This is a genomic window from Streptomyces sp. NPDC048696 (genome assembly GCF_043198895.1).
In the GTDB taxonomy this organism is placed as follows: domain Bacteria; phylum Actinomycetota; class Actinomycetes; order Streptomycetales; family Streptomycetaceae; genus Streptomyces.
This window is the reverse complement of the sequence record NZ_JBICVJ010000006.1, coordinates 113654-169856: the sequence shown is the minus strand read 5'-3', so window position 1 is coordinate 169856 and position 56203 is coordinate 113654. Positions and strand designations below refer to the sequence as shown.

Here is a 56203-nt window from a genome sequence, read left to right as displayed (position 1 = left end):
TGTCGCCCTCGGCGGCGTATCCCTCGCCGAGCTGGCCGAACGGCACGGGACGCCCGCGTACGTACTCGACGAGGAGGAAGTACGGTCGCGGGCGCGGGCCTGGCGGCGGGCGCTGCCGGACGCCGATATCGTCTATGCCGCGAAGGCGTTCGTGTCGCGGGCGGTCGTCGACTGGATGGCCGAGGAGGGGCTTGGCCTCGACGTCTGCTCGGCGGGCGAACTGGAGCTCGCCGCCACCCGCGGCTTCCCGCCCGAGCGCGTCGTGATGCACGGCAACGCCAAGTCCCCGCAGGACCTGCGCACCGCGCTGCGGCTGGGCGTGGGCCGGATCGTGATCGACTCGGACTGCGAGATCGCGCGGATCGCGGCCCAGGTGCCCGGTGCCGAGGCCCAGCGCGTGCTGGTCCGCGTACTGCCCGGCATCGAGGCGGGCGCGCACCGCAAGATCCAAACCGGTTCCGAGGGACAGAAGTTCGGCCTCTCCATCGCCAACGGCGACGCGGAGGACGCCGTGGCACGCGTCCTCGGCCAGCCCGAGCTCGAACTCACCGGACTGCACTGCCACTTGGGCTCGCAGATCGCCTCGCCCGAGCCGTACGGGGAGGCGGTGCGCCGACTGGTCGCCCTGCTGGCCCGCATCCGCGACCGGCACGGCGTGACCCTGCCCGAGCTCGACCTGGGCGGCGGTTTCGCGGCGGCGTACCTGCCGGGCGACCCGGCGCCGCCTCCGGCCGCGTACGCCCGCCGGATCACCGAGGAACTGGACCGCGCCTGCGCCGAGTTCGGCGTACCGACGCCCCGGCTGACCGTGGAGCCGGGCCGCTCGATCATGGCTCCGGCCGGGGTCGCGCTGTACCGGGTGCTCTCCGTGAAGCGCTCCGGTGCGCAAGTGTTCGTCGCCGTCGACGGCGGCATGAGCGACAACCCGCGCCCGGCGCTCTACGGGGCTCGCTACACGGTCCGCATGGTCGGCCGCAGCACGGCCGCGCCGATGCGCACGACGACGGTGGTCGGCCGGCACTGCGAGGCGGGCGACATCCTGGCGCAGGACGTGGAACTGCCGGAGGACGTACGCCCCGGCGACATCCTCGCCGTACCGGCGTCGGGTGCGTATCAGGTGTCGATGGCGTCGGGCTACAACATGACCGGGCGGCCGCCGGTGGTGGCGGTGTCGCAGGGGCGGTCGCGTCTGCTGATGCGGCGGGAGACGTTCGAGGATCACCGGTCGCGGGATGTGGGGTTGTGAGGTGCGAGGTGGTGACGTGGTGAGGGACGTCCGGAGAGTCAGCCCATGACGTCCCCGAACCGGACGTCGTACGGGGTGGTGGCGTCGGTCATGTCGGAGAGCAGCCGACGCCCCTCCGCGGCCACCTCGTCACGGGCGGCTCGCCCGAGCGTCCCGAACGGCTGAACGGTGAGGCCGGTGATGACCTTCGTCTTCTTGTCCTCGTCGAACCGCCACACCCCCGCGAGGAAGCCGTCGACGAGGAGCGTACGGAAGGCCTGGTTGCCCTTCCAGGCGCGGCCCCAGTGCTCGGCCGGGATGACCCGGGTGCGGTCGGCGTGCGAGAGCAGCAGGTTGTCGAACTCGGGCAGGAAGCGGGGCGGCGCGGGCGTGTCGGCGTCCGGGCGGGGGGCGTCCGGCAGGTCGAAGAGCTCGACGCCGTTCTCGTCCCGGAAGGTCACGAGCCGGGGCCGCAGCCGCTCGAACACCTCACCCAGCCGGGTGAGCCCCGCCCAGGTCTGCATGTCCTTGACCGAGGCGGGGCCGAAGGCCGCGAGATAGCGCAGGACGGTGGAGTCCGGCGCCGGGACCGGCTCCGGGGCGCGCCCCAGCCAGTGCTCGGCGGTGGTCAGCGCGACCTGCCCACCGCGCCCCCACAGCCCGCGCGGAGTGACCTGCACCAGCGGCAGCACGCACCGCGCGGCGAGCGAGAGGGCTTGGCCCGACGCGTCCGGCCACTCCTTCAGGAGTACGTCCCGGATCTCCTTCATGGTGTACGGCCGCTCCTCGACCAGGGCGCGGACGACCTCGGCGAGCCGGTCCAGATCCACGCCCACCAGCCCGCCCCGGAACAGCTTGAGCTCACGGTCGCGGGCCGCCTGGACGAGCGGGCGCAGGGTGAGGGCGTCGTCGGCGGTGTGAAGGTGGATGGTCGAGCGGATGGTGACGATCCGGACGAGTTCACGCGCCTCGATCAGCGCGGAAAGGCTCTCCGGCCGAAACCCTTCGAGCCGGGCCCACAGCGCGAAGTACGGCGGCTTCACGTTCTGCGCCTGAAGCCCGACGAGGTGGGCCACCGCGTCCTTCGGAGTCAGGGCTGCCGTGCGGCGGAGCAGGTGCTGACGGTCGAGGGTGGCGCGGTTGAGTGCGCGGGGGGTGAGGAGGGGGGCGGTGGCGGGGCGCGAGGGGCGCGGCGTCTGCGGGGCCATACGAGGCACGTTATCGCCGATGGAGGACAGCTTCTGTCCTCGATGTGTCCTCGATGTGTCCTCAATGAGGGTGTGGTCCAGTGGTCCAGCAGGGGGTCGGGGAGGTCGGCCGGGGTCCCGGGCGTCCGGGGCGGGGGGGGAGGGCGACCGGGGGTCCGCGAGCGCGGCGTCCGGACCCGGGGTCCCCAGGCTCGTCGTCCCCGGACCCGGGGTCCCCAGCCTCGTCGTCCCCGGACCCGCAGCCCCGAGCTCGGCGTCCGGACCCAGGGCCCCCAGGCTCGTCGTCTGGACTGTCGGCCCCCAAACTCGCGCCCGGACCCAGGGCCCCCAAGCCCGGCGTCCGGAACGCCGAGCCTGCGGCATTTGATCCGTATATCCTGCTCCGAGACCGGGCAGCAGACGCATGCGCACTGGACGCGAACACGAACGCGCCGGAGCCGATGTCGCGCGGGAGGTGAGGCATGACCGACCGAAGGGCCAGGGCCCGAGGCGACGAGTCCGGACGCACGCCGCCGCAGCCTCCCGCAGGGGCGCAGCAACCCGCAGGAACACCGCAGGCGCAGCCGCCCTCCGGGGCGCCGCAGGCACAGCCACCTACGGGGACGCCGCAAGCGCAGCCGCCCTGGCGGACGCCGCGGGCGAAGAAGCACTCCTGGCGCCGCCAGCACGCGGCGCCACCGCCCCCGCCCGCACCCACGCCACCCGCGACCGGCTCACCGAACGCCCCCGGCCCCGTACGGGTCGAGCACCGCAGTGTCGTGGAGTCCGCGCTGTACCGGGACGGCCGCAGGGTGTCGTCCCCCGACACCCTCGCCGACACGTTCCGGCGGCTGCGCGAGACGCCCGACGGCATGGCATGGATCGGCCTGCACCACCCGTCCGAGGCTGAACTCCTCTCTCTGGCCGAGGAGTTCGACCTCCACCCGCTCGCGGTCGAAGACGCACTGGAGGCCCACCAGCGCCCCAAGCTCGAACGGTACGGCGAAACCCTCTTCGTGGTCCTGCGCGCCGCCCGCTACCTCGACGCCCCGGAGGAGGTCGACTTCGGCGAGCTGCACGTCTTCGTCGGCCGCGACTTCCTCATCACGGTCCGCCACGGCGCCGCCCCCGACCTGTCGGCGGTGCGCCGCCGCATGGAGGAGACCCCGGACCTGCTGGCCCTGGGCCCGGAGGCGGTGCTGTACGCGATCCTGGACGCGGTGGTGGACGGCTACGTCCCGGTCGTCTCCGGCGTCCAGAACGACATCGACGAGATCGAGACGGAGGTCTTCCGCGGCGACCCCGAGGTCTCCCGCCGCATCTACGAACTCTCCCGCGAAATAGTCGAGTTCCAGCGCGCCACCCGCCCCCTGGTGGGCATGCTCCACGCTCTGATGGCCGGCTTCGCGAAGTATGGCACGGACGAGGAACTCCAACGCTACCTCCGCGACGTCGCCGACCACGTCACCCACACCAGCGAACGCGTAGACGGCTTCCGCCAGGCCCTCACAGAAATCCTCACGGTCAACGCGACCCTGGTAACCCAGCAACAGAACGCCGAGATGCGCGCATTGGCGGAGGCGGGCTTCGAACAGAACGAGGAGATCAAGAAGATCTCGTCGTGGGCGGCGATTCTGTTTGCTCCCACGTTGGTGGGGACGATCTACGGGATGAACTTCGAGCGGATGCCCGAGCTGGGGTGGGCGTACGGGTATCCGTTCGCGATCCTGCTGATGGCGGGGGTGTGCGTCAGCTTGTACTTCATCTTCAAGCGGCGGCACTGGCTGTAGTCAGCAGCGCGAATTCGTTGATCAACTTCACAAACACGAACACCATGAAGGTACCTTCAGGTCCGCACGTCGGCGGCGAGACGGCTCAGGAAGCCCTCCCTGCTGTGGTACTCCTCGCCGGATTCCGCTCCGGTGGACTCCACATACAAGTCGGCCAGATCCTGTCGCTGGCCTTCGGCCTGCCAGCGGCTCAGACCGCGCAGGTACACGGCGTCGCCCATGGACGGCTCGTAGCCTTCCAGCTTCTGCGCCCGCCTCGGACCTGACCGGGGCATCACAGGCCTCCGCCCGGGCCGGGGGCGGTGTAGACGACGGGGGAGAGACAAGGGACGAGCATGGCGGCGCTCCCGATCTGGGCGTGCATGCGAGGGGAGGGATCAACGTCCGTTCCGACGGCCAGAGTTCCCGGCTCGGTCCCGGTCGATTCCGTCGAGGGACGCCGGACGGTCCGCTTCCGGCGGGCATCGTGGCCAACTGGCGTGCTGCCGCCGGGGTCTGGGACGTCTCTTCAGGAGCAGAGCCCCGGAACGTACTGGCGGCGGAGCGGAGTCCTGGGTTTGAGGATCGGGCGGCGGGCTACCCACCCGGATGTCCGACAGGCATGCCGGGACGATGGGCGCCGGCGGGTTGAAGACACAGCCCCCGGCGTCGCCGCACCGCAAGCGGCCTCACGCCGGCTCCGTCGACCGGCAGCGGCGCAGCGCAAGGCGCAGTGCGCGGCGCAGCGCAGTGGGAAGCGGCTCGCCCTCCGCGGTGGCGACCAGGGCGGTCGCCACATCACGGAGCTTGACGTTGCAGTGCTGCGACACCTCGACCAGCACGTCCCATGCCTTGCCACACGAACACGGCGCGAGAACCATCACCATGCCGCGTGCCTGGTCGATCGCGGCGCGGCTGTCCAGTGCCTGGCGCAACTGGGCACACTGGAGGCGTAGTTCGAGGACTTCCACAGTCAGCGCGGCGTCCCCCGCCGAGGCGAGGGGCACGGCGGAATGCTGTTCCTCGTGGATCGCGATCGCCTCGTGCACGGTGCACCCCCTGGTGCGGTCACCCGTGATGCCCGCGGTTCCGGTAGCCACAGAAAACCGGAATCGTCAGCGCGGTCCCACCACGATCACGGCGAGCCTCCCGGACGTGGAGCGGAACATCGCTGCCGCGGGACTGAGCTGCCGAGGACTGGGGCCTCGCCCAACAGCGTAGCCCTGCCCCATGGTTGCGGACACCTACCGATGTCGGCTCGGCATCTGTTCAGACCTCGATGACCACCCTTTCGTACGTCAACACCTCGGCACTGATTGGGCGTTGACGGGGTACTTGGCCCGGAGGTGACCGGCGGGGTGCGGTGTCAGGTACGGATGCGGTTACGGCCACGCGCCCTTCGGCGAAGGCGGTGGTGCGGGCGCAGTCGTCCGCGGCCGCCTTCACGGTGGTCGCGCCGCGCAGGGAGGCCGACCGGGTCGGTGAGTTCCGGCAGTAGGCGGCCGTACCACAAGGCGGAGAGGCGCTGGTTGAGCTGTGCGTTGCGCAGATGGATCACGAATGCCTCCAATGCGATCAGTCCAAGGATCGCCGCCCTGGTGACGAAGGTGGTCATGGGGCGCACCTCGCTGCCGGGTCGGCTGCCTTCGGGACGTGCACCGCAGGTGCGAGGGCGAGGGAGTGCCCGCCATCACGCGTCCGCTCCGTCTCGCCTTCGTCGAATGCCGCGGCCAGGGGCGGGAGTTCGAGGGAGAGGTCGCGCGTGCAGGGCCACCACGCGTCGTGGAGAGGGCCGGGGGTTCTGTCTGCCGGGGTGAAGGCCGGGCTGGCCTGTGGCGGGGATGAACCTGCGGAGGTGGCCGACACGGGCCCGGTGGTGGTCAAGCGGTCGAGGGTCGTTGTCATGGCGCGGACCCGTCCCCGGGCACGTGGTCCACGTGCCCGGCCCGGTGGTTCGCCGGGAACGGCACCAGCATGAACGCCAACGCGCGAAAAGCTCTCGGTGTTTTGAGACTACTCCGCGCACCGCCTTCTGCGGGCGGGCGCGGGCCTCCCGGTTTCCCCGGGACAGCCCCGCACCCACCAAACTGGTCCCCGGCGGCACGCATGAGTCCTGCCCCCTCTGCATCGTCCTCTCTGCTGACCCAGCGACAAACATCGACCAGCGCGACCGCGCGCGACGGCCTATCGCCCCACCGGCCGCTGGACCACCGGGAGTGGTCACACGCAGCATCCGCTCCGTCCCGCTCTGCTTCATTCACGAAGTCGGCGCCCGGCTCATTTCCGGGCAGCCCCGCCAGCATCGAGCTGCCGGTGGACCGGCCCGGAAGGACATCGGAAAGAGCCGGGGACCGCGCGTATGGTCAACGCACCCGGCGTCGGCCGGAGCGCCGCCAGCGCACGGCGAGATGGACCAGCGCGCCGGCGAACAGCACGATCGCGATGAACAGCAGATACAGCAGTCCGTGCGCGAGAACGCCGATGAAGCCGAGCACGATCGCCGCGATGACCAGGAGCAGGAAGAAGACCATGACGCGGATGCCTCCTCGGCCGATGCCAGGCGTTCTATCGGCGGGCGAGCTGCCGCTCACCGCCGTCACCGGGTTGGTAGGTCAAGCCGTAGTGCGCGAAGACCGCCGCTTCGTCCTCGGCGGGCAGCACGTCGTCCGTGCCGATCGCCGGGCACTTCTTCACCAGCGCCTTCTCGTAGGCGACTTTCACATAGCCCGGCCCGACGATCGCGCCGTCCAGGGGTACGAAGACCAGGCGGTGCCGCGTGGGCAGTCCGACCTGCACCGTGGCCATCGCCGGCTGATCGGTACGGGTGTCCACATAGACCGCTTCCAACGAGCCGATCCTGTGCCCGTCCGGGTCGACGACGCCCTGAGTACGCCACTCACGGATATCCGCAGCCTGGATCATCCTCAACCCCTACGCCCTCGACGGTGACTCCGGGTTCACTACTCAAGTCTGCTACCGCCCGTCCACCTGCACCATAGGACGGGAAATCAATCGAAGGCGTCCGCCCAGTCCAGCACATCCCCGGCAAATTGCGGCGTCCGCGATGCCGGCGTCGCGGAGCCATTGACAGGGCATGCGGCGCGGCATTGAGTGGCGGACAGGGCGCTGGGCCATGACGCTCCGGGATTTCCGGGCGCGACCCACCGCCGCTCGCTTCGCCGGGACCCCGCGGAACGCAGAGTGCACTCCTGCGAACCGGAGGTTCGGCCATGCTTCTCTGGATCGTTCTGATCGTGCTGGTCCTGGCGTTGTTGGGTTCGGCTTCACCCTGCACGTCCTGTGGTACGTCGCCGTGGTGCTGCTGGTTCTGTGGGTCGTCGGATTCTTCATGCGCGGCCGTATGGGCTCGGGCCGCTCCGCCGCAGAGGAAGGGCCGCCGCGAACAGGCCGGTGATGATCTGAAGCAGGCTGGAGAGAAGGCCAAGGACGGCTTCCGGCGCTGAACACCGATCGAGCGTCCCATTCACCCAGAACTACTCGCGAAGGAGCACCTCCGTGGACGAGAACGTGTGGGTATACCGGCCGGTGGCCGCCTACCAGTCCGGCATGGATCTGACCGGCTTCAAGGTCGAGGCGAGTGACGGCAGCATCGGCAAGGTCGACAAGCACTCCGAGGACGTCGGCGCCGCGTACATCGTCGTCGACACCGGAACATGGATCTTCGGCAAGGAAGTCCTCCTGCCGGCCGGGGTCGTGGTGCGCGTCGACCCGAAGGAAATGAAGATCTACGTCGACCGCACCAAGGACCAGATCAAGAACGCACCCGAGTTCGACAAGGAGAAGCACCTCGGCAACCCGGACTACCACCAGCAGCTGGGCAGCTACTACGCGCACCCGCGTCCGCGACCAATGTTGTAGGGCGACCGGCCTCCCCGCCGGAACCGCGCCCCGGGTGCCCGGCTCCACTGGCCGGACACCTGCCGTCGGCCGGGCAGGTAACGCCACAGTCCTTGCCGCCGACCGATGCGGCCGGCCGCGGTAGAGGTCGCGGACGCCGGAACTGGTCCCCTCAGGAGATGCACCCGCGCACTCCGTCGGCGAGGTCGCGCACATCCTCGCGCGGGGCCGGTCCGGTTCGGGGCTGCCAATCGCCGGACGGCCTGCAACAGCCACCGGCTGCCCCACCCGTCACCCGGCAACCGGCCACATGGGCCCCGCAGGGAACAGGGACTGCCGTGTGAACAGCTCGGGGCGTCTCCTGGGGGTGCAGCATGGAGGGAGGTGAGAATTTCAGCTCCCCCGGGTGACAGCTCCAGGAGCTCCACCGCGCTGAGCTTCACAGTCGAGACGGAACGCAGATGCCTGTTCAGAGGTACACGGCACAGGAAATCGTCCGCAAGAACGTGCAGCGGAAGGCCACCGGGATGACCCGCGAGCAGGTGGCGGCGGAGACCAGGACGGCGCAAGGCTGGGAGCGCCGGACCGAGCGGGGTCCGCAGGAGCTGGGAGGGCTGGAGCCGGGGCGGTTGGAGGCGCTGCGGCTGGCGCGGTGGAAGCATACGGAGTGGCGCCGGATCGGCTCTGTGATGACCGAGGAGGCGATGGACCTCTACACGCCGGAGCGTGATTCCAGGGTCCAGGAGATGGAGCTCCGGCGCCTGGAGAGGGTGGCGGCCGAGGCTGAGGCTGCGGAGCAGGAGGGACGGGGGCCGGTCAAGGTCGAGGAGAACCGGGTCTACCGGGTCGTGGCGGAACGCATCAGCGCCTCCCTTCCTGGTGTCTCGTCCATCACCGTGCACCTGGAGGCGCCGTCGGTGGCCGAGGCCGCAATGTTCGCCCTGCGGGAAAATGAACGGGAGGACGGACTGTACGGAGTCGGCCGGTACCGGATCATCCGCGTGGAAGAGGACCTGCTCGGCGCCGATGGCGAGCTGGAGGCACTGCGGGCCTTCGTCCAGCGTGCCGCGCGCTCGGCTCGCGCCCACAGCACCGCGCGCCGCCGGGCCCTGGAGGCGCTCGGGGAAGCCGGGAACCTGTGCAACGCCACCACGGTCCACTCCCCCTCCGGGGTCAGGCTCACCTGCACCCGGGAAGCCGGCCACTACAACCCACAGGACCCACCGGCCCGCGGCCGCCCGGGCGGATGGCACATCGCGGACGCCACCACATGGACCGACGACGAAGCGGAGTCCACCCCGCACCGGCCCGCCTGACCCCCGCCCGATGATTCCCGGCTGCCGCCCACCGGTTGGCCCGGAACCGCTTCATCGGCACGACCCTCCGGTTGGGGTGGACCGGAAGATGCAGCGGCTTCGGGCTGTGACCGGCCGCGTTGCAATCCGCCGAGGCTTGCTGCCGGACCGAGGGGACGGGCTACTGCTCCTCGGGTTCAGCCATCAGCCGACGGTGGAGTTCGGCGGTCATCGTGTGGATGGCCCGGGTCAGCTCGGTGTTGGTCTTGAGCTCCAGTTCCTGCTCGACGAAGTCGTGATCGGCTTTGGCCCGCTGGAACTCCGCCTGCCGATTCTGGCCGATCATGACGAACGTAGACAGGAAGATCGCCTCCAGGGACACGACGAGGGTCAGCGTGGGCCACGGGTCAGTCTCCACGAACAGCATCCAGACCGCGAAGCCGACCGCATGGAGATACACGAACACCATTGAGCCTGCGAACTTGGTGATCGCATCAGCGATGCGCAGCTGGATGTCACCGGCACGGCTGGATTGATGGGCGACGACGACCGGGTGGTGCCGCGTCGCGCTGTCGGGTTCACTCATCCGCTCCTGCCCGCTTCCCTGAGTCGGCGCTGCCGCTGTACCTGATGGGGCTGGATGATGTCAGACAGTCCGAGGGACAGTCTGCCTGTACTCCTCGGACCGCGCACAGGATCAGCCGAACTGGTCGTCCCGGTGGGCCGGTTGGACGGCTCACCGGCCGCAGCGGCCAGGCGGCAGCCATCGCGCTGGGCGGGGGCGGTCAGTGCTGCACGATGCTGCGGACGTGGTCGATGTTCCCGCAGTCCGCGGCCAGATACTTCTCCCGCTGCTTGGTGAAGGCTTCGCCCAGCTCGGCGCGGCGTGCGTCGGGGACGCTCTCCCGGGCGCCGTTGAGGATGGTGCGCTCCTCCTCATCGACGTGGTGGGAAACCGCTTTGGCGAGCCCCTCCAGCTTCTCGTCCCACACCTGGGAGCCGACCTCGGTGACTTCCAGGAGCGCCAGCAGTGCCTCGTTGCCCTCGGCATGCTGGGCCACACCATGTTCTACTTCGCCGTTGTCGACCTTCTTGAACCGCTTCAGCGCCGGGTACACCTCTCTCTCCTCCGCCTGCCCGTGGGCGACGAGCAGCGCGGCGAACAGCTTCAGCGCGCCGGCCCGGTCCGCCTCCACGCTGCGCATCCGCTGGAACAGGCCCTCCATGGTGCGGTGGTCCTTGAGGAGCACGGCGACAACATCCTGGTCCATCGGCACGGTGCTCTCCCCGGCTCGAAGAACTGACAGCTCCTGGGGTGCCGGCCGCAGGGCAGGTGGCTCCTCATGGCCGCTCGGCGCATGAAGGCGGCGCAGGGCATGACGTAATGCATGCTGCATGTCCGCGGGCAGCGCCTTGTCCTCAGCGGTGGCGACCAGGGCCGCGGCGACATCCCGGAGCTTGGCGTTGCAGTGCTGCGACACGTCCACGAGCAGGTCCCAGGCTCTCTCGCCGGAGCACGGCGCCATCACCGTCAGCATGCCTCGCGCCTGGTCGATCACCGCACGACCGTCCAGATCCCGTTGCAACTGCTCGGACTGGGCACGCAGTTCGAGGACTTCCACCACCAGCGCCGCGTCTCCTGCCCAGGTGATGGACGCCGTCCCGAGTTCCTCATGAACCGTGATCTCATCCCGCACGGCGTCCCCTGACACGGTCACCCGTGATGCTCGCGGTCGCGGCGGTCCTGGCGGAGCCACCGACCCCGGCGCTGGCGGTCGTACCGGCGCTCCCACCGGTCCTCGCGGTCCCGGTAGTCACGGTAGTTCCGGAACCCGGCATCACCCCCGCGGTCCCATCCGCCGTATCCACCTCGTCCGTAACGGAAGAGACCGAAGACCACCACAGCGCCAAGCACCCACCACAGGGCATTCACGAATCCGAGACCGAAGAGGGCCATGACCAGAAGAACGAGCAGCACGATCATGGCGGACCTCCGAGCGCGAAAGGATCATCGCAACCGGGGACTGGGGCCTGGCTCAACAGTCTAGTCCTGTACGGAGGTTGCGGATACCCAGCGTTGGCGGCTTGACGTCTGTTCAGAGAATACGGGCGGCGCTAGCGTGCGCGGCGCGGCCCAGAACCCGGGCAGCGCCGAGCAGTTACCGCGCCCCCCTTTCCGGAGCGCACCGCGCACATCGGCGCCGACCCTCGCACCCTGTTCCCGACACGGCCTCGATGCGCCTCATCCGGGCGGTACCGGCAGCACTCCACTGCCACCGGCCCGCGCGCCATTCCAGACAACAGGCGGTACCCATGTACGCGCTACTGTTCCCCGTTCTGGCACCCTTCGTCCTGCTCGCCATGCTCATGGGCCTGTCCTGGTGGGAGGACCACCTACTGCCGTCGCCGACGCCGACACCGGATGAAGCCGCCGCCGAGCCCGTGCGAGCACCCGCCGTCTTGGTTCCGGATCGTGAACCGGCCCGTATTGCTGTTGCGTTGACAGGGCAGGGCGCCCGGAGTTGACTGGCACGTACGGCGTCGGGCTATGCCGTTCCGGATCCCCCGGACGACGCGCCCCCCGTTCTGTTTCGCCCGGACCCCGCGGAGAACAGGGCTTGCGGCCCTGTAACTGCTGGAGGCCCCGCCATGATCGTCCTCATTCTCCTTCTCCTGCTCGTCCTGCTGCTGCTCGGGGTCGGCTTCGCCATGCACGTCCTGTGGATCGCCGCAGCCGTCCTGCTGATCTTCTGGATCCTCGGCTTCTCCCGCCACCACCGCAATGGCGGCGGACGCCGGTACGCCTGGAACCGCCGGTAGGCGGAACGGGCCGTCGGCCCCGCGCACGCAGGAAGACCAAGGACGCTTTCGAGCGTCGCCCCTGACAGCCCCGGGCGGCGCCCACGTTGCGTGGGCGCCCCCCGGCAGGCATGCACACAAGCACCGGTCGGCAGGAGCTGACGGAATGCAGCAAGACACCTTCAGAGCCACACAGCAGAGAGGCACGTCATGTGGATGTTCGCCATCGTGGTGATCGCCGTGGTTGTCGTGATCGTGGCCGCAGTCCTCTTCATCGGGTTCGGCCAACGCGGTGGCGAGCGCGGGCTGAAGCGCCGCTTCGGCCCCGAGTACGGCCGCGCCCTGGCCCACCACAACGGCAATGCCAAAGCCGCTGAGCAAGAACTCGGCGAACGCGTACGGCTGTACGGATCCCTCAAGGAGCAGCGGCTTCCGCCCGAGGCCCGCGAGCAGTACGTCGCCCAATGGGCCCAGATCCAGGAGCAGTTCGTCGAGTCGCCGCACAAGGCGGTCGCCGAGGCCGACGCGCTCCTGGCCCGGCTGGCCGAGGACCGGGGATTCCCGGGCCGGGAGCAGTTCGACGAGCAACTGGCCGCGCTCTCCGTCCACCACGCCGACCAGGTCCACGGCTACCGCGACATGCACACAGCGGTCCGCGGCCAGAGCAGCACCGAGGAGATGCGCGAGGCCATGGTCGAGGCCCGCGGCCTCTTCTCCGCACTGGCCACCGACCAGGCAGCCGACTCGGGCCGACACCGCACGCAGTCCCCCGGCGACCACGCCCAAACGCCCACCACACACGGCCGACACCAAGCAGAGGGAAGTGGCACGTAATGCTGTACGACTCCGAACGCGCGAGGCAACCCGCGGCCGAAGGCCCGGATCTCGCCAAGCAGCACGCCCCGCAGACAACCGGACCACAACCGTCCCGGGCACCAGGCGAACCGTTCACCGGCGCCGCCAACCCCGCCCGCACCCGCGCCGCGGGCTCGGAGCAGCGGCTGCTGCCGGCGGGCGAACGGGACAAGCTGGCCGTCCGCCTCCAGCAGGCCGTCAACAACTTCGTCGACAGCCCACGTCACGCGGTGGAGGAGGCCGACGGCACCGTCGACGAGATGGTCACCCTCCTGACGAACGCCCTCGCGGAACGGCGACGCACCCTCCGCGCGAACTGGCAGAGCCAGGACACCCAGGCAGAGACCGAGGAACTGCGCGTCGCTCTGCAGCAGTACCGCGAGACCGCGGAGCGGCTGCTGGCCATCTGAGCAATCGCGGCCTCTGTGGTTCAGCGGCCCGGTACGGCGAAGCGCAGGATGCGGATCCAGGTGGAGGCGTACTGCCGCCACAGGGGGCCGATGGTGTACGGGACGCCGTACTTGTCGCAGAGTTCGCGCACGCGCGGGGCGATCTCGGCGTAGCGGTTGCTGGGCAGGTCGGGGAAGGCGTGGTGCTCGATCTGGTGGCCGAGGTTGCCGCTGAGGACGTGGAAGAGGGGTCCGCCTTCGATGTTGGCCGAGCCCTGGATCTGCCGCAGGTACCAGCCGCCGCGCGTCTCACCGTCGAGGTGTTCTTCGGTGAAGGTCCGGACGCCTTCGGGGAAGTGCCCGCAGAAGATGATGGTGTGCGACCAGAGGTTCCGGACAGTGTTGGCGGTGAGGTTGCCGAGCAGGCAGGGCAGGGCGGAGGGGCCGGCCAGGAGCGGGAAGAGGACGTAGTCCTTGGCGAGTTGGCGGGTCGCCTTGGTCAGGAACCCTGTCAGGTCGGTGCGGAAGACACGCCAGGACTTGCCGCCCGCGGCGACCGCGTCCGGCTCCAGGTCGTACAGCGCGATGCCCCACTCGAAGAAGGGCGCGAGCAGGAAGTTGTAGAGGGGTTGGGCGAGATGGCGCGGACGCCAGGGCTGGTCGGCGCTCATCCGGAAGACGATGTAGCCGAGGTCGCGGTCGCGGCCGACGACATTGGTCCAGGTGTGGTGCAGGTGGTTGTGGGTGCGCTTCCAGGCCCCGGCAGGCGTGAGGAAGTCCCACTCCCAGGTGGCCGAGTGGATCGCCGGGTCACCCATCCAGTCCCACTGGCCGTGCAGGATGTTGTGGCCCAGTTCCATGTTCTCCAGGATCTTGGCGACGGAGAGCATGGCGGCGCCCGCCACCCACGCGGGCGGGAACAGCGAGACGGCGAGAGCCACCCTGCCGCCCGCCTCCAGGCCCCGCTGCGTGGCGATCACGGTACGGACGTAGCGGGCATCGTCGGCGCCGCGCGTGGCGATGATCTCGGCACGGATCCGGTCGAGTTCCTTGCCGAATTCTTCGTCGAGGACGGCCTCGGCGATCTCGTTCGCGATGACGGTCACGGGTACTCCTTGCGTGCCTAGGCTTCAAGGGCGAGCGGTCCGGCCGCCGCCGTGACACAGGTCTGGATCAACTGACCGGTCCGGTCATGGAGTTCGCCGGTACGCAGGTCGCGCACACGACCGTACGCGAGCGGGGTGAGACAGCCGAAGCAGATGCCGCGGCGGCATCCGTACGCCATCGGCACGCCCGCCGCCTCACCGACGGCCAGGAGCGGGGTGGACGCGTCTGCGTCGGCTTCGACACCGGTCCGGGTGAACAGGACACGGTCGCCGGGAGCTTCTGTCGGGCCGTGCTGCGGGAACGGGGCGAGACGGAAGCGTTCCAGGTGGAGCCGGTCGCCGAGACGTACCCGGTTCCAGAGGTCCTCGATCGCGTCGAGCAGGCCCTGGGGGCCGCAGACCCAGGTTTCGCGCTCGCCCCAGTCGGGGCAGAGGCGAGCCACGTCATCCGGGGTGATCCTGTCGAGCGCACGGGTGTGGTGTTCGACGTAGGTCAGCCAGGTCACCTTGCCCTGGGCCTCGCGGAGTTCCGGACCGAAGATGCTGTCCGCGGCACTGGGTGCGCTGTGGACCAGTACGACATCGGGGTGCGGCGGCTGGTGACCCATGAGCGTGCGGAGCATGGCCATGACCGGGGTGATGCCGCTGCCCGCGGTGACCATCAGGATGCGGGGCGGGAGGGGGTCCGGCAGGACGAACTCGCCCTGGGCAGGCCCGAGTCGGAGCAGCGCACCCGACCGAGTCCGGTGCGCCAGCCTCGGTGAGACCCTGCCGCCGGGCACCGCCTTCACAGTGATCGCCAGGAGTCCGCCCGCCGGGCTCGGTGGGGACGTGAGGGAGTACGTGCGCCAGTGCCATACGCCGTCCACCTCGACGCCGATCGGGATGTACTGGCCCGCGCGGTGGCCCGACCAGCCGCGGCCTGGCCGGATGGTGAGCGTGGCGGCGTCGGCGGTCTCCCGGTGCACCGCCATCACGCGCCCCGCCGGATGGCGGCCGCCGAGCAGCGGGTCGATCAGAGCGAGATAGTCGTCCGGGGCGAGCGGGCTGGTCAGCCAGCGAGCAGCGTCCAGCAGCCTGCCGACCGGGCCCGGTAGCTGAGGCATGCACCGAATCCCCTCGTCGCACTCCACTACGGATGATGTGTACGTCGAGTCGTCCCGGGCCCGGCTGAAGCCACGTAACCACGGCCGGATGAATGGATGTTGGGCCGGCAGGTGCAATCCCGCCACGCTCGTTCTGCACCTTCCATCGCGCACACCCCGAACGGCAGGGCGATCTGCGGAGACGAGCTGGGGCACACCAAACGAAAATGACCGGATGGCGATGCCCCACCCCGCAGCTGCACCACACCAACTGGCGCCCTGTAGACGGTAGTTGGCCTTTCACTCTGCCGAGGCAACCGGACGGGCTCCGGCGCCCGGCCTCCATCTACCTGTGCGCCACCGTGCTGTGGCCCCAGTCGCGGACTGCTACATACACGTCTCACTGGGGAGTTGGCAGGTAGACGGTGAGCGCGCGCGGGGTCTTGCTGAGGATGAGGGTGTCGGAGGCGGGGCTCACTTCGCCGTCCCGGGTGTAGTCGCCCTCCTTGCCCGCACCGTCGATGCGCAGTCGGGTCGCGGTGGCTTCCCGGTAGACGCGGGAGCGGGCGAGGGTGCCGGTGAGGAAGGCCGCGACGAGGCGGGTGCGGGCGAGGGGGTGCCTGCCGTCGACGATGCGCAGGTCGAGCAGTCCGTCGTCGAGGCTGCGCCGGTATGAGGGGGCGAAGCCCGGCGGGTCGTAGCGGCTGTTGCCGGCGAAGAGCAGCCACAGCCGCCGGGGCTATCCGTCGACGCTGACCTCGATGGGGGTGCCGTCGGCGAGGACCCGGAACAGACCCACGGCCAGCGCGGGCCACTTCCCCATGGATGCCTCGCGGGATTCGCGGGCCCGGACGAGTTCGGGGTAGACGCCGATGCTGAAGGTGTTGAGGAAGTACGTGTCGGGGCCGTCACCGGTGACCCTGCCCAGGTCGACGGCTCCGCCGGTGCCCTCCTCCACGGCGTCGGCGGTGTCCTTCAGGGTCGGCAGTCCGAGGTCGGTGGCGAAGTGGTTGAGGGTACCGGCGGGGAACACGGCGAGCGGCAGGTGGCTGTCGGCAGCCAGGACGGCCGCGGCGTTGACCGTGCCGTCGCCGCCGACGACGCCGAGTGCACCGCCACGGGCATGGATGTCCGCGGCGGCCTGCTGAAGCACGGTGTGCAGGTCGTCGCCGCTCTCACAGATCCGCAGCTCCGCCTTCGGCAGGAGAACCTGTAATTCGGCTTCGGCCGGGACGTCGCCGCCGGCATCGCTGTTGACGACGGCGATCAGGCCCTCGCCCGCCGGTAGCGCGGGGACGGGCACGTTCGCCCGCGCGGTGTCGGCGGGCCTGTCGCGGCGCAGGGGCCACCAGTGACAGGTCGCCACCGCGATTGCGGCACCGATCGTGAAGTCCACGAGGACGCGGCCGGGAGCGTACGTGCCCGAGCGAACGCGGGAGGCGGCGGCCACCAGCGCGACGGGGACTAGGACGGCGCCCAGCCGGGGCGACTCCACGGCGACAGCGGCCGCGAAGGCGGCGATGCCCGCGGTGCGGCCGGACGACAACGCCCCGGTCTGCGGCTGCCGGAGCTGCCCGCTCGTGCCGAGCGCCTTGGCGGAGATGCGGATGGCGGCGCAGGTCAGGACGGACGAGCCGGCGCTGCGCAGAGCGGCTCGGCGGACAGCGCGGCGGCCCGTCAAACCCGTCGCGGCCGCGACGGCCGGACGCAGCACGCCCTGGCGGACGGCACGGCCTACGTACGGCAGTACGCGGTCGACGAATCGCACGTCGAATGTACGGAGGTCTCCCATGCCTGCCGAGTACCCGAGGCATTGATGAACACTCGGGCCGACCGACGGCATCTGCACCCCCGGTCGGGGCGTTCGGGAGCCAGGAGGCGGACCATGACGCCAACGCACGTACGGCGAAAAGGCCATGGCTTAGGCCGCTTCGCGGAGATCCGGGCTGGTCGCCTCGGTAGCCGAAGTCCTGGCCGGCGTGTCGAGAGCCGGAAGGACCTGGAGGAGCCGGATCAACCCGCTGGTGCCGAGGGCCTCGGCAGCGGCGGGGCTCAGGGCGACAAGGCGCAGGCTGCCGCCGTAGGAGCGGGCCCGGCGGGCGGTGGCGATGATCAGCCCGAGGCCCAGGGCGTCGCAGGAGGTGACGCCCGACAGGTCGAGGACCAACCGGGTTCCAGGGCCGTGGGACACGCGCAGCAGGCGCTCGCGCAGCCCTGGAACAGTGGCGAGGCCAAGGCTTCCGCTGACCACGACGATCACCTGGTCCGCATGAACACCGGTGGGCGCGGGCTGCCTGTCCGGAACGGACACAGGCAGCGACGGCGAGGAGTGGCCGCTCCGTACAGGCACACGTGTACCCGCCGTCTCAGGGGGCGAGCGGAGCGCGTTTGCGGGGATGAGAGAAGTTCTGGCACCTCTGGACACCGTGCGCCTCCTCGGAGCGGATCCTCACGCTGCCGGGGACTGGGGCCGTGCCGACAGCCTAGTCCCGCCCCTGCGCCGCGAACAGCCCAAGCCACGTAGCGGTAGGTTGACACCGACCAACTCGGCAGCGGTCACACCTCTCCCTGCCGCGGGCCGCGTCCCAGTCCGAGCACTACGGCGATGCGGTGAAGGACTCGGATCGTCTCGAATCCGGCTGCGGCCCAGGCCTCGTGTCGCTTCGCGTGCGGGCACCGGGGCGACGACCACGACCGTCCACGGCCGAGAGGGTTCCACTGACCACACGCCCTGGCGACGCCTCGGCTCAGCCGCGCTCCTCTTCTTCGGCCTCCATGAGCCGGATTCCTTGGTGGGTCAGTGTGACCATCGCGGGTATGTTGCCCGGGTCCCAGTCGACGGTGATCAGGCCCTCACCCGCCAGGTAGGTGCAGGCAGCGGCCAGATCCTGCTCCGGGACCTGGAGGGTGCTGCAGATCATTGCGCCGGTCACGCCGAGAAGGCGATTGCCCTCGGTGGCTTCGTACAGGGCCCGTAGAACCTGCTCACGGTAGGTCTTCCGCTCGCGCAGTGTCGCCATGACCGCGTCCTCTCGTGCGTGGAGTGGTTGACTGGGCACCGAGGCGGAAGGCCGACGGGCGGGATGCCTGAGGCGTCCCACTCGCTGCCCCCGGCCGGGATGGCGCTCTGGGTCATAGGCCTGTGCCGCTGCGGTCGGCGCGAGCGGTGGTGTCGGTCGGTCGACCGGGGGCTGTCGGTGTGTGCCTGTGGTGCTTCCTACTTCGTCGGCCGACGCCCGGCAGCACGTCGCCGAAGTGGTAGGACGCGATCCGCGCGTTGTGCTGGGCATTGAGCAGTTGGATGAGGAGCACTCCCAGGCCGGTCAGGACAATGATCGCCGCGATGAGAACGATGGTCTCCATGTTCCTCACCTCCACGCGTCCGTGGACGGAGGGCCGAACCGGCATCCCATCGGGTACCCGGAGGGGGACATGCACGCGCCGCCTTCGGTCTCCCAGGCGTCTTCCCTGCCCCGGGCTTCGACGGCACTGCCGGTCACGGCTTCGGCGGTCAGCAATGCGCCGGCGGTGAGGACGCTCCCTGGGATCGCGGCGGCGGACATCAGCCGAGCCGCGGCGGCCGGCTCGGTCTCCGGCGGGATCACGAGAAGGTCCCAGCGGCCGACCCTGCGGGAGAGCAGGATCAGTTTGTCGGGGTCCTGCTCGGTGAACCAGCCCACGTGCACGGTGTGCCCGGTGACGGGCACCCTGTGCGGGATCACGGGCCAGTGAGTGGGGTTCACCGTGACGCGAGCGATGCGCCCCCAGGTCTCGTCCAGGGCGTCGAGGAGTGTCGGAAGTTCTGCGTCGAGGTTGCGGGAGCGGGGCCACCAGGCGCCGTCGAGCTGGCCGGCGAGTGTGGTCTTGGGTGTGAGGGACAGCCGTGCCGGAAGCGGTGGGGCAAGGATGCGGGCTGCTGTGCTGTCGACGGTGATGGTCATGACGCGGACCTGCCCCCGGGCCCGTCTGCGACAGCCCGGTTCTTATGATCGCCGGAAACGACGTCCGCGTGGGAGCGGGCGTACGAAATGCTCCCGGTTCCCTCACTCTACTCCGGTCCAAGGCTCCCGAAGCAGCCGTGCGACCAGGCGTTTTCCGGGAGGTGGCGGGCAATCCCGAACGGGCGGTGCCGAGCCTCACGGCAGGCACCGGGAGTACCGTGATTCAAGGGCGGCATTTCACCGGCCACCATCGCGGCGCCGACGTCAGTACAGGCGGAGGACGATGTGTCGCCGCACCTCACGGGCAGGCGAACCGATCATGGCTGAATCCGACACCCCCACTCCTGCGAAGCTGCTTCCGGACGCCATTCACCAGGCGGTGAAACCCGGAACGGCCCTCCTCCGGCTGGAGACGACGCAGTCCCGTGAAGGACTCCTGGACGGCGCGTGGTGGCCTCGATCCCGTGACGTCGCGGCAGAGCTGCCGGCTCTGATCACCGCTCTCACCGAGCACCTCGGCCCCATCACCCGCGTGGGCCTGGACGCCACCGCCTGGAACGAAATCCCGACGCGCCTGGTGATCGACGACCGGGTCGTACACCTCGACTCCTTCCCGGTCGGTGACGACACCGTCCTCATCACCCGCGGTCACAACGACCACTTCGCGCTGCTCGTGGTCCCCCCGCACACGAGCGTCGAGGCCGCGCGCACCGCCATGGCCCGTGCGGTCCGCGCCGACAACACCACGCAGGCCGCACAAATCCTCGTTGCCACCGCCCCCTCCGAGCAGCCGGCTCCCTGATACCCGCCGAGCCGCTCCGGCCAGAATGCAAGCGTGTGGCACGGCCGGTGCCGGCGTAGAGGTCTTGGATGGCCGCGGTGGCGCATGCCCATCCGGTGGCGTCCTCGGCCGAGAGGACGTGTCCGCCCCAGACCGCGCCGAGTACGAAACCCGGCCAGTTCCGGGATATGCCAGAGCCATGTTCCCTGGGAGCGAGGAGAGTGGAGAAACGGACCCCACGGTCCTCCAACCCCAGGGACTGGCCTGACCAACTCGCCCTCACAAGAGCAGCGCAGGGCCATCGCAGACATCGTGACCGCGGTACACGACGGCCGGCAACGGCGCGTCAGCATCCTGCGCGACCTCTTCGTCACCGAGGCCGACCTGCCCTCTCTCATGGCACTGCGCCAAGCCCTCACCAACGACGTTGCGCGGCAGCACCCCTGCCGACCCGGGGGACATACCCGGCTCGTGCGTCAGCCGTCGTACGCCGCTCCCGTCGGCCGTTCCGGCAGGGCGAGGCCCGCCCTTGCCGGCCCCGGCGCCGCGGGATCAGAGCTCGTCGCCTGCGGCCTTCAAGGGCCCGGCCACTCCGGAATCGGGCGCCCCTCGACGACATCGCGGGCTACTTCCGCGATCTTCAGGTGACGGGACCGTGTGTACCGGCGCAACAGGTCGAAGACCGTGTCCATGGGGAGACCCATGCGCGTGGCGAGGATGCCCTTGGCCTGTTCGATGACGATCCGGCTGGTCAGAGCGTGTTCCAGCTGAGCGCTCAGGGTGCGGCTCCTGACCAGCTCCCGTTCCCTCACCAGAGCGACTGTGGCAGCATCGGCCAGCGACTGCCCCAGGGCGAGGGCATCCGCAGAAAGCGGGATCGATGTGATGCGCAGCAGGACGAGTGCACCCACCAACTCGTCGTGCCATCGCAGGGGCAGCGCCGCGACCCCCGTGAATCCCAGAGCCCGCGCTCGTACGGAATACTGCGGCCAGCGCCGCCGGGCCCGTGCCTCTTCGAGAACGGTGTCGGGCAGGGGCTCACCCGCACGGTGACAGTCGTGGCCGGGGCCCTCCTGCCAACCGGCGGCATCCAGTTCCAACCGTTCCACACCCGGATCCGAGGCTCCCGCCCGGACGCCTTTGTGTGCGTCGGTGGCGACGAGCGCTGCCCCCGCGGCGTCGGCGCCCAGCAATTCAACGCTGCGGTGCGCCAGCATGGTCAGGAAGTCCGTGGTGTCAAAAGCATCGCCCCGGGACTGGGCGAGCATCACGAAGGTATCGGCCAGTCGCTGGTCCGGCGTGGGCATCGAGCTTCCCCTCAGTAGTGGAGCTTCAAATCTCCGGACACGATTTTGCGCGCCACCGACTCCGGGGACTCTCCCCAGCTGAAGGCCCGCGCCTTGATGAGCGATAGCGCATTGTCGAGCGAGCAGTTGATCTGCGCGGAGAGCATCCCGGCAGCTTGGTGCACCACCGCCCGGTGGTCCGTCTCGCCGTACAGGTCGGGGTCGGCATCCGGGCCGAGGAGCATGCTCTCGGCCAGGGCATCGGCCACCTTGCCGAAGACCCCGCACTCGGCGAGGCCGGGCCGGGGATCGAAGACCGTGAGCGCCCCGACGCAACCGTCCTGCGACTTCAGTGGCAGTGCGATCACCGAGGCAAGTCCCAGCTCGGCGAGACCTGCGCCGTAGCCCGGCCAGCGCTCCTCCATCGCGAGTCCCGAAGCGCACACCGTCCGACGGCTCCCGGCGGCGTCCCGGGCGGGCCCCATGTTGAGTACGAACTCCAAGTCCTGTGCGTTTCGGGCGAGTTGGTCGGATGCGGCCAACGCGAGCTGGGCCATGTCGGCCCCGACCAGAGTGAGAGCGGCACTGGAAGTGCCGCAGGTTTCCGCAACGGCTGCCATGAACTGATGGCGGGCGCCGCTCCCCGCCGACCGGTCCGCCAGTCCGTAGGCGTACTTCTTCTGGAGCTGCGCCGCGATGTGATGTCGCTCGGCGATCCTGCGGTGCGTGGCCGCCATGGTCACATGGAACTCGCGTCCCGTTTCCGCCGCCAGCCGCTCGTGCCGCTCGGCGGACATCCTCTGGCGCGCTGCCCGTTCGGTAGCAAGAGCGGCTCGCCGCAGCGCGATACCGATCTGCCCGTCTGCCGGGTGTGAACTCCCGCCCTGTGCGGTCATGTTCTCAGCGTACGGCTTCCGGCGTCAGCCGCCGCCCTCGTTCCCGATGTCTTCCATCAGGAGGACGACGCCTCCGTTGTGGCCGTCGAACGGGGAGCAGACCACGGCACAGTTGATGCTTCTGCCGATGCGATTGACGGCGGGAACATTTACCGGCCCCGCACGTTTGCCCGATGCGATGCACTGCTGGATGACGTCACGCAGTTCAGCGGTGGGCAAGCCGAAGTCCAGCGCGAAGAAGTGCACGTCGTGCACTTCGTCCGCGCGCAGCCCCCAAAGGTCGACCGCCCCCCGGTTCCAGCTCTTCACCTTCATGTCCGCGGACAGCACCACCACGCCTGCCGCGATGCTGCCGACCACGCCTTCCAGGAATGCCCTCGCCTCGTCGAGATCCTCGGTACGCAGCCGCATCTCGTCATTCATGGTCTCAAGCTCTTCGTTGCCCGACTGAAGTTCCTCGTTGGTCGTCTCCAACTCCTCATTGGTCGACTGGAGTTCCTCGTTGGTCGTCTCCAACTCCTCGATGCTCGACTGGAGTTCCTCGTTGGTGGTCTCCAACTCCTCATTCGTCGACTGGAGTTCCTCGTACGCCGTCTCAAGCTCCTCGCGGACGCGCTTGACCTCGGCCTTGAGCTGGGTGGCCAGCGTGACATCGGTGAACGTGACGTTGATGGCGACCGGCAGGCCGGGGCCGTTGGGGATCGGCTGGATGAGGATGTCGAAGTACTGGACCTCGTCACCCATGCGCCGTTCGGCGCCGTGGACCCGCAACGTCCGGCGCTCGTGCGTGGCCTGGTCGATCAGGGAACGGAGCTCGGTGGGCCGGTAGGAGAGTTCAAGGTCCTGGAAGGGACGGCCCACATCATTGACCGTGAGGCCGAAGTGGGAGCGCGCCTGACTGTTGATCATCACGACGACTCCCTCTGCGTCCAGGGCCACGGCGGCACCGGGAGTCGCGTCGAGGATCAGGTCGCGCAGCTGCCGGACGCGGGTCGCCGTCTGCATCTCCATGCCCATGCCGGCTCTGATCTTCACCGGCGCCGCGATGTACGGCGGACTGCTCTCACCGGGGCGCCGCCGGAAGATCCGCTGGCGGATGCTGATCGCCTCGAACCGGTCGCCGTCATTCAGCAGCATCTCGGCCTTGCCGAGGAAGAGGAAGCCGCTCTCGCGCAGGGCGAAGTGGAAGCGGTCGATGATCTGGCTCTGCGCCTCCACGTTGAAGTACATCAGGGTGTTGCGGCAGACGAGGAGGTCGAGCCGGGAGATCGGGGCGTCGCGGGTGATGTCGTGCCGACCGAAGATCACCCGCCGCCGCAGGTCGGGACGGAAGAGGTACTGGGTACCGCTCAGTTCGAAGTACTTGTCGCGCAGCTCCGCGGAGAGCGATTCCAGGGACTTGGCCGGGTACAGCCCCGCGCGAGCCTGGCGCAGCGCCTCCTCGTCGACGTCCGTGGCGTAGATCTTGACGCGATTCAAGCTTTCGTCGACACCGAGTGCCTCCGCAAACATGATCGCAAGTGAGTACGCCTCCTCACCGCTGGAACAACCGGCGCTCCACACCCGGATCTCGTCGTCGGGGGCAACGTTGGTGATCACCTCCGGCACGACCTCGCGCTGGAGCAGAGTCCACGCTTCCGAGTCGCGGAAGACCGAAGTGACGTTGATCAGAATGGTGTTGAACAGGGTGCGGAACTCATCGGCATCCGTCTCCAGGAGGTCCTGGTAGTCCGCGTAGTCGTGGACACCGGCATCCCCCATCCGCTTGCGGATCCGACGGCTGAGCGTGGAGCGCTTGTAACCGGTGAAGTCGAACCCGCGGGCATCGCGAATGAAGCAGAGCAGGTCCTCCAGACCTTGATCTGTCTCGGTCGCTGCCGACTCGCCCATCACTGCCTCTCGGTCTCGACAAGTCCACGGATGACCGTGGCGATCTCCTCAAGGGGCAGCACGAAGTCAACGGCCCCCGTCCCCACCGCCGCCTCGGGCATCCCCTTGAATTCCGCGGTCCCGGGATCCTGGGCGATCACCGTGCCGCCCCGCGACTTCACCGCGTCCACCCCCATCGCGCCGTCACTGCCGGTGCCCGTCAGCACACAGGCGATGGCTCGCGGCCCATAGGCGCCGGCCACCGATTCGAAAAGGAGGTCGGCAGAGGGACGCAGGAAGTGGACGAGTTCACTCCGGGACAATGACAGGGTGCCTTCCGGCCCGACGAGGAGGTGCCGGTCGGGCGGGGCCACATAGACGACCCCCGGCTCCGCGTGCTCCCCGTCCTCCGCCAGCTTGACGGGCAGGGACATCCGGCGGGCCAGCACCTCGGCGATAACGGTCCTGTGCCGCGGATCGAGGTGCTGGACGATCAGCACGGGTACGGGAAAATCGGCTCCGAGCGCGCCCAGGAGTACACCGAGACCATGGATACCCCCGGCCGAGGACGCGACGGCAACGATGTCGTACCGCTCCGCCGGGTACTGTTCTGCTGCCACACACCGAGCGTAGCGGACCCCGGGGCTCTCACCCTGATCGTGGAGACCGGTTGTCAGCGGTGGTGATCGACGTGGCTGATCCCTGTTCGTAGATGACGGGCGCAAGGTATCCGATCGCGGTGCGCCCGCACGTCGCCGCCCGCCACCCCGAGGCTCGTGGCGAGTCCGCTCGCGTCGTTGCGCCAGTGCCAGCGTCAACGCGCTCCATTGTGCGAGGCGCGGTCATGCGGCCGCGGGCGCGGGGATACAAGGCTCCCCTCCTCGCATCCCCGCGCTGGGTCCTTGGGGGCAGCCGGGGTGCGGGAGTGCCCCGGTCACGTCTGCCGCAAGGACCGGGGGGCTGGAGCTGCGTTGTCGGCAATGCGGCCCCAGCCGGGCCTCGACGATGATGCGGGCTCAGGGCTGGGAGCCGGGGCCGGGCACGACCGGCGCGATGGCGATTGGTGCGCGCGGACGTGTTCAGCCTGATGCCCAGGGTAGAAGGGGCGTTCGGACCGTGGAAGGCCATGTCCGGCCACCTTGGGTGTCCGGTCCAAGCACGGCACCTGCCGACCGGACGAGGACTTTCGAGGACCGCCTCCCCTCATGGCACGCCCCGTTCGCGTACGCCTGTACCCGGAGACATACGGCCGTTCACTCTTGAGGGTGAACGCTTACCTGCTTGCACGTTTCTTCTCCTTTGTCTGTTTATAAGGTGCTGAACGCATCACCCCAGACACCTGGTGGCTGCACCCGATGACCGTGAACTCCCGCTCTTGCGGGGGACGTTGTGGGTGGGGAGCTACTGTGGGAAGCATCGTTCAGCCGGGTTTACCGGAACCCGTTCCTCTCGTCGCTGGGCACTCTCCACAGGTGTTGGGTGGCGCGCGTAACTGTCTGATGCAGGGATCCACCGTGGTCGAGATGTACGGAGAGATCGATCTGACCACCGCTGCGGCAGTCCAGGCGCCCCTCGATGTCGCGACTGCCCTGCCGGGAGCCCGGCTGATCGTGGATTTGCGGGCGGTGGTCTTCTTCGACTGCGCCGCCCTGACACTGCTGCACAGGGCACACCGCCGGGTGAGCGAGTGCGGTGGTGCGCTGGGGCTGGTCTGTGTCCGGCCATGGCACCGGAAGATCCTGGCCGCAGGCGGCGTCACTCCCTTGGTTTCGATGTTCGCCACGGTGCAGGAGGCGCTCGTCGTGCCCCGGCCCGGCTGAGCCCCCTCCTCCAGCGGCCCACGGAAGCTGCGCAGTACCACTTCCAAGGCGTATCGGCCCGGTCGGAGCGCGCCGGAACCCGCGAACGTCGGCGCCGAGCAGCCCCGCGCCTCAATTCCCTTACTCCGACGGCATATAGGGCGTGGCGTTGCCGAAACCGTCACTGCTCAGGGTCTATGGGAGCAGTCCTGGCGAGGACAGCCGGGACTATGCTGTTGCGTGGACGTCCCAGACCCCGGCGGACATGTTGCTGCTCCGAACTGAGGCTCGGGGAGCGGACCCTTCGTCCGGTCGCCGACGCATCTCCTGAAGTGAATCGTGCGGGTCCCGCTTCCAGTACACGGGTTGTCGGACCAGCCGCCGGTCCGCTTCCGCCGTTAGCGCACCCCTGTCGACAGCGTGCCAAGAGCGGCCGCGAGTCCGGCTTCGCCGCTTGGCGTTGCCCGGCGGGTCTACCGAACCGAGGCGTCATGCCCCTGCCCCAGCTGAACGTCTACCGCCACGACAGAAGGCAACGGTCACTGATCACCCTGGCAGGCGAGATCGACCTGGACACCGTCCCGCAGGTGCGCGAGGCCCTCGAACAGTGCCTGCGCGACGGCATCCGTACGATCGACGTCGACCTCACCCCGCTCACCTTCTGCGACGTGAGCGGGCTCAATGCCTTCCTCTGCGCGGCGCAGCGGACCACCTCGCTCGGCGGATCCCTGCGGCTGCACCATCCGCCACCCATGCTGGCTTCGATGGTCGGGATCACGAGCACCGAATTCCTCTTCCTGGAGGGTCCGTTCGTACAGCAATCCCCTCCTCTTGGGGACAGTCCCCTCGCCGCGACACCGGTTTCGCCACCCACAGCGTGCCGCGGAGCGCTGCGCCGGCTCGCGCCCTTGGGACCTTGCGTCACGGATGGTGTGCTGTGAGCCGTCGGCCCCGGGCGGAACAAGCCCACAGGCCCAGGAAAGACGACCCGTACCTCATGGCCGCGGTGCGGCTGCTCCGGGTGAGCCGCCGGCGGGCCCAGGACTTGAGAGAGGACCTGGCGGATCTCTGCACGGAGTCCTGCGAGACGACGACCGGCGAGAAGTACCGCAGCCTCCGGCGGACGGGTTTCCTGCGTCGCCTCGCCGCCGACATCCGGCGACCGGGGTTCGCTCTCGTGATCGCGGAGACCGACTGCCTGGTGGGGTGTGCCTTCGGGTTCCCCGTTCCATGCGACGGCCGGTGGTGGTTCGGGTTCGACGGAACGCTCCCATACGACGTCGAGCAACTCACCGCCTCCGGCGACGTCTTCGCGATCTCCAAGATCCTGGTCCGCCCGCACCGTGTGGGTCAGGAGTTGGCCTGCCGACTGCAGGAACGGCTCCTGACCGGCCGCCGGGCATCGCTCGGCGCGGCCTTGGTGGACCCGGCCGACCTGCCGACCCTCGCCAGCCTCCGGTCCGCAGGCTGGCAGGACATCGGGGCGGTGTGGCACCCGACCGGTCCACCGCCGCTCCGGGCTCTGATTCTCCGCTTCGCGAAACGAACCTTCGTAAGGCCGACGGAACCTCCACACCCCAGCTGGAACCGGAGGGCCGCGTGACGCCCAACAGCCGGTCGTCCCGGATCCAGGCGCTCGTCGCCCAGCAGGCGGCCCTGCGCGATGCTCGGGTCGGGGTCGTGGACGTGTGCACCGCTGCGGTCGCCAAGCTGCCGGTCAGCGGCGCCGGCCTGTCCGCGATGTTCCCGCACACGGCCAGTCATCCACTGTGCAGCACCGACGAGATCAGTGAACGGCTTGAGGAACTCCAGCTCACCCTGGGTGAGGGACCGTGCGTGGATGCCTTCGCCCACGGCTCGGCGATCCTGACGCCCGACCTGCTCGCCAGTGAACTCCAGGACTGCTGGCCGGTGTTCGCTGACGCGGCCCTGGAGGCGGGCGCGCGGGCGGTCTTCGCGCTCCCCTTGCAGATCGGGGCGATCAGCCCGGGGGTCCTTGACCTGTACGCCGGGGTGCCGGTCGAGCTGGGCACCGAGGCGCTCGCCGACGCCCTGGCCTTCGCCGACACCGCGACGCTGCTCCTGCTCGACGCCCGGATCGACGAGTCCGGCGATACGGGGACAGTGAGGCGCCGTGACGACCTGGGCGCGTACCGGGCCGAGATCGACCAGGCCACCGGCGTGCTCACGGTTCAGCTCGGCGTCGGGATCGAGGAGGCGTTCATCCGGCTGCGCGCGCACGCCTTCGCCCACGGACACCGGCTCGCCGACGTGGCCTCCGACATAGTCGCCCACCGCCTGCGCTTCTCCCCGGACATGGAGCCGAAGCGGACCGAGGAGGGCCGATGAGGACGACCGGTTCCCTCGCACGGCCCACTGAATTACCCACGTTTCCCGGCACGTTCGGGCGCAGCCGACCTCCATCAAGGGTGTAGACGATGAATGAGCGACTCCTGGCCAAGACCCTTGTCGAGCTGGCGGACAACCTGGTCGCCGACTTCGACCTGATCGACTTCCTGCGCCTGCTCACCGACCGCTGCGTCGGGATGCTCGGCGCGAGCGCCGCAGGCGTCCTGCTCGCGGACCGCGACGGCGAACTCCGCGTCATGGCCGCCTCCGACGAACAAGTACGCCTCCTCGAACTCTTCCAGCTCCAGAACGACGAAGGCCCCTGCCTGGACTGCTACCGCACGGGAACACCAGTGGCTGTCCCCGACCTGCGTACGGAGACCGACCGCTGGCCACGCTTCACCACACAGGCCGGGCACCACGGATTCGGGGCAGTCCAGGCCCTCCCCATGCGCCTGCGCGACGAAGTCGTCGGCGCCCTCAACCTCTTCCACACCGACCCCGGGCCCTTCGACCCGGGCAGCACCTCCATCGCCCAGGCCCTGGCCGACGTCGCCACCATCAGCCTCCTCCAACAACGCTCCACCCACCGCAGCACCGTCCTCAACGAACAACTCCAGACCGCCCTCAACAGCCGCATCCTGATCGAACAGGCCAAAGGCAAACTCGCCGAACGCCACGGCATCGACATGGAACAGGCATTCACCGCCCTGCGCGGCTACGCCCGCGCCCACAACCGCCGCCTGTCCGACATCGCCCGCGCTTTCGTCGACGACTCCGAACCCCTGGTCGGACTGGTGGTCTGACCGTCCCCGCCAGCCGTCCATGGGCGCAAGCCCGCTGCACGAGAGCACAGGGGGTGCCGGCCCGGTTGGAAGCCGACGGAACACCACGGCCCGAGGAATTACCGGACCCGCCGCGCGCCGGGCCTGCGCCGGAGCAGGAGGCCCGGCGCATCGAAGCCGTACGCCGCTACGACATCCCGGACACCCCGCCCGACGGGGCGTTCGACCGGATCGCCGCCCTGGCCGCCCGCCTCTTCGACACCCCGGTGGCGACGGTGACGATCATCGACGCCGACCCGGTCTGGTTCAAAGCCGCGTACGGACTGGAGGGGGTCACCCAGACCGGCCGGGATCCGGGGCTGTGCACCTCGGCGATCCTCACCGACGAGCCCCTGGTCATCCCCGACACCCTCCACGATGCGGCCGCCCGTGCCAACGCCCTGGTCACCGGCCCGATGCGGGTGCGCTTCTACGCCGCCGCGCCCATCACCACCCACGACGGGCACCGACTGGGCACCGTCGACGTCCTGGACACCCGGTCGCGCCGGATCGCGCCCGAACAGACCGCTGCCCTGACCGATCTGGCCGCGCTGGTCATGGACCAGCTCGAACTGCGGCTCTCCGCACTGCGCATGCTGCGCGTGGAGCGGGAACTGGTGGACGTCGAGCATGCCGCGCGGGAGCGGGCCGAGCGGGACCGGGCGGAGATCGCCTCGTACGCCGCCCTGCTGTCGCACCCCACTGCCGACAGCCGCTTCTGCACCCTGGCCCCCGACCCCGCCCACGGCTTCACCATCACCATGACGGGCGGCGGCCACCCGTCCGTCTTCCACCTCCAGCCGGTCCGGCGCGACGGGCCTGCCCGCGCGGCGCGGGTGGACCTCACCGGGGGCATGCTCATCGGCGTTCTGCCCGACGTGTCCATCGCCTCCCGCAGCTCCCACGGCGCACGGTTCGACGAGACCGGGCTCGCCGCCCACCTCACCCACCACGCCGCCGCCAACACGGCACTCGGCGCCGCCGCGATCATCGACGACCTGACCTCGCTCCTGGCAACCTTCCCCGTCGGCCCCGCGGACGACGTGGCCCTCCTCTCTCTCGGCGCCGCCCCCACCACGCCCGGCCGGACACCGGCCGCCGCATCGGGCACGACCCGCGCCAGCACGCCCCTGGAGGAAGAGGGCACCTGATGGCGCCGACCACCTGTTGAGCGTGCCGTGACCGGGGGCGGCCTGCTGATGGCCGCCGTCAGTGCTTGAAGGCGTCCTTGACCTGCTCGCCGGACTGCTTGAGGTTCCCGGCAACACGGTCCGCCCTGCCCTCGCGCCGCAGGCGCCGGTTTCCGGTGGCTCGGCCGACGTACTCCTTGATCCTGCCGGTGACCGTCTGCGTGCGGTTCCTGATCGTGCGTCCCATGTTCATGACAGTCCTCGTCGTTGTCGCCTGAAGGGGCACCTGCGCGGTGCGCCCGAATATCTGCCGCCGTTGCCGCGAGCCGGGCCCCGGCGGCCTTGTGAAGGATTACCGGTGGCTGCGGCTGAAGCACCGTCCGCCACCGCCGCGTCCGCGCACTGGCCACGACGGGTCGCAGCACTGCAACGTCAAGCTCCGCGATCACGACGGACGGCGAACCGCTCCCCGCCACGATGCGACGCGCCCTGCGCCATGCGCGGCGCCGCCACCCGGCCGCAGAGCGAAGATGAGCGGTGAACCGGCGGCGCCGGGGGCTGTGTCTCCAACCTTCCGGCGCCTTCGTCCCGGGCATGCCTGCCGGACACCGGGCGAGTAGCCCGAACCTCGAACTTCACACTCCGGCACAGCAGTTGTTCCCGCATCTGGTCTCGGCCCGGTCCGGAGAACGGCGCCCAGGACTGTGCTGGCGAACAGACACCCCGGATCCCGACGCCTCGCTGACCAGTGCCGCGATACCTGCCGGGGACGGGGCTTCCGTCTGATGTCCGGCGCATCCCGTGGAGGGGGACCGGCCGAGCGCCGTACCTGGAACTCAGGTTACGGACCGGCCTTCCGTTCCCTCCTCTCCCACGTGCCCCGCGCCAGGGACATCGGCAGGTACAGCATCGGCACGCCGGAAGCGGTCTACGCGGACACCAGCACTGACGACCCGGCCACGGCCACCGTCCGGATGGCCTGCCCACCCGGCACCACCTTGTCTTCGTCCCCCTGGACATCGCGACGGTCGGGCCGGGCCAGATCAAGATCGCCTACGACAAGGCGCCGACAAAGGGCCGCCGCTCGATCGGCATGGACGTCCTGCCCGTCGAACAGGAGGAAGCGGTCTTCCGGCACTACGGCCGCCCCACAAGCAGGGCGCAGGCGGCGAACGCCGGCTCACCCGCCGTTGACCGCCTGACCGGTCGCCGTGGCCGTCGACCCGGCCGTCACCTTCGCCTACGTCACCGATCAGGGCGCCAACTCGGTCCCGGAGATCAACACAAGCACCAACGCAGTGACATCTCGATGACGAACCGAACCTCGGTGCCCCAGCCGGTCCTTTGGCCCTTGCCTGGGAGTACGCTGGAGACACCGAGAGCACTTCGCACCCCGGCCACAGCGTCGGCGTCGTTCTCGGCGAGCAACAACACCCGGGCCGCTGTCCACGAATGGCGACCCGGAGACGGGTTCGCGCCATGTCCGCGACCACTGACCTCCTTCTGGCGCAGCGCGATCCCCCCGCAGCTTCGAACGTCCGCCTTGCGCTCAAGCCCGCGGGCGCCTCCCGTGGGCTCCTGGACGGGGCCTGGTGGCCACGCTCCCGCGATCTGCTGCGTGAACTTCCCGCGCTGATCGACGTACTCGACCCCCTGTGGGGCCGGATCACCCGCATCGCCGTCAACCCTGAGCACTGGCCCGTCATCCCCCGCAAGATCCCCGTCACCGGACACGTGGTGAAGGCCGGCTGGTTCACCGAGCAGGACCCGCACAAACTCCTGGTGCTGTCCTACGGAGTCGACCGCTGGGACCTTCTCGTCATCCCGCCGCAGACCATCGCCGCCGCGGCCGCCCGGCTGATGGCCGCCGCGAGCGACCCCGCGGGCCTGGCCCTGACCGCGAGCGCGCTCATCGCGGGCGACGAAGCCCTGCACGGCGCCTCAGCAGCCGACCGACTGCGGGGCTTCGAAGAAGCATGGGAGCACGAGGGCGGTACCTCCTCGGCCTACGCCGCCGTGCCGGCCCGCCCCGATCGCCTCCTGGTGGGGATGTGACCGCCATGACCACGGCCCTGACCATCGTCATCACGCTGCTCCTGATAGTCGGAGCGGCACGCATGATCCACCTGCTCAACGCACAGCACTCCGAGAGGATCGCGCTGCACCACTACGGCCGCTTCCACCCCGGTGGCCGAGGTGCTCGCAGCGGTCCTGCACGACCGGTCCCCGGCCGGGCCCGCCGCGACCAGGGTGAGGGGCCGCGGACAGTTCCGCCCGCGGCACCGCGACACCAGGAGCACTGCCGTTGATCCGCGCCCCGTCCCCGGAACCCGTCAGCGGCGCCTCTGATGAGCACGACCGGTGAACTGAGCGCGTTCCTCAACAGGGATTCCGCGGCCGCTGCACTGCCGCCGAGACCGCACCCGGTCGACCTCGCCAAGACCGCCCACGCCCCAGGGCCGAACAACAAACCCGGCCCGATCCCGCAATATCCGAGGCGCTTGTCGTCAATGGCCGTCGCGAAGATGTTCGAGAGGGTCGTCAGGATCTGCCGGGCATAGCGGGGCGCGCACTCGCCTTCGAGCGTGGCGATGCAACCGCGCAGGACGGTCGCCGAGATGTCCCTCGGACCCACCGTGCCGAGGTGCGGAAGGATGTGAAAGCGTACGCGCTCGTCGACGCGTTTGACCGTGCCCGGCGCACCCTCCGTCCAGAAGAGGGTGTGCCGGGTGCGTGATGGAAGGGTCACGTGGGTCGACGAACTCACCGCGTTCGCTGTCGGTTCCGGCCCTGCCCAGCCACGCCTTGGCGTCCTCCAGCGTGTCGAACGACATGGTCCGCTCGCCGGGGATTCCGGCGACGCGGTACCGCAAGCCCTTCCCGTAGCGGGTGGTGCGCTCCCGCTTGCCGCTGGTGGGGTCCTTCTTGAGGCAGCCCACTGCCGCGAAGCTGGAAAAATGCGCTCATCGGATCCACCCGATGTACGACGCCGGCAGAGGCATGCGCCCACGCACGACACGTAGCGGACGCCCACCGGTACGGTTACGCCGAGTTTCACAGGAACCCTCGTGAAGCGCCTGGTTGCGACAGCGCTTACAGGCGTCCGAAGCGCTGCCGAGGCGACCTCCCTGGGGAGAATCAGGGGAGTTTCCGCGCCGCCGGGGAGCGCGTGGGGAGTATCAGCTACATAAAACCGCACGAAGCTGAAAGCCCCCGAAAGATCTTCCTGCACAGGCCAGAGTGCCTGCCGGGGTCAAACCCCCAGGTCAACGAGGTGCACCAGAGGTTTTCAAGAAGATCTCGTCTTGGGCGGCGATTCTGTTTGCGCCGACGTTGGTGGGAACGATCTACGGCATGAACTTCCGCAAGATGCCCGAGCTGAGCTGGGGGTTCGGGTATCCGTTCGCGATCGGGCTGATGGCGCTGGTGTGCGTGAGCCTGTACTTCATCTTCAAGCGGCGGGATTGGCTGTAGCGGCAAGCCGGACCGAGTGACCAGCTCCACGGCGAAGAGCCTCGTGCGGCGCTCGCCGCTGCTGCTAGAGGGCGCTGATTGCTGGGAGTGACTTCGTGGGGCAAGCAGCGAGTGGGTAGCGGGCCCGGGTAGGTGCGCTGGGGCTCTTGGCTCAGGTGGTAGGTCCAGTAGCGGTCGACGTCGCCGTTGGCGGGCAGTGCGTTGAGTTTCAGGGCGGCTTCGGAGCCGGTGATTCGCCCGGCCGTCGACGCGTTCGTCCGACAAATTCGCTACCCGGCGGTCGGAGCGCCGCGATACACAACCGACGTGCAAAAAATCTTGGAGTTCCCGAGGTCCTGCGGCTGATCGAGGACCGCTCGGCCGCGTTCCGCGCTGCGATCGCGTCCGCCACCGACCTTGACGTCCAGGTCCCGAGCTGCCCGGACTGGACGCTGCGCGAACTGGCGCAGCACCTCGGCGACGGCCGCCGTCGCCAGGCCGCCATCGCCGCGGCGGGCCCGGGCGCTGAGCCGCCGGCGAAGACGGACCCGAAGGGCGCCCCGACGGCGCCCCGCGACCGCGAAGCCCTGGACGCCTGGCTCGCCGAGTCGACCGAGCTCATGCTCGACGCGCTGTGCGAGGCCGGCCCGGACCGCGGCTGCTGGACCTGGTGGGGCCGCTCGCGGGCCCCGCAGACCAGCGGAGCCCTGGCCCGGCACCAGATCCAGGAGTTCGCCGTCCACACCTACGACGTCCAGCTCACCCAGGGGGCCGCACAGCCGCTGCCGACGGAGGTCGCGGTAGAGGGTGTCGACGAGTTCCTGACGACCGTCTCGGCGACGACCGTCCCCTGGCCGTTCACGCCGGCGGCCGTCGACCTGCACGCGACCGAGGGCCGCTCCTGGCGCCTGACCCTCGACGCCGACGGCGTCCGCTGCGGCGACCTCGCCGCCGACGCGGAGCCGGGCGACCTGGCGATGCGAGGCGCAGCGAGCGAACTGGTCCTCTACTTCTCACGCGCGCGTCCCGCTCGACGGCCTGGAGAACACCGGCGACACCACGCCGATGGAACAGCTCGCAGACTGGGACCCGAACGCGTAGAACAGAACGCGCACTTGTGATGCATCCGCCGGTGGTGCGCGCACTCCTGCGGGCGCCACCGGGCCCGCGGTTGCGGACATCGCGCGGCCGCGGGCAGGCTGCGGGCCTGCTGTGTCGCTCGTCCGCTGGACGCCACGGACCCGAACCGCCGCTCCGGCCACGGCCCGGCGGACACTGCGACGACTACGGCCCCGACCGGCGGCGAGCCACCGTGCCGGTGCTCGCTCGGCGCCGCCGCCGCTCCGAGTCGATCCTTCGCGCTATGCGGGTCACGGTGGTGCCGTCGCCCCCGCCCGCCGCGCCCCGCCCGCCGCGCCCCTCCCTCTTCGTCCGCCGCGGTGCGGCGAACGCGGCCGGCGCGGGCGGGCGCGCGTCGGCCGACGGTCGTCATGTTCATCCGGACCTCAGCGGCTCGAATACGGCAGCAGGGCCATCTCCCGGGCGTTCTTGATGGCGGTGGCGAGGGCGCGCTGCTGCTGGGCGGTCACTCGGGTGACACGTCGGCTGCGGATCTTGCCGCGGTCGGAGATGAACTTCCGGAGCAGGTCCGTGTCTTTGTAGTCGATGTAGGTGATACCGGCCTCGTCGAGCGGGTTGGGCCGGGACTTCACGGGCTTGCGGGGGTCGGGGCGTCGGGCCATGGCGGCGTCTCCTCGGGGTGGGCGTTTCGGTTTCGGGAGGGGATCAGGCGGTCGGGAGGGGATCAGGAGGTATCGAGCGGGAGGGGATCAGGCGCTGTCGAGCAGGGAGTCGAAGGCTGCGGGCAGGTGCTTCCACTCCTCGCGCCCCGCCTCGTATTCGGCGTCCGTCAACAGGCAGGAGTCGAGGAGGCGTTCGAGCCCGTCCCGGTCGAGACCGGGCGAGGTGAAGACGAGGTGCTGGCATGAGTCGCCGTGCTCGGGGTGCCAGTCGAGGGCTGCTGCCGCGCGGCGCAGGGGCGGGACCATCTCCCAGGCGGCGTCCGGCAGGGACGCCAGCCAGGGGCCCGCGTTCTCCACACACAGCGCTCCGCCGGCCGCATCCCAGGCGAGCATGCTGTCGGGGCGGTCGGCGAGCCAGAACCGGCCGCGGCTGCGGGCGGCGGCGCAGCACAGGTCTTCGAGCGCCCGGTAGAGCCGTTCCGGGTGGAACGGCCGGTGGCGGCGCCAGACGAAGGTGGCGACGCCCGCCTCGTCGGCGTCCTGGGGCAGCAGCGCGCAGGCGGGGTGCTGGGCGGCTGCCGCGGCCTCGACGTCGAAGCCGGCGAACGCGGCTTCGGCGAGTTCGCCGGAACCGGCAGGCACACGCCGCGCGGTGGGATGGAGCTGCGCGAGGAGGGCGTGGTCCTCGTCGTCGGCCTCGTCGTTGTCGACGACGGCGAGGACGGGTGCGTACTCCAACTGCCGGGCCCAGGTGTCGCCGACCGTCCGCTGGTCGGTGGGGGCGGCGGCCAGGCCGGCCTCGGCGAGGTCGTCGCCGTTGCCCAGGCAGGGCAGGACTAGCGCGGGGTCCACGGCGGTGATCACGTTCGTCAGGGCCAGGCGGTCTCCGCCGTGTCCGGCGATGACCTCCGCCATGGCCTTCGGCTCGACCGAGTCCCACAGCTCGACCACGGCGAGGCGAGTCGGACCGCTGTCCGCCAGCCGCTCCAGTTCCGGGACCAGGTCCTCGCGCAGCGCACAGCACGCGCAGTCGTTGACCAGCGACGTCTCACCGCGGGAGACGGTGCCCGAGGCGTCGCGGACGAGGCGGAGCACGGTGCCGTCGGCCGCTCCGGCGAGGTCGTGGTGCAGTGCCACGCTCCCCGGAACGGTCCGCAGGAGTCGCTCGACGACCTCGTTGCGCGCCTCGGCGTGCAGCCCGGCGACGATCACGACGGGGAGCCGATGGTCGCCGCCCATCAGCGGGCCCCGTAGCGGCGCTGGAACTTCTCGACGCGGCCGGCCGTGTCGAGGACCCGCGCCGTGCCCGTGTAGAAGGGGTGACTCGCCGAGGAGATCTCCACGTCGACGACCGGGTAGGTGTTGCCGTCCTCCCACTCGACGGTCTTGTCGCTGGTCATCGTCGACCGGGTGAGAAAAGCGGTGCCGGAGGCGGAGTCGCGGAAGACGACGGGCTCATAGGCGGGGTGGATTCCGGGCTTCATGGCAGGACCTCTCGATGCTCTGGGGTCTGGCGGGGGTGCGGAGTCGGTGGGGTGGTCAGCGCTCTCAGCGGAAGCGGGCTGGTCAGCGCTCTTCGCGGAAGTCGACGTGCCGGCGGGCCACGGGGTCGTACTTGCGCAGCACCAGGCGGTCGGGGTCGTTGCGCCGGTTCTTGCGCGTCACGTAGGTGAACCCGGTGCCCGCGGTGGAGCGGAGCTTGATGATCGGGCGGATCTCGGTGCGTGCCATGGGGCTAGTATATGGCAACGGTTTTCATTTCCAATACCGTACCCTTGGCACCATGCCCAGCCAGCGAGAAAGGCGGCAGCACCCATGTCGGCCCACTGCCAACTAACCGGCGCCAAGCCGGGATTCGGCAACACCATCTCCCACTCCCACCGGCGCACCCCGCGCCGTTTCGACCCGAACATCCAGCACAAGCGCTACTGGCTGCCCAGCGAGGGGCGGCACGTCCGGCTCACCCTGAGCACCAAGGCGATCAAGACAGTGGACGCGATCGGCATCGAGGCCGCCGTGGCGCGCATCCGCGCACGAGGAGGGAAGGTCTGATGGCGAAGCAAAGCAAGATCGCGAAGAACGAGAAGCGCAAGGAGATCGTCGAGCGGTACGCCACCCGGCGGGCCGAGCTCAAGCGGATCATCCGCCGACCGGCCTCCACTCCGGCCGAGCGGGACGCGGCCCTCGCGGAGCTGCGGCGCCAGCCGCGCGACGCCAGCGCCACGCGCGTACGCAACCGCGACAGCGTGGACGGCCGCCCGCGCGGCTACCTGCGCAAGTTCGGACTTTCCCGCGTACGGGCACGCGAGCAGGCTCACGCCGGACTCCTGCCGGGAGTGACCAAGTCGTCCTGGTAGACGGGAAATCGACGGCACAGCCGGTACGGCCGGGCGGCCTCCCGGGCGCGTGAGCCATAGGCCGTCGCCCATGGATGCCGTGAGCGTTCCGGGTCGCTCTAGGCCGCGTGCGGAACCCTGCGGGCCCGCGAAGGGGGCTCGCGGGCTTCCGCACGCGGACACCCGAGAGGCTGAGCGTCACGCCGAAACCGGCTCGGCGCGCTCCCTCAGGGGCTCACCCCGCCACCTCGCGCTCGGCGCACTGCCGATCCGTGGGCACCCCTCGCCGGTCAACAGGGCCGAAACGGCCCTCAGTTCCGCCACGCACAGCAATATTGAGAATGGGATCCATTTTCATATAGCCTCTGCATGTCAGGAACCGGACCAAGGAGTCTCACGATGGCCGTCCCCAAGCGGAAGATGTCCCGCAGCAACACCCGCCACCGCCGCGCCCAGTGGAAGGCGAGCACGCCCCAACTGGTGCCGATCACCGTGGACGGCGTCGTCCACCAGGTCCCGCAGCGCCTGGTGAAGGCGTATGAGCGCGGCCTCATCCGCCCCGAGGGCTGAGCGCATGACGCCCACCGAGCGCCTGCCGGTCACGGTTCTCTCCGGATTCCTCGGAGCCGGGAAGACCACCCTCCTCAACCACGTGCTCGGCAACCGCGAAGGCCTGCGGGTCGCGGTCATCGTCAACGACATGAGCGAGGTCAACATCGACGCCGCGCTGGTGCGCGGCGGAGAACCGGCCCTGTTCCGCACCGAGGAGCGCCTGGTCGAGATGACCAACGGGTGCATCTGCTGCACCCTGCGCGACGACCTGCTGGAGGAGGTCGACCGGCTCGCCCGCGAGGGCCGCTTCGACTATCTGCTCATCGAGTCCAGCGGCATCTCCGAGCCCATGCCGGTGGCGGCCACCTTCTCCTTTCCCCGCGACGACGGGGCCACCCTGGGCGACCTCGCGCGCCTGGACACCATGGTGACCGTCGTGGACGCCGCGGGCTTCCTGCCGGAGCTCGACGGCGGGGACGAACTCGTCGCGCGCGGCCTCGACCAGTACGAGGACGACGAGCGCACCGTCAGCGATCTCCTCATGGACCAGGTCGAGTTCGCGGACGTCATCGTCCTCAACAAGCTCGACCTGGTCGGTCCGCAAGAGGCACAGAGGCTCCGCGCCACGCTGTCCCGGCTCAATCCGCAGGCGCGGATCGTCCCGGGCGTGCACGGACAGGTTCCTCTCGAACACGTCCTGGGCACGCGTCTGTTCGACGTCGAGCGGGCGCAGCAGGCCCCCGGCTGGGTGAAGGAACTCAACGGCGACCACGTGCCGGAGACCGAGGAGTACGGCATCTCCTCGCTCGTGTTCCGCTCCGACCTGCCCTTCCACCCCGGGCGTCTGTGGACCTTCGTCACCGAGGGGCTGGACAGCGGCGCCTTCGGGCGGGTCCTGCGCTCCAAGGGGTTCTTCCGGCTCGCCAGCCGCCCCCGGGTGACGGGGCTGTGGTCCCAGGCCGGCGCCGTCGCCCGGTTCGAACCGTCCGGCGCCCGCGGCCCGGAGACCGCACAGGGCCAGGAACTCGTCTTCATCGGCACCGGACTGCGCGCCGAGGCCCTGCGCGCCGCGCTGGACGCCTGCCTGCTGATGCCCGGTGAGGTCGTCCCCGCCGCCGACGACTTCCCCTCGTGGGAGACCTACGGCATCGAAGACGGCTGCGAGCACGAGCGGACGGCCTGAGACAGCGGCCCGACACACTCCGGGCCGGACGGTGGTCGCAGCCACGGCACCGTCCGGCCCGGCCTTTTTTCGTCAGGTCCGGTCAGTTGGAGCGGCAGTCCGGGCACAGACCGGTGAGTTCCACGGTGTGCTCGACCTCCGCGAACCCCGATGAGCCGGCGATGTGCTCCGCCCACGTCTCCACGGCGGCCGAGTCGATGGGCATGCTCATGCCGCAGGCTCGGCACAGCAGCAGGCTGATCCGCAGCAGGGCGCAGCCGGTCAGGGCGAGCAGCGCGGCGGGCCACTGCTACGTCACCAATGCCTATGCCAACAAGTGGATCTACGTCCGTATCGCGGGCACGAACACCGAAGGCTGGGTGGTCGGCGACAAATCCACCCTGGACGGCGGCACGCTCGCCCGCTGTTGAGACCGATCCGCGGGACGGATCGTCGGCGCGCCCTCCCAGCCGACGATCCGCTCACGCGGCGGCCGCGGCGACTACGGCCTGCTGAGCGCCCCGTTCGTCCACGCGGCGCGCAGCGCCTTCTTGTCCACCTTGCCGACCTTGGTCGTCGGCAGCTGGTCCAGCAGGACCGTCTTGCGGGGCGTGTACAGGTCGCCCAACTCGGCGGTCACCGCCGCGGCGACCACGTCCGGGTCGACATCGGCGCCCTCGGCCGTGGCGAGGAAGATCTGCACGGCCTCCCCGTACTCCTCGTCCGGTACGCCCAGCGCCGCCGCGTTGCGTACGCCGGGCAACGTGAGCAGGAAGTCCTCCAGGACACGGGAGTAGACGTTGTCGCTGGTGCTGCCGGTGACGATGATGTCCTTGGCCCGGTCGACGAGATAGAGGTACCCCTCGGCGTCGAGATAGCCGATGTCCCCGGTGCGCAGCCAGCCGCCGCGCAGGGCCTCCGCGGTGCGCTCCGGGTCCTCGTAGTAGCCGAGCATCACCGTCTCGCCCCGTACGCACACCTCGCCGACCTGCCGCACGGGCAGCGCCGCCGTGCTGTCCTCGGCATGGATCTCGATCTCGGTGTCGGCTATCGCGCGACCGCAGCTGCGCCAGAGCTCGGGCCGCCTCGCCCCCTCCGAGGCGAGGTCCTCCGCGCCGAACGCGGCGATGCCGAGCGCCTCCGACTGCCCGTAGCCCTGGCTGAGCACGGGCCCGAAGACGTCGACCGCCTGCTGGAGCCGGCTCGGCGACGTGGCCGCGCCGCCGACGACGATCCGCCGCAGCGCGGGGAGTCGGCCGGGCTCGCACTCCGGGTGGTCGAGAACCGCGTACAGCATGGGCGGTACGAACATGGTGGCGGTGATCCGCTCCTCCCGCATGACCGTCAGCGCCGCGCCCGGTTCGAACTCGGGCAGCACGACGAGGGCGGAGCCCGTCACCAGCGCCTGGATCGACGTGAGGTGGCCGCTGCCGTGCGTGAGCAGCGTGGAGACCAGCACCCGGTCCGTGGCCGGGTCCATGGCCGGGAAGAAGCCGGTGGACGGGGTGTCCTGCGAGGCGCCGTCCACCATGTCGACCACCACGTCGTACAGCGTGTGGCTGTGCGCGGCGAGCTTGGGACGGCCCAGGGTGCCGCCGGTGTAGAGGACGGTGACGGCCTCGTCCGCTCCCGGGGCGGGCACGTCGTCGGGGCGCACGTCGGGGCACTCGGCAGCCACGGCCAGCAGGTCCGTGCACGGCCGCTCGCAGGGCCCGAGGCTGAGCAGCACGGGTGCGTGGACGCTGCGGTCGGCCGCGTCGGCGGCCCGCCGCGCGAAGAGCGGGTCGGTGACCACGGCGCGCGCCCTGGACTGCTCGACCAGCGCGGCGAGCTCGCCGGGCCCCGGCTCGGGCGGCAGGAACACGACACGGCAGCCGATGAGATGGACCGCGAGCGTCACCAGCACGGAGTCCACACGGTTGGCCAGGAACAGCCCCACCCCGTCGCCGGGCGCGAGCCCCTGGCGGCGCAGCGCGTGCCCCAGAGCGAACAGCCGCCGCCGCGCCTCGCCCCGGGTCAGCCGCTGCTCACCCTGTACGAGCGCCTCGGCGTCCTCGTCCTTGTGCCAGTGCTCCAGGACGCGGTCCACGTAGGTCCGCGGCTCGGCTGTCGCCTGTGTTTCCTGTGTGTTAATGATCATGAACATATGCAAACATGCCACCGCGGAGCCATGGCTTCACAGGGGGGCAACTTCGGCCATCGGCCGCGGAGCGCTATGCCCCGGTCTGGGAGATCCACCCGTGCGGCAAGATCCACCACAGCCCGCGCACAGGCTGGGCGGTACCCGCGAAGCCACCCGAAACGCTCCAATGGCATGATCGACCTCTCGACACACCCGCATCACCCTTCCTTCACCGGAGCGGAGAACGACGCTGTGCCACACAAAGGGTGATCCACTCACATAGCATCCACACAAATCGGCAAAACAATTGATACCTACAGATTCACAGAGATTTCCGCGAATAAGCCGCAGAATGCAGCTCGCCCAGTGGCGTCGGCCACGCGTGATTCTGTGGGCCACGGCGGGTGTGGTGGCCTTCGGGTTCCTCATCACCGTGGAGATCGTCGCGCGTCGCTGCGCCGGCGTGCCGGGGCCGATCACCGCCCAGGCGCGAGAGCTGGTCTTCGCGCCCAAACCGGGGCCGCTGTACGGCGGTCTGGCGTTGATGATGGTGGTGCTCACCTGGCGGCAACGGTTCATCGCGCTGGGCGCCGCAATCGGCATCGACGTCGTCTTCGTCCTGGTGCGCTGGGCGGTGGACGCCAACGTGCCCGAGGGGCACTTCTTCGGCAATGGCGCGTTGTGGGCGATGCTGGGCTGTGCGGCCTTCGCGATCACCCGCCGCACCGGCCGGGAACGCGCCCTGCTGCTGAAGGGCGTCGGCCTGGGGCTGCTCCTGGTGACCGGCCGCAAGACCGGTGACACCTGGCTGCTCATCACGTCGAAGACCCGCCCGAACGTGCTCGACCCCTATGTGGCGACCGCCGATCACGCACTGGGCAACCCGTCGTGGGTGGCGGGCCGCATACTGAACTCCGCCGGACCGGTCGCCACCCATGTCCTCGCCTCGGTCTACGCCCAGCTCGCGGTGGCCGCGGTCGTCGTCGCCCTCTACCAGCTGCGCAACGTGGCGAGCGAGCGCCGCTTCCCGCGCCACCACCTGGTGCGCACCTTCCTGGTGATCGGCCTTCTCGGACCGGCCGTATACATGATCTTCCCGGTGGTCGGACCGGTCTTCGCCTACGGCCCGGGCGCCTCCGGCACCGGCGGCGTGCAGTGGGCGGTGGCCAACCTGTGGCCGCACACGCCGCCGCCGATCGGCGTCCCGCACGCGGTGCCGTACGACGGGATCACCCCGCGCAACTGCATGCCCAGCCTGCACACGGCGTGGGCCACCGCGATCTTCATCCACTCCCGCCAGGGCCCCCGCCTGCTGCGCTACGCGGGCACGTTCTGGCTGATCGCCACCCTCAGCGCCACGCTGGGCTTCGGCTATCACTACGGCGTGGACCTCGTCGCCGGTGTGGTGTTCTCCCTCACCGTCGAGACGGCCATGCGTACCTACGACCGAGGCTGGGACCGCTCGGGAGTCAAGCTGGTCGCCTACGGCACGGCGGTCTTCACCGCGCTCCTGTTGACGTACGGCTTCCTGCCGCTGGAAATGGCCCGACATCCGTGGGCGTTCGGCCCCCTCGTCATCCTGGCGGCGGCCTCGATGATCTACGGCTACGTACGGACCACCCAGCGCTGGGAACCGAAGGCGGCGCCGACGCTGCGAGCGGAGCCGCAGCCGGAACCGGTGTGAGCCGGGGCCGTCCCCAGGGAACAGCAAGGGGCCCGCGACGCGTACAGCGCGTCGCGGGCCCCTTGCGTCCGGGTCAGGGGTTGATCACCGGCAGTACCGGGGTGGACAAGCCCGGGACCGAGAACTTCTGGGCCGGTGTGCCGTTGCAGTCGAACAGTTCCGGGTGGACGCCTATGGACGCGTCGCCCCAGGTGATGTCGAGGCAGCGGCCCGAGACCGGGTTGTAGATGCTGCCGTCCGCGCGTGGCAGCCACCGCTGGTTGCCGCCGTTGTTGCAGTACCACATGCCGACCGCCGTGCCGTTGGCCGTGCCCGCGCCGCCCGCGTCCAGGCAGCGGCCGCCCGCGGTGATCGTGCCGTCGGGGTTGACCGAGAACGCCTGGGCCGGGGTGCGGTTGCAGGTCCACAGCTGGACGCCCGCGGCCGCGTCGCCGCCGGGCAGGTCCAGGCAGCGGTCCGCGTTGGTGGCGAAGCGGATCTCGCCCTGGACCGTGGGCGCGACCGCGGTGCTGTAGACGGCCAGGTTGCTGACCCGGCCGGCCATCGGCGCGCTCGGCTGGCCCTTGTCGCGATAGCGGCCGATCACCACGCCTCCGGTCACCGGCGGCGTACTGGAAGCGGCGTGGTAACCGCTGCCCGCCAGCGTGCCGTTGACGTACAGGCTCATCTGACCCGTCGCCGCGTTGTAGCTCGCGGTCAGCTGGGTCCACACCCCGGGCTGGAAGGTGACGGCCTGACCGAGGGCGTACGTGTAGTCGTACGACCAGGAGTCGTTGTCCGCGTACGCGATGGCGAAGCGCCAGGCTCCCGGCTCGCCGTAGATCATCCAGGCACTGCCGCGCGTGTTCTCCTGCGCGGCCACGACCCCGCTCTTGTCCTGCTTCGCCCACACGCTGACGGTGAAGCTGGAGTGCGGGTCCGCCGCCGCCCTGCCCGTGGTGATCGCGGAGTCGGGCGAACCGGTGAAGGCCGCCACCTTGGTGTTGGCGCGGCCGTCCACCGTGTCCGACTCATAGGTGACGGCGGTCGCCGTGCCGTTCTGGTCCGACGGGAGCGCCGTCGCGTCGCCCGCCAGCGGCCAATGGGCCGTCGGCGCCTGGGTGTTGCCGCGGTAGTGGTAGCCGTTGAAGCCGTCGACCGCGCCGCCGGTCGCGGCTCCCGGCCAGAGCAGGATCCTGCCGTCGTCGGCAACAGCCCAGAAGTCGGGGATACCGTCGTCGGTCAGGTCACCGTCCGAGCCGACGGGGTGCGTGGTGGTGACACCCCAGCCGATCCGGGCCGCCGGGCTCGCGGTCACACCGGTGACCGTGGTGTACGTGTCCGCCCGCACCCCGGTCGTCAGCCGGTACTGGTAGATGTCCCCGGCCGCGCGGCCGTTGGCGTCCGTCCGCGCCCGGATCCACAGCGCGGGCGCCACCGCGTCGGTGGAACCGATGGCGAGGGTGTTGCCCGGGACCATCAGGTCGACGTCGTTCCACCCCCCGGCCGCCACCAGGTTGGGGGCCGCCAGCGTGCCGTTGGACTTGGCCGGGTAGTACCAGAGGTTGTCGGACTCCACGGCGAGGACGCCGGTGGCGCCGACGATGTCGCGGCTGGGGGTGCGGGCGTCCTTGGGCGAGCCGATCGGGGTGATCTGGTTGGTGTACTGCCAGCTGTCACCGGTGCCGGAGTGGAAGCCGGGGCAGGCGGCACTCCCGCCCGCGCAGTTCACCCGGGCCACGTTCGTCTTGGTGCCGAGCGTGAAACGGCCCGGGTCCGACTGGGTGTTGGCGTAGTAGTAGAGGCTCTTGCCGCCCTGGGCGCCGCCCACCCCGTCCCGGTGCACGACCAGGTCGTCGGTGTTCACCCCCGGGTCGACCGAGCCCCGGTGGCTCACCCGGTAGTCCTTCCAGGTGCGCCCCGTCGCCTCGTACTCGGGCGCCTGCGCGGCCCGCGCCGCGACGCCGGTGGCCGGGACGCTCGGGTTGCCCGGGTCGGTGGCCCGGCCGTGGGTGACCAGGTTGCCGGCGTCGTCGGGAACGAGCAGATCGGGCCGGGCGTCACCCGTGGTGTCGCCGAACGCGACCGGGCCGGGCGCCCACGGCACGTAGAACGCGTAGGACGCGGTCTGGGAGCTGTTGCCCGCCTCGTCGTAGGCCTTCGCGTACAGGATGTTGGTGCCCCAGTGCTTGGGCGTGGTCCTGATCTCGGTGGCGTTCAGCGGTGTGCCGCAGCTCTGGTCGTACGTCGCGAACTGCGCGTCGTAGCTCCAGCGCACGCACGCCAGGCCCGAGGCGAGCTTGCCCGAGGGGTTGGGGTCGTACGCCGCGATCGGTATGCGGCCCTCCTGGCCCAGGCGCAGCTTGGTCGTCTGGCCGTTGCCGGACGGCGGGAACTGGGTGTCGGGGTCGGTGAAGTCCCCGAACTTGAAGACGGGCGGGGTGGTGTCGACCGCGAAGTGGCAGGTGTCGCTGCCCGGCCCGCGCAGCAGACCGTCGTCGCCCTGGGTCTGCCAGCCGTAGTAGTGACCGTCCTGGAGCGTGCCGTACGGGAGGGTGTACGAGGCGTCGTTGCCGGTGCCGACGAATCCGGACCAGTTCTGGTGGACGAGATTGCCGCCGGTCGCGTTGTCCCAGATGCTCACGTACTCGGTGAGCTGGCCCTGGTTGGGGCTGCTGACCTTGGAGGTGAGGGTGGCGCGGGTGTCGGTGACCCAGCCGTAGCTGCCGACGGGGGCGTCCCAGCAGGCGTCGGTGTCCGCGCCGGTGACCCGGTGGGGTGTGGTCGGGGTGATGTGGGGGTTGCCCGGCTTGTTGGGGGTGAAGTCGTACTCGGTGGACAGCGTGGCGTCGTACGAGAAACGTTTGAAGCCCATCTTGTCGCCGCCGCCCTCGGCCCCCACCAGCGCGAAGGCGAGCGGGGTGCCGGTGTCGCCGAGTGCGTTGCGCATCGGCGCGGTGATGTTGAAGTCGAGCGGGATGTCGCCGTAGCACTCCTTCTGGGTGCCGTTGCCGGGGACGTTCTTGCCGTCGACCCACTCGTAGGTGCGGTGGTTGCCCCAGTTGATCCCGCCGTCGAACGCACCCGCGTGGTACACGTTCACCGGGTAGGTGTTGGTGCAGGACCAGTCCGACGAGATGTACTGGGCGACCCGCAGATTGGCGTAGTTGACCGTCGCACCCGCGTAGCCGTTCAGGTCGAACTCGAAGAGGCTGCGCTCGATGCCGGTCTGCGTCTCCCAGCCCTGGAAGCCCATACCGGGGTGGTCGCGGTCGGCGCTGCCGGTGCGGTCGAAGTTGCCGGTCGTGGTGTGCGCCTGCATGACCCAGGCGTGGTGGCTCTTGCCCCGGGAGTCGTTCGACCAGGACGGGTCGACGTACACGGGGTAGGGCGTGTGTTTGTCGTCGAGCAGCGCGGCGCTCGGGGTGAGGGTGACCGCACCCGAGTGCCGGTCGGGCCGCGCGGCCGCGCGGGTGACATCACCGGTGGTGCGCACGGCGATGTCGGCGGCGGGGGCGTTCGCGGCGGGCCCGTCGACGGTGCTGTGCGAACCGGACGCGCCGGCCGGGGACTTGGGCTTTAGGGTGGCCGCCAGGCCGGTGGTCGCGCGGCGCTCGCCGGTGTACGCCGTGGCCGTGCCCGAGGGCGCGGACGCGGACCACATCCGGGGCGTCGGCGCGGTGAAGACCGTCTGCCCGCCCTCGGTCGCGCGCAGCGTGCCGCTCTTGTCGGCGGTCAGCCGCACACCCTTGGTGTCGGTACGGAAGGTCAGCTTCCGCACGGCCGGATTGGCCGCTGCGGCAGGGGTGTTGAGGACCACGACCGTGGTGAAGCCGCCTTCCTTGGTGGCCGTGACCACCAGGTCGGTGTCCGGCGCGACCGCGTGGAACAGCGCGCGGTTGCCGTCGACGGCGGGCTTGGGGAGCGCGCCGGGGAACGGCGAGCTCACCGAGAGCTGCTTGCCGTCCTTGGCGGTCATCGTCGCGAGCGGACCGCTGCCGCCGCCGGAGATCACCAGGCTGTCGAGGGCCGCCACCGGGGCGAAGGTGCCGTCGGCGCGCGGGGCGAGCCGGTCGTCGGGCGCCCGCCAGGCGCCGCCCTGCTTCACCCGCTGCACCTCGGTGTGCTGCTCGGTGCGCAGCTTGCCGCCAGGGGTGGCATAGGTGGTGGCGAACTCGTCGGTCAGCTCGGTGACTTGCACGTCCCTCTTGGTGCGCCTGGCCTCGGCGACCGCCTTGGCCACGGCCCCCTTCGGGCGCCCGGCCGGGTCACCGGCGGTGGCCGCGGCCTTGACGTTCCTGGCGTCACCGGCCCTGATCGCGGCGGCCACGTCGGCCGGCCCGGAACCCGGCCGCCCGGGACCCGATGGCGCGGCGACCGCGCTCGGGGGCAGACCGACGCCGAGGGCGAGGGCGAGCAGCGCGGCCAGCGATCCGGCCCGGCGCCGCCCACCACCCGTACGGCGTGACCGGGACCCCGGGCTTCCTCTTCCGGGCAGCCCGAACGGGACAACAGACAAGTGAACACCCCCGTGTACGCACGCCGGTTGGCGCGAGATCCGAGCACACCCATGTGTGCGCGATCTGTGTCTGATCTGTGTCGACGGGGGCACAGTTCCAGCCACGTTCGCGATCGGTCAATCCCCCACACGACGGGCGTGTCCACCTGGTCCGCAATGATCCTCAATTACGGGTCCAGTGAGCTGGATCACAGGTGTTCGATCAGCGTAAAACGAAACAGGTGAAAGGGCCCCGGTGTTACGTTCCGGCGGAATCTCCTTTCTTCACACGGCTGTTCGCCGTGTGATCCGCCCGTCTCCGACCCAACGGGGGTTTCGTGTCTGTGAGACATGGGCCTGGTTCCGTGCGCCCGCGTGCGCCGCGACTGGGCATTTCCCTGGTGCTGGCATTGGCCGCATCCTTGCTGTCCCCAGCACTTCCGCAAGCCATCGCCGCGAGCGGTCCGGACTTCACCCGCGTCTGGTCCCCGCCGCACACCGATCTGCCCAAGACGCCGTCCGTCGGGGCCGCTTCACCCGCCAGACCGTCCTCGCCGCGCCCGCACTACCCGGTGCCCGGGCACAGCAAGTCCGCGCCCGCGCCGAAGCCGCCCCGGTCGGCGGTCACCGCGACCTCCGGCTCCGCGGCGGTGGCGGTGGCCCCGGCCGACGACAAGGTCGCTCGCGCGGCGGGAGTGAGCGGGGCGCTCTTCGCCCTGCGGCCCGCAGCCGTCACCGCGGAGCCGGGCGCGGCCCGGGCCGCCACGACTCTCCAAGTGGCCGTCGACCCCGCCGCGTTGAACGCCGCGACCGGCGGCGACTTCGCCTTGCGGGGCCATCTGGTCGCCCTGCCCGGCTGCGCGCTCACCACACCGCAGGCGGCCGCCTGCCGTACCCGTACACCAGTGGTGACCTCGTACGACGCGGGCACCAAGCGGCTGACCGGGTCCATCGCCGTGCCCCGGACAGCGGCTCCCGGATCCTCCCTGGCCGCGGGCGCCGCGGCCAACGCGCCGGCCGCCGTCGCGCTCGCGGCGGAGACCGGTCCGTCGGGCGGTGGCGGCACCTACACCGCGACGGCCCTGAACCCGTCGTCCGCGTGGGCCGCCGGCGGCGCCTCCGGTGGCTTCACCTACGGCTACGACGTGCTGGTGCCGCCCTCGCTCGGCGGGCCCGCGCCCAAGGTGTCGCTCGGCTACGACTCCTCGTCGGTGGACGGGCGGACCTCCGCGACCAACGCGCAGGCGTCCTGGATCGGCGACGGCTGGGACTTCAGCCCCGGCTTCATCGAGCGCTCGTACAAGCCGTGCGACAAGGCAGGTGTCAAGAACGCGGGCGATCTGTGCTGGGGCGGCTTCAACGCGGCGCTCTCGCTGGGATCGCGCGGCGGCCAGCTGGTCCGCGTCTCCACCTCCCCGGTGACCTCGGACGACGCCACCGGGGTGTGGCGGCTGAAGAACGACGACGGAACCCGCGTCGAGTTCGCCACCGGCGCCCAGAACGGCACGTACAACGGCGCCTACGCCAAGGTCACCGACAGCGGTGGCACGGTCTACTACTTCGGTCTGAACCATCTGCCGGGCGGCGACAAGTCCGACCCGGCCACCAACTCCGCGTCCACCGTGCCGGTCTACTCGCCCGGCACCGGCGACCCCTGCTACGACTCGGCCAAGGGCAACCGCTCCTGGTGCCAGATGTGGCAGCGGCTCTCACTGGACTACGCGGTGGACGCGCACGGCAATCTGACGACCTACACCTGGGCGCCGGAGACCAACTACTACGCGCGCGGCGCCGTGCAGGACAACGGCAGCGGCACACCCACCGCGTACACCCGTGCCAACAACGTCGCCCAGATCTCCTACGGCCAGCGCCTCGCCGACCAGGTCGCCGCGAAGGGGGCCCTGCAGCCCGCCGCGCGCGTCACGTTCACGGCGGCGGAGCGCTGCGAGACGCCGGCCAACGGCTGCGACCCCGCCTCGCGCACGGTCGCGAACAAGGCGAACTGGCCTGATGTGCCGGTCGACCAGGAGTGCAGGTCCACCGGCACCTGCACCACCTACTCCCCCACCTACTTCACCACCAAGCGGCTCGCCTCGATCGCCACCCAGGTGCGGGTGAACAACGCCTGGCAGGACGTCGACGGGTACACGCTCACCCACTCCTTCCCGAACCCGGCGGACTCCACCAGCCAGAAGGCACTGTGGCTGGACTCCGTCAAGCGGACCGGGAAGACGGGTGCGGAGCTCAGCACCCCGGCGGTCACCTTCACACCGGTGATGCTGCCCAACCGGGTGGACGGCACCGATCTGGTGCCCGCGCCGCCGAGGATCAACCGGCCACGCATCCAGCAGATCCACAACGAGACGGGCGCCGTCGTCAATGTGGACTACAACCTGCCGGGCTGCTCGCGCATCAACCATGTGATGCCGCCCGCCGAGGACGACAACACCATGGCCTGCTACCCGGTCCGGTGGAACGTCCCCGGTCAGGTGGCGGGCGCGGACCCGGTGCTCGACTGGTTCAACCACTACAGCGTCAAGTCGCTCACCGAGAACGACACGGCCACCGGTGCGCAGCAGAAGATCAGCGCGTTCGCGTACGGACCGGCCGCCTGGCACCGCGACGACAACGAGCTCACCGACGCCAAGGCGCGCACCTGGGGCGAGTTCCGGGGCTTCGCCACCGTCACGGCCACCGTGGGCAGCGGCGGCGACGGCCCCAAGTCGCAGATCCGCACCACCTACCGCCAGGGTATGCACGGCGATGTCCGCAAGAGCGGCGCCACCCGTGACGTACGCTCCACCGACGCGCTCGGCCACGAGGTCGTGGACGTGGAGTGGCTGAGCGGACAGGTTCTGCAGACCGAGACGTACGACCAGGCGGACGGCGCCGTCGTCGCGCGGACGGTCAACAGCCCGAGCGGAGAGGTCGCCACGGCCACGCATCCGCGTGTCGGCGGCCTGCCCGATCTCGTCGCCCGCTACCCCGCGACGAGCGTGGTCGCCACCGGCCAGGAGAAGAAGGCCGACGACAGCTGGCGGACCACCTCGTCGACCACGGTGACCGACCCGGCGCACAACAACCGGGCCCTGACCGTGCTCGACCGGGCCGACGGTCTGCCCGACATCTGCACCCGGACCGACTACGCGTCCGGCCCGGACGCCCAGCGCACCGATCTGCCCGCCGAGAAGCTGGTGGTCTCGGCGGCCTCCGGCGACACCTGCGCCATCACCGCGACGGCGGCCAACACCGTCGAGCGCACACGGACGTTCTACGACGGCAAGGCGTACGGCCAGAGCGGTACCGAGGGCGATGCCACCCGCACCGAGGTCCTCGACACCTATGCCCCGGACGGCACCGCGAACTTCACGGCGACCGCGCTCACGGGCTTCGACGCGTACGGACGGACCGTCTCCGCGACCGACCCCAACTCCAAGGACGCCACCCACCCGAACGGCGCGACCACCACCACGGCGTACTCCTCGGCCGCGGCCGGTGAGCTGCCCGGCACGGTGACCGTCTCCAACCCGGTCCCCGGCGGCGCCGGGAGCGAGCACTGGGACGCGGTCACGGTCAGCGACCCCCGGCGCGGGCTGCCGCTGAAGTCGACCGACGCCAACCAGAAGACGACGACCGAGACGTATGACGCGCTCGGCCGGCTCACCGCCGTATGGCTGCCCGGGCGCGCCCCGGACACCGACACGGCCAATCTGACCTTCGGCTATCTGGTCTCCAACCAGGCGGGCGCGCCGTCGGCGGTCACCACCGCACGGCTGACCAGGGACGGCGACACTCCCGTGTACACCCGGTCGGTGCAGATCCTGGACGGGTTCGGGCGGGTGCGCCAGACCCAGGAGTCGCCGAAGAACCCCGCGTACACCGGGCGGTTGATCTCGGACACGGTCTACGACTCGCAGGGCCGCACGGGCCTGACCAACGCGCCCTGGTACAACAACGTCTCCGGGCCCGCGCAGTCGCTCGTGACCGCCGCCGACAGCGACATCCCGTCGCAGACCCGCACCACGTACGACGGCCGGGGGCGTGCGGTGGTCACCGCGTCCTGGTCGCTCGGTGTGGAGCAGCACCGCACCACCACCGCGTTCAAGGGCGTGGACCGTACGGACGTGGTGCCGCCCAAGGGCACCTCGCCGACGACCACCCTCCTGGACGCGCGCGGCCACAAGAGCGAGGTGTGGCAGTACACGACGGCCACGGCCACCGGTTCGGCGCTCGACGCCGCGATCAGCCGGTACACCTACACCGCCGACGGCAAGCCGCTGACCCGCAAGGACGCGGGCGGCAACACCTGGACCATCGGCTACGACCTGCGCGGACGCCAGATTGGCTACCAGGAGCCGGACAAGGGCGTCACCACCCAGACCTGGGACGCGGCGGGCCGCCTCACCGGCGCCACCGACGCCCGGGGCACGAAGCTGCTCGACACCTACGACCTGCTCGGCCGCAAGACGGGTCTGTACGAGGGGAGTGTGGACGCGGACCACCAGCTGGCGGGCTGGACCTTCGACACCGTGCCCGACGGCAGGGGCAAGGCGGCGACGTCCACCCGGTATGTCGGCGGCAGGGGCGGCAGCGTCTACACCGCCTCCGTCGACGGGTACGACGACGGGTACCGCACGACCGGCACCACCCTGACCCTCCCCGGCCCCGACGCCGGACAGGACCGGGGCACCACCTTCAGCTACTCCAGCACCACCTCGTACGACCCGCTGACCGGTGTGGCGAGCGGCACCGTGCTGCCGGCGGTCGGCGGACTGCCGATGGACGACATCTCGTACGCGCTCAACGACTACGGCCAGATGTTCCGGTACATGGGCGCCACCACGTACGACGTGCAGAGCGAGTACGACGCGTTCGGACGGCCGGTGCGTTCCACGGTCAACCCGTGGGGCAAGCAGGTGGTCGCGACGACCGACTACGACCAGGCGACCGGGCGGGTCCGGTCCCAGTACATCGACCAGCAGACCTCGCTGACGGGAGCCCTCCAGCAGACCTCGTACACCTACAACCCGTCCGGGAAGATCACCTCGATCACCAGCATCCCCGACAACCAGCCGGGCTCGACGGACCGTCAGTGCTTCGCGTACGACGCGCTCAACCGGCTGACGTCGGCGTGGTCGGACACCGGCGGCGTGACCGTGCCCGACGCGAGCGAGCACCAGACGCTCGACCAGGGGCAGTGCGCCAACACCCGGCCGTCCACGGCCACCGTCGGCGGTCCCGCCGCGTACTGGCAGGACTTCGCGTACGACCTCACCGGCAACCGCACCAAGCTGGTCAAGCACGACCCGGCCGGTGACACCACCAAGGATGTGACGGTCAGTCAGGCATTCGGCGCGCCGGGCACCGTGAACACGCCCACCTCGGCCCCGAACACCGGCGGCGGCACCGGCGGCCCGCACGCGCTGCTCTCGGCGGCGACCACCACGGGCTCGGCCACGTCCAACGCCCTCTACCAGTACGACGCGGGCGGCAACACCACCTCCTACCGGGATGCCAGGAACGGCACGACCACGCTGACCTGGAACAGCGAGGGCAAGCCCGCTTCGACGACCACGGCGACGCAGATCAGGAGCGGCCTCGGCACCTGCCTGGGCCTGGACGGCGGAGCCACCGCCGACGACACCTCCCTGGTGATCGCCGCGTGCGACGACGGCGCGGCGAGCCAGAAGTACACCACCGCAGGCAACCGGCTGAGCACCGCCGACAAGTGCGTCACCGCGACCGGCACCCTGCCGGGCTCGGCCGTACGGCTGCGGCCCTGTGACGGCACGGCCGCGCAGACATGGACGCAGCGGACCGACGGCACGCTGTACAACCCGGTCGCCGCGCGCTGTCTCACCGTCCCCGGCGGCGCCACCGCCGACGGCACCAAGCTCACCCTGGGCGACTGCCTGCTGGCGGTGCCGAATGGCCAGAAGTGGACCGTTCCGGACACGACCACCACGTATGTCTACGACCCGGAGGGCAAGCTCCTCGTCCGGCGCGGCCCGGGCGGCATCACGCTCAACCTCGGCAACGACGAACTGACCGTCGACAAGGCGACGGGCGCGAAGACCGGGACGCGGTACTACACGGTCCCCGGCGGCATGACCATCGTGCGCACCGGGGCGGGCACGGCGGCCGGCGCGTTCGCCGTGCAGATCGCCGATCACCACGGCAGCGCCAACCTCACCGTCGACCTCTCCAGTGGGGCGGTCGCACGGCAGGCGGCGGACCCGTTCGGCAATCCGCGCGGTGCGGCCCCGGCCGCCTGGCCGGGCGACAAGGGCTTCGTGGGCGGTCAGAAGGACCCCGGCACCGGGCTCACGCTGCTCGGCGCGCGCGAGTACCAGCCGGGCACCGGCCGGTTCATCAGCCCCGACCCGCTGCTCGACCCGGACGACCCGCAGCAGTGGAACGGGTACGCCTACAGCGACAACAACCCCGTCAACGGCAGTGACCCCAACGGCCAGTTCTGCGACGGCTGCTCGGTCGACAACCCGACCTCCGTGTGGATCAACAGCGGACCGGGCTGCACCAACAGCGCGTGCTACAGCGACGACGGCAAGACGGTCCTGTACAGCACGGTGTCGACCCAGGTGTACGGGCCGTCCGACCCGTGCATGTTCTGCAAGCCGAAGCCGAAGAACGACCCGTGCCCCTACTGCGTGAAGAAGCCGTCCTCGGGGCCGCACGACCGGGGGCCCGGGCCGTGGGCGCCGGATCCCAAGCCGCCGACGGACGACGACCCGCCGCTGCCCAAGAGCAACAAGTTGTGGGCGATCAAGCACGCGTACACCCACACCGAGGAGGTCGGCTCGACCAAGTGGGGCAGCGCGGAGAAACTGATGTCGACCTTCCAGCAGAGTCCGCAGACGTTCTTCCCGTTCCCGGTGGAAGGCTGCTCCAGCTTCACCGAAGGCGCGGTCTGCCGGCTCTTCCCGGGCAAGGACACCCCTGGCGGGGTGGGCATGATCCTGGGCGGCAACGGACTGGTGCGGGTGCACGTCGACAAGACGTCGACCAGTTTCACCGTCATCTCGGCGAACTACTTCGACGACCCCGGCTCGGTGATCACCTTCACCACCTCGGAGAAGAACGGCAAGCTGTACATGACCCAGCGCGGTGTCTCCGAGGGCTCCAACCCGTTGATCTGGTTCACCGTGAAGACCGGTCAGGCCGACAACACCTGGTGGCAGATGGGCCAGAACCTCAGACACTACGTCGACCCACCGATGACGCAGTCACGGCTGTACTGGCTGAACTTCCATATCCCCGGGCTGTTCTAGCCCTGGCCGAGCACGCCGGCACTCAGGCCGGATCATGAAGGGGCCGGTCCACGGGAGAGATCCTGGGGGCCGGCCCTTTCGGCGGCCGCGCCCGGTCCAGCAGCGGCCCCGTGATCAGCGTCGTCCCCACCGCCATCACCACCATCGCCGTGAACAGCCGCGTGTCGATGACCCCCAGGCCGAGGCCCACGTTCAGGATGACCAGCTCGGTCAGGCCCCGGGCGTTGAGGAGAACGCCCAGCGCCGTCGCCTCGCGGGGCGTCGCGCCGGTGAGGCGGGCCGCGCCGAACGTGCCGGTGAACTTGCCCGCGCAGGCCACCACCAGGACCGCCGCCGTCATGACCAGGCCCCGGCCGCCAAGCCCCGAGATGTCCACCGACATCCCGGTGACCGTGAAGAAGACCGGGAGCAGGAGCAGGCTGGTCTGCTCGATGCGCTCGGGGACCTGCGGCGCCGTCTCGTCGATCTGGCGGCGCGGCGCGATGGCCCCGAAGGCGAAGGCGCCGAAGACCGCGTGCAGCCCGATCCCGTCGGTCGCGGCGGCGGTCAGCAGCACACCCACGACCAGGACGGAGTGGGTGAGCGCGGTGCCGCCCGCCCAGCGTCGGGCCGGGTCCAGGAGCCAGGCGAGGCCGGGCCGTACGAGCAGGACCAGCGCGGCCAGCAGCAGCGCCGACTCCAGGGCCATCCGGGCCAGCGGCCACGGTCCGGCGGACCGCACCACCACGACCACCACCGCGAGGACGCACCACGCCAGGAAGTCCTGGACGGCGGCGCAGGCGAGTGCCACCACGCCCAACGGGTCTTTGTACAGGCCGCGTTCGGCCAGAATGCGGGCAAGGACCGGGAAGGCGGTGATGGACATCGCCGCGCCCAGGAACAGCGCGGGACCCAGCGGTCCGTCGACCTTCAGCTGGGACCTGCTGAGCCAGGGGTAGAGCCA

At 70.2% G+C, this 56203-nt stretch carries 53 protein-coding genes and 2 pseudogenes (2 of these 55 cut by a window edge); 24 read left to right on the top strand and 31 right to left on the bottom strand.

Annotation, left to right across the window (positions count from 1 at the left end; all coding sequences use genetic code 11):
* On the top strand, window positions 1-1246 hold the 3' portion of the coding sequence (lysA, locus tag ACGFRG_RS14715; RefSeq protein WP_393263949.1) for a diaminopimelate decarboxylase. It extends 86 nt beyond the left edge of the window; 1246 of the gene's 1332 nt are visible here — the last part of the coding sequence; its start codon lies beyond the left edge, outside the window; it ends in the stop codon at window positions 1244-1246.
* A 38-nt stretch (window positions 1247-1284) separates the two neighbouring features.
* Here lysA and ACGFRG_RS14710 read toward each other — a convergent pair whose 3' ends face one another.
* Complete coding sequence (locus ACGFRG_RS14710; protein WP_393263947.1) at window positions 1285-2433, bottom strand: winged helix DNA-binding domain-containing protein; 1149 nt, start codon at window positions 2431-2433, stop codon at window positions 1285-1287.
* 461 nt (window positions 2434-2894) lie between these two features.
* On the opposite strand from ACGFRG_RS14710, the gene ACGFRG_RS14705 reads away from it, so the two are divergent.
* A complete protein-coding gene (locus tag ACGFRG_RS14705) occupies window positions 2895-4202 on the top strand; it encodes a CorA family divalent cation transporter (RefSeq protein WP_393263945.1) in 1308 nt (435 codons plus the stop codon).
* Between the two features lie 56 nt (window positions 4203-4258).
* Here ACGFRG_RS14705 and ACGFRG_RS14700 read toward each other — a convergent pair whose 3' ends face one another.
* From ACGFRG_RS14700 to ACGFRG_RS14675, 6 genes are all read right to left on the bottom strand, one after another.
* Window positions 4259-4477, bottom strand: coding sequence for a hypothetical protein (locus ACGFRG_RS14700; RefSeq protein ID WP_393263943.1), 219 nt, complete (start codon window positions 4475-4477; stop codon window positions 4259-4261).
* A gap of 393 nt (window positions 4478-4870) precedes the next feature.
* Entirely contained in the window at window positions 4871-5230 is a 360-nt protein-coding gene (locus ACGFRG_RS14695) for an ANTAR domain-containing protein (RefSeq protein ID WP_361424932.1), read from the bottom strand.
* 317 nt (window positions 5231-5547) lie between these two features.
* A complete protein-coding gene (locus ACGFRG_RS14690; protein WP_393263941.1) occupies window positions 5548-5796 on the bottom strand; it encodes a hypothetical protein in 249 nt (82 codons plus the stop codon).
* Window positions 5793-6086, bottom strand: coding sequence for a DUF5994 family protein (locus ACGFRG_RS14685; protein ID WP_393263939.1), 294 nt, complete (start codon window positions 6084-6086; stop codon window positions 5793-5795). Before ACGFRG_RS14685 ends, ACGFRG_RS14690 begins: the two co-directional genes overlap by 4 nt.
* A gap of 458 nt (window positions 6087-6544) precedes the next feature.
* Window positions 6545-6712, bottom strand: a complete 168-nt coding sequence (locus ACGFRG_RS14680) for a hypothetical protein (protein WP_361424926.1) — start codon at window positions 6710-6712, stop codon at window positions 6545-6547.
* 34 nt (window positions 6713-6746) lie between these two features.
* Entirely contained in the window at window positions 6747-7103 is a 357-nt protein-coding gene (locus ACGFRG_RS14675; protein WP_393263937.1) for a PRC-barrel domain-containing protein, read from the bottom strand.
* 594 nt (window positions 7104-7697) lie between these two features.
* On the opposite strand from ACGFRG_RS14675, the gene ACGFRG_RS14670 reads away from it, so the two are divergent.
* Together ACGFRG_RS14670 and ACGFRG_RS14665 are read left to right on the top strand one after the other, a co-directional pair.
* Window positions 7698-8060: a PRC-barrel domain-containing protein gene (locus tag ACGFRG_RS14670; protein ID WP_393263935.1), complete on the top strand. Its 363-nt coding sequence runs from the start codon at window positions 7698-7700 to the stop codon at window positions 8058-8060.
* 440 nt (window positions 8061-8500) lie between these two features.
* Complete coding sequence (locus ACGFRG_RS14665) at window positions 8501-9355, top strand: hypothetical protein (RefSeq protein WP_393263933.1); 855 nt, start codon at window positions 8501-8503, stop codon at window positions 9353-9355.
* A 160-nt stretch (window positions 9356-9515) separates the two neighbouring features.
* On the opposite strand, the gene ACGFRG_RS14660 is transcribed toward ACGFRG_RS14665, so the two are convergent.
* The 4 genes and pseudogenes from ACGFRG_RS14660 to ACGFRG_RS14645 form a co-directional block, all read right to left on the bottom strand.
* Window positions 9516-9920 carry a DUF1003 domain-containing protein gene (locus ACGFRG_RS14660; RefSeq protein WP_361424913.1) on the bottom strand — a complete coding sequence of 135 codons (405 nt, stop codon included), beginning with the start codon at window positions 9918-9920 and terminating at the stop codon, window positions 9516-9518.
* Window positions 9921-10119: 199 nt separating this feature from the next.
* Window positions 10120-10605, bottom strand: coding sequence for a hemerythrin domain-containing protein (locus tag ACGFRG_RS14655; protein WP_393264405.1), 486 nt, complete (start codon window positions 10603-10605; stop codon window positions 10120-10122).
* Between the two features lie 171 nt (window positions 10606-10776).
* Window positions 10777-10956: pseudogene (locus tag ACGFRG_RS14650) on the bottom strand (ANTAR domain-containing protein); the annotation flags it as partial.
* 92 nt (window positions 10957-11048) lie between these two features.
* A complete protein-coding gene (locus ACGFRG_RS14645) occupies window positions 11049-11318 on the bottom strand; it encodes a hypothetical protein (protein ID WP_361424910.1) in 270 nt (89 codons plus the stop codon).
* Between the two features lie 665 nt (window positions 11319-11983).
* Here ACGFRG_RS14645 and ACGFRG_RS14640 point away from each other — a divergent pair.
* The 3 genes from ACGFRG_RS14640 (at window position 11984) to ACGFRG_RS14630 (ending at window position 13398) form a co-directional block, all read left to right on the top strand.
* Entirely contained in the window at window positions 11984-12154 is a 171-nt protein-coding gene (locus ACGFRG_RS14640; RefSeq protein WP_393263931.1) for a hydrophobic protein, read from the top strand.
* A gap of 195 nt (window positions 12155-12349) precedes the next feature.
* Window positions 12350-12967 carry a hypothetical protein gene (locus ACGFRG_RS14635; protein ID WP_393264403.1) on the top strand — a complete coding sequence of 206 codons (618 nt, stop codon included), beginning with the start codon at window positions 12350-12352 and terminating at the stop codon, window positions 12965-12967.
* A complete protein-coding gene (locus tag ACGFRG_RS14630) occupies window positions 12967-13398 on the top strand; it encodes a hypothetical protein (protein WP_361424901.1) in 432 nt (143 codons plus the stop codon). Before ACGFRG_RS14635 ends, ACGFRG_RS14630 begins: the two co-directional genes overlap by 1 nt.
* 20 nt (window positions 13399-13418) lie before the next feature.
* On the opposite strand, the gene ACGFRG_RS14625 is transcribed toward ACGFRG_RS14630, so the two are convergent.
* From ACGFRG_RS14625 to ACGFRG_RS14595, 7 genes are all read right to left on the bottom strand, one after another.
* Window positions 13419-14483: an acyl-CoA desaturase gene (locus tag ACGFRG_RS14625; RefSeq protein WP_361424898.1), complete on the bottom strand. Its 1065-nt coding sequence runs from the start codon at window positions 14481-14483 to the stop codon at window positions 13419-13421.
* Window positions 14484-14500: 17 nt separating this feature from the next.
* Window positions 14501-15589, bottom strand: a complete 1089-nt coding sequence (locus ACGFRG_RS14620) for a ferredoxin reductase (protein WP_361424895.1) — start codon at window positions 15587-15589, stop codon at window positions 14501-14503.
* A gap of 718 nt (window positions 15590-16307) precedes the next feature.
* On the bottom strand, window positions 16308-17360 hold the full coding sequence (locus ACGFRG_RS14615; RefSeq protein WP_393263928.1) for a diacylglycerol/lipid kinase family protein: 1053 nt from the start codon (window positions 17358-17360) through the stop codon (window positions 16308-16310).
* A 129-nt stretch (window positions 17361-17489) separates the two neighbouring features.
* On the bottom strand, window positions 17490-17828 hold the full coding sequence (locus tag ACGFRG_RS14610) for an STAS domain-containing protein (RefSeq protein ID WP_393264400.1): 339 nt from the start codon (window positions 17826-17828) through the stop codon (window positions 17490-17492).
* Between the two features lie 487 nt (window positions 17829-18315).
* Window positions 18316-18588, bottom strand: a complete 273-nt coding sequence (locus ACGFRG_RS14605) for a hypothetical protein (RefSeq protein WP_361424886.1) — start codon at window positions 18586-18588, stop codon at window positions 18316-18318.
* 112 nt (window positions 18589-18700) lie between these two features.
* The gene (locus tag ACGFRG_RS14600; RefSeq protein ID WP_361424883.1) at window positions 18701-18931 is read right to left on the bottom strand and encodes a hypothetical protein; all 231 of its coding nucleotides are present in this window, start codon (window positions 18929-18931) and stop codon (window positions 18701-18703) included.
* A gap of 5 nt (window positions 18932-18936) precedes the next feature.
* Window positions 18937-19509, bottom strand: a complete 573-nt coding sequence (locus tag ACGFRG_RS14595) for a DUF5994 family protein (RefSeq protein WP_361424880.1) — start codon at window positions 19507-19509, stop codon at window positions 18937-18939.
* A gap of 319 nt (window positions 19510-19828) precedes the next feature.
* Here ACGFRG_RS14595 and ACGFRG_RS14590 point away from each other — a divergent pair, with 319 nt between their 5' ends.
* Window positions 19829-20311 (top strand): DUF5994 family protein, encoded by a 483-nt coding sequence (locus ACGFRG_RS14590; protein WP_361424877.1) that lies wholly within the window; start codon window positions 19829-19831, stop codon window positions 20309-20311.
* Between the two features lie 554 nt (window positions 20312-20865).
* On the opposite strand, the gene ACGFRG_RS14585 is transcribed toward ACGFRG_RS14590, so the two are convergent.
* From ACGFRG_RS14585 to ACGFRG_RS14570, 4 genes are read right to left on the bottom strand one after another with little or no spacing between them, the layout of a single operon-like run.
* On the bottom strand, window positions 20866-21597 hold the full coding sequence (locus ACGFRG_RS14585; protein WP_393263925.1) for an ANTAR domain-containing protein: 732 nt from the start codon (window positions 21595-21597) through the stop codon (window positions 20866-20868).
* A gap of 11 nt (window positions 21598-21608) precedes the next feature.
* A complete protein-coding gene (locus ACGFRG_RS14580; protein ID WP_393263923.1) occupies window positions 21609-22472 on the bottom strand; it encodes a GAF domain-containing protein in 864 nt (287 codons plus the stop codon).
* Between the two features lie 24 nt (window positions 22473-22496).
* The gene (locus ACGFRG_RS14575) at window positions 22497-24362 is read right to left on the bottom strand and encodes a CheR family methyltransferase (RefSeq protein WP_393263921.1); all 1866 of its coding nucleotides are present in this window, start codon (window positions 24360-24362) and stop codon (window positions 22497-22499) included.
* Window positions 24362-24961, bottom strand: a complete 600-nt coding sequence (locus ACGFRG_RS14570; protein ID WP_393263919.1) for a chemotaxis protein CheB — start codon at window positions 24959-24961, stop codon at window positions 24362-24364. The genes ACGFRG_RS14575 and ACGFRG_RS14570 overlap by 1 nt, the downstream gene beginning before the upstream one ends.
* Window positions 24962-25855: 894 nt before the next feature.
* On the opposite strand from ACGFRG_RS14570, the gene ACGFRG_RS14565 reads away from it, so the two are divergent.
* The 6 genes from ACGFRG_RS14565 to ACGFRG_RS14540 all read left to right on the top strand — a co-directional run bounded on the left by ACGFRG_RS14565 (window position 25856) and on the right by ACGFRG_RS14540 (window position 30464).
* On the top strand, window positions 25856-26161 hold the full coding sequence (locus ACGFRG_RS14565; RefSeq protein ID WP_393263917.1) for an STAS domain-containing protein: 306 nt from the start codon (window positions 25856-25858) through the stop codon (window positions 26159-26161).
* Window positions 26162-26631: 470 nt separating this feature from the next.
* Entirely contained in the window at window positions 26632-27081 is a 450-nt protein-coding gene (locus ACGFRG_RS14560) for an STAS domain-containing protein (RefSeq protein ID WP_361424859.1), read from the top strand.
* 56 nt (window positions 27082-27137) lie between these two features.
* Window positions 27138-27743: a hypothetical protein gene (locus ACGFRG_RS14555; protein ID WP_393263915.1), complete on the top strand. Its 606-nt coding sequence runs from the start codon at window positions 27138-27140 to the stop codon at window positions 27741-27743.
* Window positions 27740-28489 (top strand): ANTAR domain-containing protein, encoded by a 750-nt coding sequence (locus ACGFRG_RS14550; RefSeq protein ID WP_393263913.1) that lies wholly within the window; start codon window positions 27740-27742, stop codon window positions 28487-28489. Before ACGFRG_RS14555 ends, ACGFRG_RS14550 begins: the two co-directional genes overlap by 4 nt.
* An 89-nt stretch (window positions 28490-28578) precedes the next feature.
* Complete coding sequence (locus ACGFRG_RS14545) at window positions 28579-29295, top strand: GAF and ANTAR domain-containing protein (protein WP_361424850.1); 717 nt, start codon at window positions 28579-28581, stop codon at window positions 29293-29295.
* Between the two features lie 65 nt (window positions 29296-29360).
* Window positions 29361-30464: a GAF domain-containing protein gene (locus tag ACGFRG_RS14540; RefSeq protein ID WP_393263911.1), complete on the top strand. Its 1104-nt coding sequence runs from the start codon at window positions 29361-29363 to the stop codon at window positions 30462-30464.
* Window positions 30465-30522: 58 nt separating this feature from the next.
* Here the strand turns inward: ACGFRG_RS14540 and ACGFRG_RS14535 are convergent, their stop codons facing one another.
* Window positions 30523-30690: a CsbD family protein gene (locus tag ACGFRG_RS14535; RefSeq protein WP_361424844.1), complete on the bottom strand. Its 168-nt coding sequence runs from the start codon at window positions 30688-30690 to the stop codon at window positions 30523-30525.
* A gap of 681 nt (window positions 30691-31371) precedes the next feature.
* Window positions 31372-31581, bottom strand: a complete 210-nt coding sequence (locus tag ACGFRG_RS14530) for a hypothetical protein (RefSeq protein ID WP_393263909.1) — start codon at window positions 31579-31581, stop codon at window positions 31372-31374.
* 341 nt (window positions 31582-31922) lie between these two features.
* Here ACGFRG_RS14530 and ACGFRG_RS14525 point away from each other — a divergent pair, with 341 nt between their 5' ends.
* From ACGFRG_RS14525 to ACGFRG_RS14515, 3 genes and pseudogenes are all read left to right on the top strand, one after another.
* Window positions 31923-32498: a DUF5994 family protein gene (locus ACGFRG_RS14525; protein ID WP_361424841.1), complete on the top strand. Its 576-nt coding sequence runs from the start codon at window positions 31923-31925 to the stop codon at window positions 32496-32498.
* A gap of 1227 nt (window positions 32499-33725) precedes the next feature.
* Window positions 33726-33917: pseudogene (locus tag ACGFRG_RS14520) on the top strand (CorA family divalent cation transporter); the annotation flags it as partial.
* A 155-nt stretch (window positions 33918-34072) separates the two neighbouring features.
* The gene (locus tag ACGFRG_RS14515) at window positions 34073-35017 is read left to right on the top strand and encodes a maleylpyruvate isomerase N-terminal domain-containing protein (RefSeq protein WP_393264397.1); all 945 of its coding nucleotides are present in this window, start codon (window positions 34073-34075) and stop codon (window positions 35015-35017) included.
* 384 nt (window positions 35018-35401) lie between these two features.
* Here the strand turns inward: ACGFRG_RS14515 and rpsR are convergent, their stop codons facing one another.
* The 4 genes from rpsR to rpmG form a co-directional block, all read right to left on the bottom strand.
* Window positions 35402-35638 carry a 30S ribosomal protein S18 gene (gene rpsR, locus ACGFRG_RS14510; protein ID WP_393263907.1) on the bottom strand — a complete coding sequence of 79 codons (237 nt, stop codon included), beginning with the start codon at window positions 35636-35638 and terminating at the stop codon, window positions 35402-35404.
* A gap of 87 nt (window positions 35639-35725) precedes the next feature.
* Window positions 35726-36877, bottom strand: a complete 1152-nt coding sequence (locus tag ACGFRG_RS14505; RefSeq protein WP_361424833.1) for a GTP-binding protein — start codon at window positions 36875-36877, stop codon at window positions 35726-35728.
* Window positions 36877-37122 carry a type B 50S ribosomal protein L31 gene (locus ACGFRG_RS14500; RefSeq protein WP_041132231.1) on the bottom strand — a complete coding sequence of 82 codons (246 nt, stop codon included), beginning with the start codon at window positions 37120-37122 and terminating at the stop codon, window positions 36877-36879. Before ACGFRG_RS14500 ends, ACGFRG_RS14505 begins: the two co-directional genes overlap by 1 nt.
* 82 nt (window positions 37123-37204) lie before the next feature.
* Window positions 37205-37369: a 50S ribosomal protein L33 gene (gene rpmG, locus ACGFRG_RS14495; protein ID WP_361424829.1), complete on the bottom strand. Its 165-nt coding sequence runs from the start codon at window positions 37367-37369 to the stop codon at window positions 37205-37207.
* A gap of 84 nt (window positions 37370-37453) precedes the next feature.
* Here rpmG and rpmB point away from each other — a divergent pair, with 84 nt between their 5' ends.
* From rpmB to ACGFRG_RS14470, 5 genes are all read left to right on the top strand, one after another.
* Window positions 37454-37690, top strand: a complete 237-nt coding sequence (rpmB, locus tag ACGFRG_RS14490) for a 50S ribosomal protein L28 (RefSeq protein ID WP_361424826.1) — start codon at window positions 37454-37456, stop codon at window positions 37688-37690.
* Window positions 37690-37995 carry a 30S ribosomal protein S14 gene (rpsN, locus tag ACGFRG_RS14485; RefSeq protein ID WP_393263904.1) on the top strand — a complete coding sequence of 102 codons (306 nt, stop codon included), beginning with the start codon at window positions 37690-37692 and terminating at the stop codon, window positions 37993-37995. Before rpmB ends, rpsN begins: the two co-directional genes overlap by 1 nt.
* Before the next feature lie 378 nt (window positions 37996-38373).
* On the top strand, window positions 38374-38544 hold the full coding sequence (gene rpmF, locus ACGFRG_RS14480) for a 50S ribosomal protein L32 (protein WP_361424820.1): 171 nt from the start codon (window positions 38374-38376) through the stop codon (window positions 38542-38544).
* A gap of 4 nt (window positions 38545-38548) precedes the next feature.
* Entirely contained in the window at window positions 38549-39709 is a 1161-nt protein-coding gene (locus tag ACGFRG_RS14475) for a GTP-binding protein (RefSeq protein ID WP_393263902.1), read from the top strand.
* Between the two features lie 161 nt (window positions 39710-39870).
* The gene (locus ACGFRG_RS14470; protein WP_393263900.1) at window positions 39871-40119 is read left to right on the top strand and encodes a hypothetical protein; all 249 of its coding nucleotides are present in this window, start codon (window positions 39871-39873) and stop codon (window positions 40117-40119) included.
* Window positions 40120-40190: 71 nt separating this feature from the next.
* Here the strand turns inward: ACGFRG_RS14470 and ACGFRG_RS14465 are convergent, their stop codons facing one another.
* Window positions 40191-41828 carry a class I adenylate-forming enzyme family protein gene (locus ACGFRG_RS14465; protein WP_393263898.1) on the bottom strand — a complete coding sequence of 546 codons (1638 nt, stop codon included), beginning with the start codon at window positions 41826-41828 and terminating at the stop codon, window positions 40191-40193.
* A 334-nt stretch (window positions 41829-42162) separates the two neighbouring features.
* Between ACGFRG_RS14465 and ACGFRG_RS14460 the strand changes: the two genes are divergently transcribed.
* Window positions 42163-43494 (top strand): phosphatase PAP2 family protein, encoded by a 1332-nt coding sequence (locus ACGFRG_RS14460; RefSeq protein ID WP_393263896.1) that lies wholly within the window; start codon window positions 42163-42165, stop codon window positions 43492-43494.
* A 73-nt stretch (window positions 43495-43567) separates the two neighbouring features.
* On the opposite strand, the gene ACGFRG_RS14455 is transcribed toward ACGFRG_RS14460, so the two are convergent.
* Window positions 43568-47992, bottom strand: a complete 4425-nt coding sequence (locus ACGFRG_RS14455) for a ricin-type beta-trefoil lectin domain protein (protein WP_393263894.1) — start codon at window positions 47990-47992, stop codon at window positions 43568-43570.
* 389 nt (window positions 47993-48381) lie between these two features.
* On the opposite strand from ACGFRG_RS14455, the gene ACGFRG_RS14450 reads away from it, so the two are divergent.
* Window positions 48382-55260, top strand: a complete 6879-nt coding sequence (locus ACGFRG_RS14450; RefSeq protein WP_393263892.1) for a ricin-type beta-trefoil lectin domain protein — start codon at window positions 48382-48384, stop codon at window positions 55258-55260.
* Between the two features lie 22 nt (window positions 55261-55282).
* On the opposite strand, the gene ACGFRG_RS14445 is transcribed toward ACGFRG_RS14450, so the two are convergent.
* On the bottom strand, window positions 55283-56203 hold the 3' portion of the coding sequence (locus tag ACGFRG_RS14445; RefSeq protein WP_393263890.1) for a cation:proton antiporter. Its footprint extends 396 nt past the window's final position; the window shows 921 of its 1317 coding nt (coding positions 397-1317); its start codon lies off the right edge, out of view — the gene reads right to left on this strand; the stop codon is at window positions 55283-55285.

Coding starts and splice junctions, on each gene's coding strand:
- ACGFRG_RS14675 (WP_393263937.1), bottom strand. CDS start 7,103: ATGATCCAGGCTGCGGATATCCGTGAGTGGCGTACTCAGGGCGTCGTC.
- ACGFRG_RS14600 (WP_361424883.1), bottom strand. CDS start 18,931: ATGGAGACCATCGTTCTCATCGCGGCGATCATTGTCCTGACCGGCCTG.
- ACGFRG_RS14525 (WP_361424841.1), top strand. CDS start 31,923: ATGTCCGCGACCACTGACCTCCTTCTGGCGCAGCGCGATCCCCCCGCA.
- rpmF (WP_361424820.1), top strand. CDS start 38,374: ATGGCCGTCCCCAAGCGGAAGATGTCCCGCAGCAACACCCGCCACCGC.
- ACGFRG_RS14680 (WP_361424926.1), bottom strand. CDS start 6,712: ATGGTCTTCTTCCTGCTCCTGGTCATCGCGGCGATCGTGCTCGGCTTC.
- ACGFRG_RS14555 (WP_393263915.1), top strand. CDS start 27,138: ATGGCCGCGGTGCGGCTGCTCCGGGTGAGCCGCCGGCGGGCCCAGGAC.
- ACGFRG_RS14700 (WP_393263943.1), bottom strand. CDS start 4,477: ATGCCCCGGTCAGGTCCGAGGCGGGCGCAGAAGCTGGAAGGCTACGAG.
- ACGFRG_RS14640 (WP_393263931.1), top strand. CDS start 11,984: ATGATCGTCCTCATTCTCCTTCTCCTGCTCGTCCTGCTGCTGCTCGGG.
- ACGFRG_RS14500 (WP_041132231.1), bottom strand. CDS start 37,122: ATGAAGCCCGGAATCCACCCCGCCTATGAGCCCGTCGTCTTCCGCGAC.
- ACGFRG_RS14505 (WP_361424833.1), bottom strand. CDS start 36,877: ATGGGCGGCGACCATCGGCTCCCCGTCGTGATCGTCGCCGGGCTGCAC.
- rpsR (WP_393263907.1), bottom strand. CDS start 35,638: ATGGCCCGACGCCCCGACCCCCGCAAGCCCGTGAAGTCCCGGCCCAAC.
- ACGFRG_RS14595 (WP_361424880.1), bottom strand. CDS start 19,509: ATGACCATCACCGTCGACAGCACAGCAGCCCGCATCCTTGCCCCACCG.
- ACGFRG_RS14710 (WP_393263947.1), bottom strand. CDS start 2,433: ATGGCCCCGCAGACGCCGCGCCCCTCGCGCCCCGCCACCGCCCCCCTC.
- ACGFRG_RS14470 (WP_393263900.1), top strand. CDS start 39,871: ATGTGCTCCGCCCACGTCTCCACGGCGGCCGAGTCGATGGGCATGCTC.
- ACGFRG_RS14575 (WP_393263921.1), bottom strand. CDS start 24,362: ATGGGCGAGTCGGCAGCGACCGAGACAGATCAAGGTCTGGAGGACCTG.
- ACGFRG_RS14460 (WP_393263896.1), top strand. CDS start 42,163: ATGCAGCTCGCCCAGTGGCGTCGGCCACGCGTGATTCTGTGGGCCACG.
- ACGFRG_RS14620 (WP_361424895.1), bottom strand. CDS start 15,589: ATGCCTCAGCTACCGGGCCCGGTCGGCAGGCTGCTGGACGCTGCTCGC.
- ACGFRG_RS14545 (WP_361424850.1), top strand. CDS start 28,579: ATGAATGAGCGACTCCTGGCCAAGACCCTTGTCGAGCTGGCGGACAAC.
- ACGFRG_RS14685 (WP_393263939.1), bottom strand. CDS start 6,086: ATGACAACGACCCTCGACCGCTTGACCACCACCGGGCCCGTGTCGGCC.
- ACGFRG_RS14705 (WP_393263945.1), top strand. CDS start 2,895: ATGACCGACCGAAGGGCCAGGGCCCGAGGCGACGAGTCCGGACGCACG.
- ACGFRG_RS14630 (WP_361424901.1), top strand. CDS start 12,967: ATGCTGTACGACTCCGAACGCGCGAGGCAACCCGCGGCCGAAGGCCCG.
- ACGFRG_RS14585 (WP_393263925.1), bottom strand. CDS start 21,597: ATGCCCACGCCGGACCAGCGACTGGCCGATACCTTCGTGATGCTCGCC.
- ACGFRG_RS14665 (WP_393263933.1), top strand. CDS start 8,501: ATGCCTGTTCAGAGGTACACGGCACAGGAAATCGTCCGCAAGAACGTG.
- ACGFRG_RS14465 (WP_393263898.1), bottom strand. CDS start 41,828: ATGATCATTAACACACAGGAAACACAGGCGACAGCCGAGCCGCGGACC.
- ACGFRG_RS14580 (WP_393263923.1), bottom strand. CDS start 22,472: ATGACCGCACAGGGCGGGAGTTCACACCCGGCAGACGGGCAGATCGGT.
- ACGFRG_RS14655 (WP_393264405.1), bottom strand. CDS start 10,605: ATGGACCAGGATGTTGTCGCCGTGCTCCTCAAGGACCACCGCACCATG.
- ACGFRG_RS14605 (WP_361424886.1), bottom strand. CDS start 18,588: ATGGCGACACTGCGCGAGCGGAAGACCTACCGTGAGCAGGTTCTACGG.
- ACGFRG_RS14660 (WP_361424913.1), bottom strand. CDS start 9,920: ATGAGTGAACCCGACAGCGCGACGCGGCACCACCCGGTCGTCGTCGCC.
- rpsN (WP_393263904.1), top strand. CDS start 37,690: ATGGCGAAGCAAAGCAAGATCGCGAAGAACGAGAAGCGCAAGGAGATC.
- ACGFRG_RS14560 (WP_361424859.1), top strand. CDS start 26,632: ATGCCCCTGCCCCAGCTGAACGTCTACCGCCACGACAGAAGGCAACGG.
- ACGFRG_RS14475 (WP_393263902.1), top strand. CDS start 38,549: ATGACGCCCACCGAGCGCCTGCCGGTCACGGTTCTCTCCGGATTCCTC.
- ACGFRG_RS14635 (WP_393264403.1), top strand. CDS start 12,350: ATGTTCGCCATCGTGGTGATCGCCGTGGTTGTCGTGATCGTGGCCGCA.
- ACGFRG_RS14690 (WP_393263941.1), bottom strand. CDS start 5,796: ATGACCACCTTCGTCACCAGGGCGGCGATCCTTGGACTGATCGCATTG.
- ACGFRG_RS14615 (WP_393263928.1), bottom strand. CDS start 17,360: ATGGGAGACCTCCGTACATTCGACGTGCGATTCGTCGACCGCGTACTG.
- ACGFRG_RS14645 (WP_361424910.1), bottom strand. CDS start 11,318: ATGATCGTGCTGCTCGTTCTTCTGGTCATGGCCCTCTTCGGTCTCGGA.
- ACGFRG_RS14590 (WP_361424877.1), top strand. CDS start 19,829: ATGGCTGAATCCGACACCCCCACTCCTGCGAAGCTGCTTCCGGACGCC.
- rpmB (WP_361424826.1), top strand. CDS start 37,454: ATGTCGGCCCACTGCCAACTAACCGGCGCCAAGCCGGGATTCGGCAAC.
- rpmG (WP_361424829.1), bottom strand. CDS start 37,369: ATGGCACGCACCGAGATCCGCCCGATCATCAAGCTCCGCTCCACCGCG.
- ACGFRG_RS14535 (WP_361424844.1), bottom strand. CDS start 30,690: ATGGGACGCACGATCAGGAACCGCACGCAGACGGTCACCGGCAGGATC.